The sequence below is a fragment of the Chitinophaga barathri genome, from assembly GCF_003807585.1.
Classification (GTDB): domain Bacteria; phylum Bacteroidota; class Bacteroidia; order Chitinophagales; family Chitinophagaceae; genus Chitinophaga; species Chitinophaga barathri.
The window spans coordinates 1-57,671 of sequence record NZ_RMBX01000013.1; the positions used below are offsets into that span (position 1 = coordinate 1).

47 protein-coding genes and 1 rRNA gene (1 of these 48 running past the window's edge) are annotated in these 57,671 nt (G+C 51.8%); 27 read left to right on the plus strand and 21 right to left on the minus strand.

The features are described from left to right. Positions 1–10 precede the first annotated feature (10 nt). Both rrf and EG028_RS21645 read left to right on the plus strand, forming a co-directional pair. Positions 11–122: ribosomal RNA gene (rrf, locus tag EG028_RS21640) — 5S ribosomal RNA — on the plus strand. Between the two features lie 340 nt (positions 123–462). After that, positions 463–1,422 (plus strand): SDR family oxidoreductase, encoded by a 960-nt coding sequence (locus EG028_RS21645; RefSeq protein WP_120518639.1) that lies wholly within the window; start codon positions 463–465, stop codon positions 1,420–1,422. A gap of 76 nt (positions 1,423–1,498) precedes the next feature. Here EG028_RS21645 and hisS read toward each other — a convergent pair whose 3' ends face one another. Further along, positions 1,499–2,842 (minus strand): histidine--tRNA ligase, encoded by a 1,344-nt coding sequence (hisS, locus tag EG028_RS21650; protein ID WP_120518638.1) that lies wholly within the window; start codon positions 2,840–2,842, stop codon positions 1,499–1,501. 28 nt (positions 2,843–2,870) lie between these two features. Beyond that, positions 2,871–3,305, minus strand: a complete 435-nt coding sequence (locus EG028_RS21655) for a low molecular weight protein-tyrosine-phosphatase (protein WP_120518656.1) — start codon at positions 3,303–3,305, stop codon at positions 2,871–2,873. Between the two features lie 305 nt (positions 3,306–3,610). On the opposite strand from EG028_RS21655, the gene EG028_RS21660 reads away from it, so the two are divergent. The 19 genes from EG028_RS21660 (at position 3,611) to EG028_RS21750 (ending at position 23,638) form a co-directional block, all read left to right on the plus strand. Then, entirely contained in the window at positions 3,611–3,844 is a 234-nt protein-coding gene (locus EG028_RS21660) for a hypothetical protein (protein WP_120518637.1), read from the plus strand. Between the two features lie 28 nt (positions 3,845–3,872). Next, positions 3,873–4,793 (plus strand): PstS family phosphate ABC transporter substrate-binding protein, encoded by a 921-nt coding sequence (locus EG028_RS21665; protein WP_120518636.1) that lies wholly within the window; start codon positions 3,873–3,875, stop codon positions 4,791–4,793. 35 nt (positions 4,794–4,828) lie between these two features. Beyond that, on the plus strand, positions 4,829–6,547 hold the full coding sequence (locus tag EG028_RS21670) for a tetratricopeptide repeat protein (RefSeq protein ID WP_123864755.1): 1,719 nt from the start codon (positions 4,829–4,831) through the stop codon (positions 6,545–6,547). 241 nt (positions 6,548–6,788) lie between these two features. Then, positions 6,789–8,525 carry a tetratricopeptide repeat protein gene (locus EG028_RS21675; protein WP_123864756.1) on the plus strand — a complete coding sequence of 579 codons (1,737 nt, stop codon included), beginning with the start codon at positions 6,789–6,791 and terminating at the stop codon, positions 8,523–8,525. Between the two features lie 240 nt (positions 8,526–8,765). Continuing rightward, positions 8,766–9,161: an NADH-quinone oxidoreductase subunit A gene (locus EG028_RS21680; protein WP_120518633.1), complete on the plus strand. Its 396-nt coding sequence runs from the start codon at positions 8,766–8,768 to the stop codon at positions 9,159–9,161. Positions 9,162–9,231: 70 nt separating this feature from the next. Beyond that, positions 9,232–9,795 (plus strand): NADH-quinone oxidoreductase subunit B, encoded by a 564-nt coding sequence (locus EG028_RS21685; protein WP_120518632.1) that lies wholly within the window; start codon positions 9,232–9,234, stop codon positions 9,793–9,795. A gap of 19 nt (positions 9,796–9,814) precedes the next feature. After that, a complete protein-coding gene (locus EG028_RS21690) occupies positions 9,815–10,336 on the plus strand; it encodes an NADH-quinone oxidoreductase subunit C (RefSeq protein ID WP_120518631.1) in 522 nt (173 codons plus the stop codon). Between the two features lie 24 nt (positions 10,337–10,360). Next, positions 10,361–11,578, plus strand: a complete 1,218-nt coding sequence (locus EG028_RS21695) for an NADH-quinone oxidoreductase subunit D (RefSeq protein ID WP_120518630.1) — start codon at positions 10,361–10,363, stop codon at positions 11,576–11,578. Positions 11,579–11,866: 288 nt separating this feature from the next. After that, positions 11,867–12,361, plus strand: coding sequence for an NADH-quinone oxidoreductase subunit NuoE family protein (locus EG028_RS21700; RefSeq protein ID WP_120518628.1), 495 nt, complete (start codon positions 11,867–11,869; stop codon positions 12,359–12,361). Positions 12,362–12,502: 141 nt separating this feature from the next. Then, entirely contained in the window at positions 12,503–13,861 is a 1,359-nt protein-coding gene (gene nuoF / locus EG028_RS21705) for an NADH-quinone oxidoreductase subunit NuoF (RefSeq protein WP_120518627.1), read from the plus strand. Between the two features lie 40 nt (positions 13,862–13,901). Further along, complete coding sequence (locus EG028_RS21710; protein ID WP_120518626.1) at positions 13,902–15,008, plus strand: 2Fe-2S iron-sulfur cluster-binding protein; 1,107 nt, start codon at positions 13,902–13,904, stop codon at positions 15,006–15,008. A gap of 8 nt (positions 15,009–15,016) precedes the next feature. Further along, positions 15,017–16,072 (plus strand): NADH-quinone oxidoreductase subunit NuoH, encoded by a 1,056-nt coding sequence (gene nuoH / locus EG028_RS21715; RefSeq protein WP_120518625.1) that lies wholly within the window; start codon positions 15,017–15,019, stop codon positions 16,070–16,072. 19 nt (positions 16,073–16,091) lie between these two features. Continuing rightward, positions 16,092–16,607, plus strand: a complete 516-nt coding sequence (nuoI, locus tag EG028_RS21720; protein WP_120518624.1) for an NADH-quinone oxidoreductase subunit NuoI — start codon at positions 16,092–16,094, stop codon at positions 16,605–16,607. 7 nt (positions 16,608–16,614) lie between these two features. Next, positions 16,615–17,109: an NADH-quinone oxidoreductase subunit J family protein gene (locus EG028_RS21725; RefSeq protein ID WP_120518623.1), complete on the plus strand. Its 495-nt coding sequence runs from the start codon at positions 16,615–16,617 to the stop codon at positions 17,107–17,109. Between the two features lie 11 nt (positions 17,110–17,120). Beyond that, on the plus strand, positions 17,121–17,438 hold the full coding sequence (gene nuoK, locus EG028_RS21730) for an NADH-quinone oxidoreductase subunit NuoK (protein WP_120518622.1): 318 nt from the start codon (positions 17,121–17,123) through the stop codon (positions 17,436–17,438). A 23-nt stretch (positions 17,439–17,461) separates the two neighbouring features. Further along, a complete protein-coding gene (nuoL, locus tag EG028_RS21735; RefSeq protein WP_120518621.1) occupies positions 17,462–19,360 on the plus strand; it encodes an NADH-quinone oxidoreductase subunit L in 1,899 nt (632 codons plus the stop codon). Between the two features lie 25 nt (positions 19,361–19,385). Beyond that, a complete protein-coding gene (locus tag EG028_RS21740) occupies positions 19,386–20,831 on the plus strand; it encodes a complex I subunit 4 family protein (RefSeq protein WP_120518620.1) in 1,446 nt (481 codons plus the stop codon). Between the two features lie 31 nt (positions 20,832–20,862). After that, positions 20,863–22,236: an NADH-quinone oxidoreductase subunit N gene (locus tag EG028_RS21745; protein WP_120518619.1), complete on the plus strand. Its 1,374-nt coding sequence runs from the start codon at positions 20,863–20,865 to the stop codon at positions 22,234–22,236. 127 nt (positions 22,237–22,363) lie between these two features. After that, positions 22,364–23,638, plus strand: a complete 1,275-nt coding sequence (locus tag EG028_RS21750; RefSeq protein ID WP_120518618.1) for an ABC transporter permease — start codon at positions 22,364–22,366, stop codon at positions 23,636–23,638. A gap of 303 nt (positions 23,639–23,941) precedes the next feature. On the opposite strand, the gene EG028_RS21755 is transcribed toward EG028_RS21750, so the two are convergent. Beyond that, complete coding sequence (locus EG028_RS21755; protein WP_123864757.1) at positions 23,942–25,009, minus strand: hypothetical protein; 1,068 nt, start codon at positions 25,007–25,009, stop codon at positions 23,942–23,944. Positions 25,010–25,102: 93 nt separating this feature from the next. Between EG028_RS21755 and EG028_RS21760 the strand changes: the two genes are divergently transcribed. Continuing rightward, positions 25,103–25,789: a hypothetical protein gene (locus EG028_RS21760; RefSeq protein ID WP_120518616.1), complete on the plus strand. Its 687-nt coding sequence runs from the start codon at positions 25,103–25,105 to the stop codon at positions 25,787–25,789. A gap of 211 nt (positions 25,790–26,000) precedes the next feature. Here EG028_RS21760 and EG028_RS21765 read toward each other — a convergent pair whose 3' ends face one another. From EG028_RS21765 to EG028_RS21785, 5 genes are all read right to left on the minus strand, one after another. Further along, positions 26,001–26,420, minus strand: a complete 420-nt coding sequence (locus EG028_RS21765; protein ID WP_120518615.1) for a hypothetical protein — start codon at positions 26,418–26,420, stop codon at positions 26,001–26,003. A gap of 221 nt (positions 26,421–26,641) precedes the next feature. Then, positions 26,642–27,088 (minus strand): 50S ribosomal protein L9, encoded by a 447-nt coding sequence (gene rplI, locus EG028_RS21770; protein ID WP_120518614.1) that lies wholly within the window; start codon positions 27,086–27,088, stop codon positions 26,642–26,644. Between the two features lie 6 nt (positions 27,089–27,094). After that, positions 27,095–27,361 (minus strand): 30S ribosomal protein S18, encoded by a 267-nt coding sequence (gene rpsR, locus EG028_RS21775; RefSeq protein WP_119078554.1) that lies wholly within the window; start codon positions 27,359–27,361, stop codon positions 27,095–27,097. Between the two features lie 3 nt (positions 27,362–27,364). Beyond that, positions 27,365–27,718 carry a 30S ribosomal protein S6 gene (gene rpsF, locus EG028_RS21780; RefSeq protein WP_120518613.1) on the minus strand — a complete coding sequence of 118 codons (354 nt, stop codon included), beginning with the start codon at positions 27,716–27,718 and terminating at the stop codon, positions 27,365–27,367. A gap of 188 nt (positions 27,719–27,906) precedes the next feature. Next, a complete protein-coding gene (locus tag EG028_RS21785; protein WP_120518612.1) occupies positions 27,907–31,173 on the minus strand; it encodes a T9SS-dependent choice-of-anchor J family protein in 3,267 nt (1,088 codons plus the stop codon). 206 nt (positions 31,174–31,379) lie between these two features. On the opposite strand from EG028_RS21785, the gene htpG reads away from it, so the two are divergent. Then, the gene (gene htpG, locus EG028_RS21790; protein ID WP_120518611.1) at positions 31,380–33,206 is read left to right on the plus strand and encodes a molecular chaperone HtpG; all 1,827 of its coding nucleotides are present in this window, start codon (positions 31,380–31,382) and stop codon (positions 33,204–33,206) included. Positions 33,207–33,496: 290 nt separating this feature from the next. Beyond that, positions 33,497–34,309 (plus strand): carboxylesterase family protein, encoded by an 813-nt coding sequence (locus EG028_RS21795; RefSeq protein WP_206614502.1) that lies wholly within the window; start codon positions 33,497–33,499, stop codon positions 34,307–34,309. Between the two features lies 1 nt (position 34,310). Here the strand turns inward: EG028_RS21795 and recJ are convergent, their stop codons facing one another. Beyond that, entirely contained in the window at positions 34,311–36,014 is a 1,704-nt protein-coding gene (recJ, locus tag EG028_RS21800; RefSeq protein WP_120518610.1) for a single-stranded-DNA-specific exonuclease RecJ, read from the minus strand. 118 nt (positions 36,015–36,132) lie between these two features. Further along, complete coding sequence (locus EG028_RS21805) at positions 36,133–37,098, minus strand: polyprenyl synthetase family protein (RefSeq protein WP_174235435.1); 966 nt, start codon at positions 37,096–37,098, stop codon at positions 36,133–36,135. A 420-nt stretch (positions 37,099–37,518) separates the two neighbouring features. On the opposite strand from EG028_RS21805, the gene EG028_RS21810 reads away from it, so the two are divergent. From EG028_RS21810 to EG028_RS21820, 3 genes are all read left to right on the plus strand, one after another. Next, entirely contained in the window at positions 37,519–38,880 is a 1,362-nt protein-coding gene (locus EG028_RS21810) for an OmpA family protein (protein WP_162946607.1), read from the plus strand. A gap of 213 nt (positions 38,881–39,093) precedes the next feature. Next, positions 39,094–41,064, plus strand: coding sequence for a KUP/HAK/KT family potassium transporter (locus EG028_RS21815; protein WP_120518608.1), 1,971 nt, complete (start codon positions 39,094–39,096; stop codon positions 41,062–41,064). A 63-nt stretch (positions 41,065–41,127) separates the two neighbouring features. Next, positions 41,128–42,867 carry a DUF4091 domain-containing protein gene (locus tag EG028_RS21820; RefSeq protein ID WP_120518607.1) on the plus strand — a complete coding sequence of 580 codons (1,740 nt, stop codon included), beginning with the start codon at positions 41,128–41,130 and terminating at the stop codon, positions 42,865–42,867. Positions 42,868–42,972: 105 nt separating this feature from the next. Here the strand turns inward: EG028_RS21820 and ftsZ are convergent, their stop codons facing one another. From ftsZ to EG028_RS21875, 11 genes are all read right to left on the minus strand, one after another. Beyond that, positions 42,973–44,766 carry a cell division protein FtsZ gene (gene ftsZ, locus EG028_RS21825; RefSeq protein WP_120518606.1) on the minus strand — a complete coding sequence of 598 codons (1,794 nt, stop codon included), beginning with the start codon at positions 44,764–44,766 and terminating at the stop codon, positions 42,973–42,975. Positions 44,767–44,873: 107 nt separating this feature from the next. Next, positions 44,874–46,283: a cell division protein FtsA gene (gene ftsA, locus EG028_RS21830; protein WP_120518605.1), complete on the minus strand. Its 1,410-nt coding sequence runs from the start codon at positions 46,281–46,283 to the stop codon at positions 44,874–44,876. Between the two features lie 15 nt (positions 46,284–46,298). Then, complete coding sequence (locus EG028_RS21835) at positions 46,299–47,348, minus strand: cell division protein FtsQ/DivIB (RefSeq protein ID WP_120518604.1); 1,050 nt, start codon at positions 47,346–47,348, stop codon at positions 46,299–46,301. A gap of 13 nt (positions 47,349–47,361) precedes the next feature. Then, complete coding sequence (gene murC / locus EG028_RS21840) at positions 47,362–48,714, minus strand: UDP-N-acetylmuramate--L-alanine ligase (RefSeq protein WP_120518603.1); 1,353 nt, start codon at positions 48,712–48,714, stop codon at positions 47,362–47,364. A 56-nt stretch (positions 48,715–48,770) separates the two neighbouring features. Beyond that, positions 48,771–49,865: an undecaprenyldiphospho-muramoylpentapeptide beta-N-acetylglucosaminyltransferase gene (gene murG, locus EG028_RS21845; protein WP_120518602.1), complete on the minus strand. Its 1,095-nt coding sequence runs from the start codon at positions 49,863–49,865 to the stop codon at positions 48,771–48,773. A 19-nt stretch (positions 49,866–49,884) separates the two neighbouring features. Then, entirely contained in the window at positions 49,885–51,051 is a 1,167-nt protein-coding gene (locus EG028_RS21850) for an FtsW/RodA/SpoVE family cell cycle protein (RefSeq protein ID WP_120518601.1), read from the minus strand. Between the two features lie 17 nt (positions 51,052–51,068). Next, positions 51,069–52,403: a UDP-N-acetylmuramoyl-L-alanine--D-glutamate ligase gene (gene murD, locus EG028_RS21855; protein WP_120518600.1), complete on the minus strand. Its 1,335-nt coding sequence runs from the start codon at positions 52,401–52,403 to the stop codon at positions 51,069–51,071. Next, on the minus strand, positions 52,403–53,653 hold the full coding sequence (mraY, locus tag EG028_RS21860; RefSeq protein ID WP_120518599.1) for a phospho-N-acetylmuramoyl-pentapeptide-transferase: 1,251 nt from the start codon (positions 53,651–53,653) through the stop codon (positions 52,403–52,405). Before mraY ends, murD begins: the two co-directional genes overlap by 1 nt. A gap of 20 nt (positions 53,654–53,673) precedes the next feature. Beyond that, complete coding sequence (locus EG028_RS21865) at positions 53,674–55,140, minus strand: UDP-N-acetylmuramoyl-L-alanyl-D-glutamate--2,6-diaminopimelate ligase (protein ID WP_120518598.1); 1,467 nt, start codon at positions 55,138–55,140, stop codon at positions 53,674–53,676. A 290-nt stretch (positions 55,141–55,430) separates the two neighbouring features. Next, on the minus strand, positions 55,431–57,533 hold the full coding sequence (locus tag EG028_RS21870) for a penicillin-binding protein (protein ID WP_120518597.1): 2,103 nt from the start codon (positions 57,531–57,533) through the stop codon (positions 55,431–55,433). Positions 57,534–57,561: 28 nt separating this feature from the next. Beyond that, positions 57,562–57,671, minus strand: the 3' end of a protein-coding gene (locus EG028_RS21875; protein WP_241559199.1) for an FtsL-like putative cell division protein. It continues 262 nt past the right edge of the window; the window shows 110 of its 372 coding nt (coding positions 263–372); its start codon lies beyond the right edge, outside the window; it ends in the stop codon at positions 57,562–57,564.

The following is a 57,671-nucleotide window of genomic DNA, read 5'->3' on the forward strand; positions in this document are numbered from 1 at the left end:
CAGAAGATCTTATGGTGGTTTTGCCGAGGGTGTTCACCTCTTCCCATTCCGAACAGAGAAGTTAAGCCCCTCATGGCCAATGGTACTGCACTATCATGCGGGAGAGTAGGTAGCTGCCATATTTATTGAAAAAAGCCTTATCGGATAACCGGTAAGGCTTTTTTTATTCCCCCAACTCAAGGAAGCCCGCTTAAACAGCTATGCTCAGCATCGCCATCGCCGAGATCATCCCTGAATAATATCATCAGCTGTGAACCCCATCTCCATTTAAAACTTATGCCCGGAATAGTATTTTAAACTGAATGAAATAGCTACGCGACTGTATCGGTCTTTCTCACCAGATAATGACATTTACCCTCGTTTTCAAAGATTCCCCCGCTCTCAATCCTACTGCTGTTCCTTCGCTACGCAAATACAATACGCACTAAATCCCGATGTTTGTAATTCATCAAACCTTCGGAAATGAAACCATTATCTGGCAAAATAGCCCTCGTTGCAGGCGCAACACGCGGAGCCGGCCGTGGCATCGCTTGTATGCTCGGTGAAGCTGGCGCCACCGTTTACTGCTCCGGCAGAAGCACCCGTGGTAACCTCGCCTCAGGCTCCCACCGCCCCGAAACGATCGACGAAACAGCCGAAATGGTAACCGCCCTGGGTGGAAAAGGAATCCCCGCCAGAACGGATCACAGCGACGAAACACAGGTAGCCGCCCTCTGCGGACGAATCCGCAACGAACAGGGACAACTGGATATCCTGGTGAATGACGTCTGGGGAGGAGACGAGTTTATTGAATGGGGTAAACCTTTCTGGGAGATCGAAAACCTTTCCAACGGCTTCAAAATGATGCAAACAGCCATCAATACGCACATCATCACCAGCAAATACGCTGCGCCTATGATGCTCAAAGCCAAAAAAGGACTGATCATCGAGATCACCGATGGAGACGGGTATTTCTACCGCGGCCAGCTGCTGTACGACCTGGTGAAAACGTCCATTATCAGGCTGGCATCCGGAATGGCGGAAGAACTGAAAGAACATAATATAACCGCGCTCGCCCTCACCCCCGGCTTCCTGCGCTCAGAAGCCATGCTCACGCACTTTGGCGTGACGGAAGAGAACTGGAAAGACGGCGCCCGGAAAGATAAAAACTTCATAGCCTCCGAAACCCCGTGGTTCGTTGGCCGCGCCGCCGCCGCACTGGCTGCTGATCCAAATGTATCCTCCAGGACAGGAAGGGTATTCAGCTCCTGGGATCTCTCGGACGAATACGGCTTCACAGACCGGGACGGCACTACCCCGCATTGGGGCAACCACCTCAGGAATGTAATCCCGGATTATCTCTACAAAAAGCTGGACAACGAATTCTACAGCTACTGGCGCTTTGTATCGGGTAAAAAAATAGGGGACACCGCCTGGGAATAAATGCTAATTCACTGGAACAGACATATTGATTTTAGTTGTGTAAAAAAAGGGCGCTGTATTTACAGCGCCCTTTCTCTTAAAACTCAAACCCAGCCAGTTCTTCAGGCTTGACGTTATATCGTTGTTTGAGCGGGATATTTTTGATGGAGATAATTCCTGGTGCATTCTCTTCTATATAGGCGATGAAGGGAATACCTCGTTTTTCCGCGTATTTATATTGTTTATCCTGCTTGATATCGTCCGGATAGAGCTCGGTGACGATGCCTCTTTCCCGCAGCTGGCTTACGTATCCGAATACTTCGCCCAGTTTCTCCGCGCCGGGATTAAAAAAGATCACCTGCGTGCTTTGCTGCGCAGTGGCGGGGAACAGCTTCAGTTCTTCCAATACATCATAGATCCTGTCCACGCCAAATGAAATACCTACGCCTGAAATGCCCGGCAGGCCGAATAATCCGGTGAGGTCGTCGTAACGGCCGCCGCCCCCGATGCTGCCCATGTTCACACTTTCGGGAGCTTTCACTTCCACGATCATGCCGGTATAATAATTTAACCCGCGCGCGAGCGTAAGATCGATAGTGGGAGCGGAGTTGAAGTTGGTGAGATTGCTGCCGAGGATAAACCGGAGTTCTTCCACACCTTTTAAACCGGTGGGAGAATCCGCCAGCAATTGCATAAGGCGTTCCAGCTTTTCGTCGTTGCTTCCCTGCACGGAAATAAAATCCATCACGGTGCCGATTTCAAAAGGCTGTAAACCTCTTTCCGCCAGCTCTTCCCGCACACCATTCGCACCGATCTTGTCCAGCTTATCAATCGCGATAGTGATATCGATCATGAGATCCGGGCGGCCCACGAGTTCTGCAAGACCGGCCAATACCTTACGGTTATTGACTTTCAGCTGATATCCGGTCATGCCCAGATCCGTCAGAACGGTATCGTATATTTTCAGCAGTTCTATTTCATTGATGAGTGAATTGCTTCCCACCACGTCCGCATCGCACTGGTAAAACTCCCTGTAACGGCCGCGCTGCGGCTTGTCTCCGCGCCATACCGGCTGTATCTGGTAACGCCTGAAAGGGAGACTGAGCTTGCCATGGTTCATCACCACGTAGCGGGCGAAAGGAATGGTAAGATCGTACCTGAGCGCTTTTTCGCAAAGCAGCAGCCCAAGCTCGCGGCTGTCTTTGGCCATTTGTGCCTGGCCGAGTATATCACCGTTGTTGAGTATTTTAAAGATCAGCCTGTCGCCTTCCTCGCCGTATTTGCCGAGCAGGGTGGAAGTGTTTTCCATCGTGGGCGTTTCCAGTGGCTGGAACCCGTACAGTTCAAAGGTTTTACGAATAGCGGAAAGAATATAGTTGCGCTTGCGTACTACTTCCGGCCCAAAATCGCGGGTACCTTGCGGGATACTAAGTTTTATCATTATGCTTGAAATGTAATATTTGAATAAATCACCTGCTCTTCACGATGCACGCACAGGCGTTGAATATCAGGTTATATACCGGCTCAAAAAGCGCATCGTCGTACCATGGATCCGGTACGGGCTGCTGGTGATCCAGCAATAATTGTACCTTCTCACGGTCCGCTTCGGTGCGGGCTTTGCGCAGCACGTCGCGGTAATTGTCCAGGTCCATCACGAAGATCCGGTCGAAATGGCCGAAGTCTTCCGCCTGGAACTGCCGGCCCCTGAGCCCGGAAATGTCGATCCCGTAATGCCTGGCAACCTTTACCGAGCGGGGATCGGGGGGATGGCCCACGTGCCAGTTGCCCGTGCCGGCCGAATCGATTTCCCAACCCAGGCCAGCCTCATCGGATAAATGCCTCAGGATGCCTTCCGCCAGGGGAGAGCGGCAGATGTTACCCAGGCAAACCATTAAAATTTTCATCGTCTTATGTTTCATATAGGGGTAAACTGCTGTAAACCAGTTGGTTAATTTCCTTTCCCGGCCTGCGTTTCCCCCTTTTTTCAGACCGCAAAACTACCACATTTTCAGGGAAGTCCGCAACGTATTCCGCCACAATTGCATATGTTAAAACTTTAGTGTAATATGGATTCCATATGGAATCTTTTTATCGGAGCATCTTATTTGTAAATCTCCCGAACCAGGCCTGGCGGGATTTTTAACAAACGAATAAAGTTTTGATAACTAGAATAAAACAATTTTTTTTGTATACTTGTAATTTGCCACCAATGCAACAAGAGAACGATAACACGAACAAACGGATGAATGTGTCATACCGCCCGATGGGCGAGCTGATCAGAGGGGTATTTTTTATTCTCTTCGGACTGTATGCACTCTTTTCAGAAAGGTTAGGATTTGGTAAGCTGAACATTTCCATTGAGCTGACCTACGCATTGGGCGGCGTTTTATGTGCGTATGGATTATTTCGTGTGTACAGGGGCGTTAAGCAATTATTTTTTTGATTTAATTTTTCACCATTAGACTGTGTGTATGTTTTTAAAAGCTAAAAACTGGATGGGCGCGTTATTGACTGCTTCGGTAGTTGCGGTAGCCGTCGCAGGCTGCGCCGGCGGCACATCCCAGGGCGGTGAGAAAGATACCCCTACTTCAGGTACCATGCGTATTTCGGTGGATGAAACGTATCAGCCACTGATCGAATCCGAGATCCGGGTTTTTGAATCATTATATCCGAAAACGAAAATCATCGCGGAATACAAGCCGGAAGGCGATTGTTTTAAAGACCTGTTCGACGATAGCTCCCGCATGATCATCGTAACACGTGATCTGAACGAAAAAGAAAAAGAATTTTTCAAAAAGGAAAAGATACGTCCGCAAAGCCTGCAACTAGCTACTGACGCCATCGCCCTGATCGTGAACAATAACAATCCTGATTCCATTCTCACCATGGAGCAGGTGCGTAAGATCATGGACGGCACCAGCGAACGCAAATGGCAGATCGTATTCGACCATCAGAATTCCAGCACGGTGCGTTTTATCCGTGACTCCATCAACAAGGGTAAACCTTTACCGGCTACTACGATGGCGGCTAAGTCCAACCCCGAAGTGATCGATCACGTATCGAAAAACAAAGACGCGATCGGTGTGATAGGCGTGAACTGGATATCTGATACAAACGATACCAAGGCGATCGAATTCACCAAAATGGTGACCACGGTAAAATTACGTGCGGATAACAATACCGACTTTGTAAAACCTTACCAGTTCTACATCGGCATGAAATCTTACCCGCTCACACGGGGCATGTTCTATATTCTGAAAGAGCCTTATCAGGGCCTGGGCGCGGGGTTTGCCACTTTCCTCGGCGGCCAGGAAGGCCAACTCCTGATGGGCAAGTATAAATTGTATCCTGCAAGGCTCAACATCGTCTTCAGGGAAGCCACTTTGAAATAATAAATACTGATAACACAACTAAAACCGGATTGCTCATGAACAGAAGGAAAAGTTTATTTGTCGCCATGCTCTGCATAGCCAACGGAGCTATGGCACAATCTGTGGAAGATGGTTTAAAGGATTTGTATTATGGCAAATACCAAACCGCTAAACAGAATCTTGAAAAAGCCATTGCCGCAAAACCGACAGACGACCGTGCTTACTATTACCTGGGGATAGCCGAACTGGGACTGGAAAACAAAGACGCTGCCGCCGCGGCCTTTTCAAAAGGCCTTACCGCAGTGCCTAACTCTCCCCTGCTCACCGCAGGCCTGGGTCGCATCGACCTGCTGAACGGTAAGACCGCGGAAGCAAAACAGAAATTTGACGCAGCCAGCACAGCCACAGAAGGCCGTGAGGGTGACGTTGCCCGCGCCATTGCAGATGCCAACTCAGAAGTGGCTGGCGGCGACCGCGGATTCGCGCTCAGCATCATGGAAAAGCTGCTGAACAACGAAGGACGTAAGAAAAAACAAATGTATACTGCTACCGCAGCCGATTATATCGAACTGGGTGACGCTTACCGCTACCTTGGCGGTGAGAATGGCGGTAAAGCTATCAGCACTTATGAAAAAGCGCTGGAGGTAGATCCTAACAACGCCGAAGCCGTGATGAAACAGGGCCTGGTGAACTACAACGCCAAACTGCTGAAACAAGCCGTGGAAGACTGGGCCAAAGCGACCAATATGGACGCCAACTACGGCCCCGCTTACTTCGAGCTGTACCAGTTCTACGTTACGCAGAGAAAAGAACAGTTCTCCCTGCCGCATGCCGCGCAGTATCTGCAGAAATACGTAGATGTGAGCGATCCTTCCGACAAAGCGAAGAACGAGTATTACCTCGCAGCCTTAGCCTTCCTGCAGAAGAATTACGACGATGCCATCGCCAAAGCCAAAGCGCAGATGCCAACCGCGACCGATCTGTATAAAAACAAACTGACGCTGTTAATGGCGGACGCTAATCTCTGGAAAGGCGATTCCCTGACTGCAAAAGCTATCATGGATGAGCGCGTTAAGACCGTGGGCGACGATAAACTGGAGATCAATGACCTGAAACTGCTTTCTGCTATCTACGGGAAACTGAAAGACTCAGATTCCGCTACCATGGCAGGTTATCAGGGAATGGCCGGTAATTACCTGGAAAGGTACGCAGAAGCGGATACCGTGAAGGATGCTGAAAAGATGAGAAATGTTGCGGAAGCCTTCAAAGAAATGCGCAACTATGCTAAAGCCGCTAAATGGTATGGCAAGGCACTGGAATTCAAAGACAATACCGGCGCTGTATCCGACCATTTCTATAAAGGTTTCTATGAGTACTATGCAGGCGACTATGCCGCTTCAGACAGCTCATGGACTGCTTTCACCGCCAAGTATCCCGAGCAGGTAACCGGTTTCTACTGGCATGGTATGGCAAACGCCGCACTGGACCAGCTGGCAAAAGATGGCCGCGCTAAAGCACCTTTCGAAAAATACGTTTCCCTGGTCAAACCGGAAGACGAAGCCAAGAACAAAAGGTTCCTGACCAACGCTTATACTTACCTGATGCTTTACTACTACAACCTGGACGATAAGACCAATATGCAGCCTTATATGGACAAACTGCTGGCCTTTGACCCGAACAACGATACCGTTCGCCAGGTAAAAGAAAACCTCGAATCCACGAACAAGTCTGCCGCGGGAACTGCTAAACCAGCCGCTTCCAAAGGCACTAAATAAGGTAATTCATTTACCTGCAAAAGGGCAGCGCCACACCGGCGCTGCCCTTTTTATTTTCCCGCCCAATCAGGGTTTTAACGTTTTCTTACATTGTTTTTTCGGGAATAAATGAGTAAATTCAGTAATGACTGAGACATCATCCGCGCTCACTCTGGCATGTTTTTTTATTACATGAACCCATACCGCGGCGAACTTAAACCGTCACGGCAATGTTTAGATTAACGGATTAAAATTAAAAACCATGAAGAAGCGTATAAGTACACTCATTGCTCTGCTATTCCTGGCCGGCGGGGCGATGGCTCAAACGATAGAAGACGGGCTGAAGAATCTCTACTACGGGAAGTATGCCACCGCTAAATCTGACTTCGAAAAAGCGATCGCCGCCAAACCGACGGATGACCGGGGGTATTATTACCTCGGCATCGCGGAGCTGGGCGCTGAGAACAAAGACGGAGCAGCAGCGGCTTTCCAGAAAGGATTGCAGGCTGTGCCGAACTCTCCCTTGCTGAACGCGGGTTTGGGACGGATAGACCTTCTCAATGGTGACGCAGCTGCGGCCAGGCAGAAATTTGACGCAGCCAACGCCGCCACCAAAGGGAAAAACGGCGATGTGGCCCGGGCCATTGCAGATGCCAACACAGAAGTAAAGGGCGGAGACAAGGCTTTTGCCCTTACTACCATGGAAACGCTTCTGAATGGCAACGAAGGCAGGAAAGGGTATAAGCCCGTTGCCGCCGATTATATTGAGTTGGGAGACGTTTACCGCTATATGGGCGGTGAAAACGGCGGTAAGGCCATTTCAGCCTACGAAAAGGCGCTGGAGCTGGAAGCTAACAACGCCGAAGCCGTAATGAAACAGGGCCATGTGAATTATAATGCCAAATTGCTGGAACAGGCCGTGGGCGATTACGCCAAGGCCGCACAGCTGGACCCGAACTACGCGCCGGTTTTCTACGAATTGTACCAATTCTACTACACACCGAAGCCGCGCCAGTTCTCACTTCCCAAAGCCAAAGAGAATTTGCAGAAATACCTCGCCCTGTCAGACCAGGCGGATAAAACCAAAAACGAATACTATTTAACCTCCATCATGTTCCTGGATAAGGACTACCAGGGGGCTATCACCAAAGCACAAGGCCTCATTCCCCAGGCGAACGAATCCTACAAAATGAAGCTGGAACGCCTGATCGCGGATGCTTATTTACAGAAAGGGGATTCCCTGGGCGCTAAAACCGCTTTTGACCAGTATGTACAGAAAGTAGGCGAAACTAAACTGGAGCCTATCGACTATAAACTCGGCAGCGAGATCTACGGCCGTATCAAATACCAGGATTCTACCACCCAGTCCGGCATAGACCAGAAGGCGCTGGAATACCTGGAGAAATACGCCTCCGCGGACACTGTAAAAGACCTGGACCGCTATGAAGCAGTGGCTAAAGCTTTCCAGCAGGCCCGTGTATTCGGCAAAGCAGGGGAATGGTATAAAAAATACGCGGACCTGAAGATTGAACAGAAGGAGAAACCGGCAGCCGTAGACTGGTATAATGTGGGTATCAACTATTACCTGGCTTCCGCCGGTACTACCACGGATACCACGAAACTGGTGTCCGCGGATTCCGCCTTCAGCCAGCTGGCCACGAACTACCCGGACCTTACTACCGGCTATTACTGGCAGGGAATGACGGCTGCCGCGCGGGACGTGGAAGCCAAAACAGGCGTTGCGGTGCCATTTTTTGAAAAATACCTGACCATGGCCGAAGGGGACCCTGTGAAGAACAAAGCGGGCCTCATCAAGGCGTATACCTATATGATGGTGTACTATTATAATAAAGAGGATAAAGCGAACCTCCAGAAATACATGGACAAACTCACGCCGCTGGATCCGAACAGTGAGCCGGTGAAACAGATCAGGGACATCCAGAACCAGAACAGTAAGACAACGAGCAGACCAGCCGCACCGGCAAGGTCAAATAATTAATATTCAAATTCTTATAAATGTAAAGCCCGGGCAGCCGCCCGGGCTTTCTTTATGTTATCCCTTTAGTCTCAATCTATTATACTCAAACGCCCTTGCTGCGGGAAACTATGGAAACCAAGTAATCATATCTTATTATATTACATATACAAAAAAAAGATTAGATTTCTTGTCGTCGTTGATTTGATTTCTAGTTTAGTTGCAGTATTTTTGCGCTTTCGGACAATTTATATTGGGAAGCTTATGTTTTTTGCCTCTGAACTTTTGACTGCTAACGCCACTCCATTCAGTTATTTTCCTATCATTTTACAACTGATTGCGGCACTGGGTTTCGTTGGCATTACGATGATCGCCACCCATTTTTTAGGGCCTAAACGGAAAACCAAGGACAAACTGGAGAACTTCGAGAGTGGGATCGAGCAGATGGGGAATGCCCGTCAGCCGGTGGCTATCAAGTATTTCCTGACTGCTATCCTGTTCGTGTTGTTCGACGTGGAGGTGATCTTTTTTTATCCTTACGCTGTTAATTTCAAAGAACTGGGCTGGGAAGGTTTCCTGGCCATGATTGCATTTGTGGCATTCTTTATGGGCGGTTTCTTTTATATTATCAAGAAGGGAGCGCTTCGTTGGGAAGATTAATCTGATTTAAGTTAACTATTAATAAAAATCCCGCTGAGTTTCAATCAGGCGGGATAGGAGGGTAAAGAATATGTCTCGTCCTGTTCAGTTTAATAATAAGGTGAAGCTGGTGGAAATGCCGGAAGGCTACTCCGGCGAAGGTTTTTTTGCCACCTCTTTCGATAAGGTAATAGGCATGGCGCGTAAAAACTCCATCTGGCCTTTACCGTTTGCCACTTCCTGCTGTGGCATTGAATTTATGGCTACTATGGCCGCTCACTACGATCTCGCCCGTTTTGGTTCCGAACGTTTGGGTTTTACGCCCCGCCAGTGTGACCTGCTGATGGTCATGGGCACCATTGCCAAAAAGATGGGGCCCGTATTGCGCCAGGTATACCTGCAAATGGCTGAGCCCCGCTGGGTGATAGCCGTGGGCGCCTGCGCCAGCAGCGGCGGTATCTTCGATACCTACTCCGTGCTGCAGGGCATTGACCAGATCATTCCGGTAGACGTGTATGTGCCCGGCTGCCCTCCCCGCCCCGAAGCGATTCTGGACGGCGTGATGCGCATCCAGGACCTGGTGGGCGAAGAAAGTCTCCGCCGCCGTCACTCAGACCGTTATAAAGATTTGATGAATTCCTACGGAATAGAATAGAAACGATAATAGCTTATACATGTCTTTGACGAACGAGCATATAAAAAACAGGCTGGTTGAGAAATTCGGTGAGGCGTTGACAAACTTTGAAGAGTCACACGGCATTATGTCCTTTCATGCTCCCAAAGAGCTGAACCTCAAAGTGATGCAGTTCCTGTACGATGAAGAGGAGTTGCAGTTCCGCTTCCTGTCCGATCTCACCGCCGTACATTATCCCGATCAGCAGGGCGCTGAGCTGGCTGTGGTATATCACCTGCATGCCTTTGTACCCAATGTACGCCTCCGCTTTAAAGTATTCACCGATATCCAGACACCGCAGGTGTTCACAGCTTCCAAGCTGTTTTCCAGCGCAAACTGGATGGAAAGGGAAACATACGATTTCTTCGGGGTCGATTTTGTGGGCCACCCTAACCTGATCCGCATCCTGAATGTGGATGAAATGGATTATTTCCCCATGCGCAAGGAGTTTCCCCTGGAAGACCAGAGCCGCGTGGATAAAGATGATGAAATGTTCGGCCGCGGAGGAAGCGTCGGGATTTAATAACAACTACTATCAAGCTAGGATATGTCAGAGCAGCAACATATAAAATTACCGGAAGGCTCCATCGAGAGGCAGACCAGTACGCTCAACCTGGGCCCCACACACCCTGCCACGCACGGTGTGTTCCAGAACATTCTGGAAATGGACGGTGAGCGGATCGTGTCCGCCACACCAACCGTTGGGTATATTCACCGCGCTTTCGAAAAGATCGCGGAACGCAGGCCTTATTACCAGATCACGCCGCTGACGGACCGTCTCAACTACTGCTCCGCCCCCATCAACAATATGGGCTGGCACCTCACCGTGGAAAAACTCCTGGGCATACAAACGCCCAAACGGGTGGATTACCTGCGTGTGATCATCATGGAGCTGGCGCGCATCACGGACCACCTGATCTGCAACTCCGTGATCGGGGTGGATAGCGGCGCCTTCACCGGCTTCCTTTATGTAATGCAATACCGCGAGCTGGTATACGAGATCTACGAAGAGATATGCGGCTCACGCCTCACTACCAATATCGGCCGCGTGGGCGGTTTCGAAAGAAACTTCACACCCGCGGCTTTCCAGAAAATAGAAAAGTTCCTGGCCGAATACCCGGCTGTGCTGAAAGAGTTTGAAAACCTCTTTACGCGCAACCGCATTTTTATGGAACGTACCCAGGGCGTAGGCGCCATCACCGCCGAAAGGGCCATGAACTACGGTTTTACCGGTCCTAACCTCCGCGCTACCGGTGTGGATTACGACGTGCGCGTGGCCAATCCCTACAGCTCCTACCAGGATTTTGAATTCAGCATCCCCGTAGGCACTACCGGCGATACTTACGACCGCTTCCTGGTGCGCAATGCGGAAATGTGGCAGAGCCTCGGCATCATCCGCCAGGCCATGGATAAGCTGAAACAGCTGCCTGAAGATGTATATCATGCGGACGTACCGGCCTATTACCTGCCTGATAAAAACGACGTATATACGAAAATGGAAGCCCTCATCTATCACTTCAAGATCGTGATGGGCGAAACCGATATTTTACCGGGCGAGTTGTACAATCCTGTTGAAGGGGCAAACGGCGAGCTTGGCTTCTATCTCATCAGTGATGGCGGCCGTTCTCCGTACAGGCTTCACTTCCGCAGGCCCTGTTTCATTTATTACCAGGCTTATCCTGAAATGGTGCAGGGAGCCATGCTCAGCGACGCGATCATTTGTATGAGCTCGCTGAACCTGATTGCGGGTGAGCTGGATGCTTAAGACATTCCGATCCCTTTTGATACCGTGAAAAAAGTTCTTTGTTTTTTAATATGCATAACTCCCTTTCTGCTCACGCACAGCAACTGTGCACTGGTCCCAGGCAAGAACTGATCCCTTTCCTGAAAAGAAAAAAACGGGGTTCTGCAACCATGATAAAAAGCTGGTGGAATGGATTTGCGCTGGTGAAAAACGGCGACCGCAGTTTTTATGAAGAATGCAAAGGGGGTGTTGAATACTACTCCAACTGATAAAGGATAAAAGAAGTTTATAAATAAAGAAGTTTAATAAATGGCCGTTCAATTTTCTGAAGAGAAGCTGAATAAAGTAAAAGAGATCATAGCGCGTTACCCGGAAGGGAAGCAGAAAAGCGCCTTGATTCCGGTGCTGCACCTGGCCCAGGAATCGTTCGGCGGCTGGCTTAGTTCCGAGACGATGGACTATGTGGCTTCACTGCTGCAGATCACGCCCATCGAGGTATATGAGGTGGCTACTTTCTACTCCATGTACAACCTGAAGCCGGTGGGCAAATACCTGTTCGAGGTATGTCATACCGGGCCGTGCATGGTAAGTGGTTCAGACAACATCATTGCCTATATCAAGGAGAAGCTGGGGATAGATGTGGGCGAGACCACGGCGGACGGGCTGTTCACCCTCAAAACGGTGGAATGCCTCGGGGCCTGCGGATATGCGCCGATGATGCAGCTGGGTAAGTTCTTCAAAGAACACCTCACCAGAGAGAAGGTGGACCAGATCATTGCGGAATGCCGCGCGCAGGCGAACTGATCCTGCCCGCAAAAGAACCGGGAGCTGAAGAGTGCGACGCAACGGATGCTGAACAATGATCCGGTGCTGAACAAAAGAACATCATAAATTGCCGCTGAAAAGCATTGCAGACCAGCGGTAACCCTTACATAAAGCGAGACAATGGGACGTAAATTATTGTTAGACAAGGCGCATATAGAAGGCATCCGGTATTATGACGTATACCGGAAGAACGGCGGTTATGCCGCTGCTGAAAAGGCCCTGAAGAGCATGAGCGCGGATCAGGTGATAGAAGAAGTAAAGAAAAGCGGCCTTCGCGGCCGTGGTGGAGCGGGCTTCCCTACGGGCCTCAAATGGAGCTTCCTGGCCAAACCGGAAGGAGTACCCCGTTACCTCGTATGTAATGCGGACGAATCTGAGCCGGGCACCTTCAAGGACCGCTACCTGATGGAATTCCTCCCCCACCTGCTCATCGAAGGCCTGCTGATCTCCAGCTTCGCCCTCGGCGCAAACCGTACCTACATCTACATCCGCGGCGAATACGCCTGGATCCCCGATATCCTCGAAGAAGCCATTGCAGACGCGCATAAAAACGGCTGGCTGGGCAAAAACATCCAGGGCACCGGTTTTGACCTGGACATTTACGTTCAGCGCGGCGCGGGCGCTTATATCTGCGGTGAAGAAACGGCGCTGATCGAATCGCTGGAAGGCAAACGCGGCAACCCGCGCATCAAACCGCCTTTCCCCGCTGTAAAAGGCCTCTGGCAATGCCCGACCGTAGTGAACAACGTGGAAACGCTGGCTGCGGTTGTGCCCATCATCAACATTGGCGGTGATGAATATTCCAAATACGGCACCGGCAAATCCACCGGCACCAAACTCATTTCCGCCTGCGGCAACCTGAACAAACCCGGCGTATATGAGATAGACATGAACATTTCGGTAGAAGAATTTATATACTCGGATGAATACTGCGGCGGCATTCCGAACGGCAAACGCCTGAAGGCATGTATCCCCGGCGGCTCTTCCGTACCCATCCTGCCGGCTAACCTGCTGCTTACAACCGCAAAAGGCGAACCGCGCATGATGACCTACGAAAGCCTGAACGACGGCGGCTTTGCCACCGGTTCCATGATGGGCTCCGGCGGATTCATCGTGCTGGACGAAGACCAGTGCGTGGTACGCCACACCATGAGCCTCGCCCGCTTCTACCACCACGAAAGCTGCGGCCAGTGCAGCCCCTGCCGCGAAGGCACCGGCTGGATGAAAAAAGTGCTGCTGAACATCGAGAACGGTAAAGGCAAAATGAGCGATATAGACCTGCTGTGGGACATCCAGCGGAAAATAGAGGGCAATACCATCTGCCCCCTCGGAGACGCGGCCGCATGGCCCGTAGCCGCCGCCATCCGTCACTTCAGGGATGAATTTGAATGGCATGTGGCTAATCCTGACGAAGCGCTGAAACGCAACTTCGGGCTGGCGCATTACGCAGACCCGCTGCCGGTGGTAGCAGCTGTCTGATAAGGAAACATTATTACTTTTTCTTTTTTACTTTTTTATAATGGCGGAAGAAAAGAAATTATTCAAGGTCAAGATTGATAACATACCTGTAGAGGTGGAGCCGGGCACAACCATCCTGAATGCCGCCCGCATGATCGGAGGCGATGTGGTGCCGCCCGCGATGTGTTATTATTCCAAACTGCAGGGCAGCGGCGGTAAATGCCGTACCTGCCTGGTGAAAGTGTCCAAAGGCTCGGAAGCTGATCCCCGCCCCATGCCCAAACTGGTGGCCAGCTGCCGTACTACGGTGATGGACGGTATGGAAGTGGCGAACATCACTTCACCCGAAGTGCTGGATGCGCGTAAAGGCGTAGTGGAATTCCTGTTGCTGAACCACCCGCTGGATTGCCCCGTGTGCGACCAGGCCGGTGAATGCGATCTCCAGGACCTCAGCTACGAGCACGGTGTTTCCGGCACCCGCTTCGAATTCAAACGCAGAACTTTCGAAAAAGAAGATATCGGTGAGCACATCAAGCTGCACATGACGCGCTGCATTCTTTGCTACCGCTGCGTGTTCACGGCAGACCAGCTTACGAACAACCGCCAGCACGGCATCCTTGGCCGCGGCGATCATTCCGAGATCAGCACATACATCAAAGCATCGCTGGACCAGACCAACTTCATCGGCAACGTGATAGACGTTTGCCCTGTAGGCGCGCTGACCGACCGTACCGCTCGTTTTAAGAACCGCGTATGGTTTCTGAAGCCGGTAGACGCCCTCCGCGAATGCCACGACCCGAACTGCTGCGGCAAAACGGTGCTCTGGATGCGTGGTGACGAGATCTTCCGGGTGACCGCACGTAAAGACAAGTACGGCGAAGTGGAAGCGTTTATCTGCGATACCTGCCGTTTTGAGAAAAAAGAACCGCAGGACTGGGTGATTGAAGGCCCCCGTAAAGTGGCGCGTTACAGCGTGATCTCACAGGGCCATTACGTAGGCGTGCACAAACCGCATGAAACCGTGGCGAAAGTAATGGACGGCCGCCAGCCTAAACTGCTGATGAACATCCATACGGTGAGCGAAGTGAACCAGCCCACGGTGGACCTCAGCAAGATTGAAGGGCCCGCACACTCCAACGATTTTCCAAAACATAATGGCGTTCAATAAAGCGAGATATGGATCTGATGACATCATTTGACTGGTCTTTTGTAATTGAAAAACTGCTGCTGATTTCAGCAGTGCTGGGCCTGTCCCTGCTGATCGCGATGTACTCCACCTGGGGCGAGCGTAAAGTAGCGGCCTGGATCCAGGACCGCCGCGGGCCGAACCGCGCGGGCATCTTCGGTTTGCTCCAGCCCCTGGCGGATGGCGGCAAACTGTTCTTCAAAGAAGAGATCATTCCTTCCACCGCGAACCAGTTCCTGTTCGTACTCGGCCCTTCCATGGCCATGCTCACAGCCTGCCTTACCAGCGCGGTGATCCCCTGGGGAGATGTGCTGTACTTCGGTGACCGCGCCGTTACCCTCCAGATCGCTGATGTGAACATCGGTGTGCTGTGGATCATGGCGGTAGTAGGTATGGGTGTGTACGGCATTATGATCGGCGGCTGGGCTTCGAACAACAAATTTTCCCTGCTGGCGGCCTGCCGCGGCGCTTCGCAGGTGATCTCCTATGAACTGCCCATGGGCCTCGCGCTCATCGCGCTGTTCATGATCAGCGGTTCCCTCAGCCTGAAAGATATCGTGGAGCAGCAGCGTAGCGGCGTTTGGTTCGTTGTGTTGCAGCCCATCGGTTTCCTCATATTCCTGATCTGCGCATTCGCAGAATGTAACCGTACCCCGTTTGACCTTCCCGAAGCGGAGAACGAGCTGAACGGCGGTTACCACCTGGAGTATTCTTCCATGAAACTCGGGTTTTACCTTTTTGCCGAATACATCAACATGTTTATCAGCTCCGCGCTGATGGCCACGCTGTACTTCGGCGGCTACAGTTTCCCGTATATGGACAGCCTGGGCCTCAGCCCGAACCTGGTGACCATCCTCGGCATCTGTGCATTATTCCTGAAAACATTCGCTTTCATCTTCTTCTTCATGTGGGTGAGGTGGACGCTTCCGCGCTTCCGCTACGACCAGCTGATGAAGCTTGGATGGAAAGTATTGATACCGCTGGCATTGCTGAATATGCTCATCACCGGCGCGGTGATACTGTACCGTCAGAACGGGTTTAATTAATAACGCTGAAACTCATTATATGCAAACATTAACAAACAGGGCAATACCGGTAGACAGAAGGCCCATGACATTCTGGGAGAAGATGTATTTGCCGGCCATTGCCAAAGGCATGGGCATTACCCTTTCGCATATATTCAAGAAGAAGGCAACGGTGAACTATCCTGAAGAGACCCGTCCCTTCAGCCCGGTATTCCGCGGCCTGCATATCCTGAACCGGGATGAGGAAGGGCGTGAGCGCTGCACCGCCTGCGGGCTGTGCGCGGTAGCCTGCCCCGCCGAAGCCATCACCATGGAAGCGGCCGAGCGCCTGCCGGGCGAGGAGCACCTGTACCGTGAAGAGAAATATGCCGCGCGTTATGAGATCAACATGCTGCGCTGCATCTTCTGCGGATTCTGTGAGGAAGCCTGCCCCAAAGAGGCCATCTATATGACGGAAACCTTTGCGCCGTCCAACTACGCGCGGAAAAGTTTCATTTACGGGAAAGATGACCTGCTGATCCCTGATCCTAAACATCCAATCACTGTAAACAAGTAAAACGGCAATGGGTATAGATCTGATTATTTTTACGGTGCTTTCAGCGGTTGCCATTGCAAGCGCCCTGGGCGTGATCCTGAGCAAAAATCCCGTGAACAGCGTGCTTTGTATGATCACCTGTTTTGTGGCCATTGCCGGGCATTACATCATGCTGAACGCACAATTCCTGTTTGTAGTGCACCTTATCGTATACACCGGCGCCATCATGGTACTGTTCCTGTTTGTGCTGATGATGATGAACCTCAATGCAGACATCGAGCCGCAAAAACGCAACTGGCTGAAATACGCCGGGGCCATCAGCGGCGGCGCATTGCTGCTGGTACTGGTAGCCGCCCTCCGCGACGCCAGTGTGCCTGCCATCCAGAGCGGCAACGCTACGGACATCGGGCTGATAAAAAACCTTGGTAAAACATTATTCACCAGTTACGTGGTGCCCTTCGAGCTGAGCAGCGTGCTGTTCCTGAGCGCAATGGTAGGGGCTGTGGTAATAGGTAAAAAATAAAAAACGAATTCATGCCGGTTCAATATTACATCTTTCTCAGTATCGCCCTGTTCTGCATCGGGATCATGGGCGTATTGATGCGCAGGAATGCGATCATCATTTTTATGTGCATAGAGCTGATGCTGAATGCCGTGAACCTTTTGCTGGTAGCCTTCTCGAAAATGTGGGTGGATGCCGGCCGCATTGATGCAGCCGCCGCGCAGCTCTTTGTATTTTTTGTAATGGTGGTGGCCGCAGCTGAAGTGTCCGTAGGACTGGCCATTATTGTGATGATGTACCGCAATACACATTCGGTGGACATCAATATTCTCAGCAGACTGAAAAACTAGGAATTTAAAAATAGTATAGATCGATGATACATCTTGTTTGGCTGGTACCGTTCTTACCGTTGTTAGGTTTCCTGATCAATGGATTGGGCCGGAATTTTTTACCTAAATCGCTTACCGGCGTGATAGGTAGCGGCACTGTGCTGGCGGCTTTTGTGATCAGCCTGCTCATTTTCCCCGAAGTGAGGCAGCCGGGTTTTGCCCCGCAGGTGATTTCGCTGTTCGATTTCATCAGCGTAGGCAGCCTGCATATTCCCTTCGCTTTCCAGGTGGACCAGCTGAGCGCTTTGTTCCTGCTGATCATCACCGGCGTAGGCTCGCTGATCCACATTTACTCCACCTCTTACATGCATGAGGAAAGCAGCGAAAGTTTCGCGCGGTACTTCGCGTACCTGAACCTCTTCGTGTTCTCCATGCTGATACTGGTGCTGGGCGCCAACTACGTGATGATGTTCATAGGCTGGGAAGGTGTGGGGCTCTGCTCTTACCTCCTCATCGGCTTCTGGTTCAAAAACATCAATTACAACAAAGCAGCCAACAAGGCATTTATCATGAACCGTATCGGTGACCTGGGTTTCCTGCTCGGCATCTTCCTGCTCATCCAGCAGTTCGGTTCAGTGACCTTTACTGAAGTATTTGCCAAAGTGCCCGCCATGGGCGAAGGCAGCGGCATCCTCTTCGCGATCGCCATGCTGCTGTTCATCGGCGCCATGGGTAAATCCGCACAGATACCCCTGTACACCTGGCTGCCCGATGCGATGGCCGGCCCTACTCCCGTATCCGCCCTGATCCACGCCGCTACGATGGTGACCGCCGGTATCTATATGGTGGCCCGCAGCAACGTGATTTATTCGCTGGCCCCGCACATCCAGGCGATCGTAGCGATCGTAGGCCTGGTGACGGCGCTGCTGGCGGCTTCTATCGCGCTGAAACAAAACGATATCAAAAAAGTGCTGGCATACTCTACCGTAAGCCAGTTGGGTTATATGTTCCTTGCGCTGGGCGTTGGCGCTTATACCGCCGCCGTATTCCACGTAATGACGCATGCATTTTTCAAAGCCCTGCTGTTCCTCGGCTCCGGCTCCGTGATCCATGCCATGGGCGGCGAGCAGGACATCCGGAAGATGGGCGGACTGAAAAAATGGATGCCTGTCACCAATATTACTTTCCTGATCGGCTGCCTTGCGATTGCAGGCATTCCGGGCCTGAGCGGTTTTTTCTCCAAAGACGAGATCCTCGCGCACACCTGGGGGTATAACAAGATCATGTACGCCCTCGCGCTCATCGGTGCGCTGATGACGGCGTTTTACATGTTCCGCCTTTATTACATCACCTTCTCCGGCAAATTCCGCGGCACGCACGAACAGGAACATCACCTGCACGAAAGCCCCGTGGCTATCACCCTGCCGCTGATCATACTCGCAATATTGTCCGTTATCGGCGGTTATGTAGGCATGCCCGAAGTGTTCGGCACACCGCATCTGCTGGCTGAATACCTCGCCCCGATATTCGCGCCTTCCGCTCCCTATCTGCACGCGCATCACCTCAGCCATGAGCTGGAGTGGGGCCTGATGGGCCTGAGCACCGGCCTCGTGATCGTGATGATATTTATCGCCCGCGGCAAATTCAGCAAATACGAAGACACCGGCGCTGAAAACACCGGTTTCGCGAAAGTGCTCGAAAATAAATGGTATGTGGATGAACTGTACGATGCCATCATCGTGAAACCCCTGATGGTGCTCAGCCGCTTCTTCCAGGATGTGGTGGAGAGAGCGGGGATAGACGGCCTCGTGAACGGCGTAGGCACCGGCGTAAAATGGAGCAGCCGCCAGATCAGGCTGCTGCAGAACGGACAGGTGGGCTTTTACATCTTCGCCATGGTAATCGGTATGATCGTATTGTTTGTGATCAGTTTGTTTTTATAAATCAGTAGCGGATTAAGAAAAAGATATGTTGACAGTATTACTCATATTGATTCCTTTGATAACAGGTCTGATCACGTTCGGACTGAAAGGGCCGGGTGCAAAGGTATTCAGCCTGTTATCGTCATTAGCCACGCTGGCGGTTGCGGCGGTAGCCTGGACGCAGTTTCAGTCCTCGCCCGATTCCCTGCAATTCACCGCGGACTGGATCCCTCAGCTGAACAGCCAGTTCAAAGTGGGCCTTGACGGGCTGAGCCTGATGCTGGTCCTGCTCACCACCATTTCCTTCCCGCTGATCTTTATTACGGTTTTCAGCCGCAGCTACGACCGGGCAGGCAGCTTTTACGGGCTGATGCTGCTTTCGCAGGCCGGCCTGCTGGGCGTATTCCTCGCCTACGACGCGCTGCTGTTCTACTTCTTCTGGGAACTGGCGCTCATCCCCGTATATTTCCTCTGCTCCATGTGGGGCGGCGAAAGAGCGGTACCCGTTACTTTTAAGTTCTTTGTATACACCTTCGCAGGTTCCCTGCTGATGCTGGTAGGTATCATTTATATCTACTTCCAGACGGAGGGCTCTTTCAGCTGGCAGTCTTTCACCAGCCTGTCCCTGAGCAACGGTGAACAATCCTGGTTGTTCTGGCTGTTCTTTGTGGCTTTCGCGATCAAGATGCCGGTGTTTCCCTTCCATACCTGGCAGCCGGACACTTATGAACAATCACCCACTCCCGTAACCATGGTACTGAGCGGCGTTATGGTGAAGATGGGCCTCTTTGGCGTAATGCGCTGGCTGGTGCCGGTTTTGCCGCAGGGCGTGTATATGTGGCAGGAAGCCGCTATCGTGCTGAGCGTGATCGGTATCATTTACGCAAGTTGCATCGCCATCATGCAATCCGATCTCAAAAAACTGATCGCGTACTCTTCTATCGCCCACATCGGGCTGATGAGCGCGGCCATATTCGCCAATAACGAACAAAGCCTGGCAGGCGTGCAGGTGCAGATGTTCAACCACGGTATCAACATCATCGGTTTGTGGATCATCGTGGAAGTGATAGAGCAGCGCCTGAAAGTGAAGAACATGGGAGAGCTGGGAGGCATTGCTACTTACGCACCCAGGCTGGCTATCCTGCTGGTGATCGTGAGCCTGGCAAACATTGCGCTGCCGCTTACGAACGGCTTTATCGGTGAATTCCTGATGTTCAGCGGCCTCTTCCAGTACAATCCCTGGTTTGCCGCCATCGCGGGCATCGCCGTTATCCTGGCTGCCGTGTATATGCTGCGCATGCTGCAAAAGGTATTGTTCGGCGAAGCAAACGCGCTTACCGCCACTACCACAGATCTGAAGTCCGGCGAAATGCTGGCCATGGCCTGTATCGTAGCGGTTATCTTTGTACTGGGCGTTTATCCCAAACCCTTGCTGGACCTTGCTGCCGGCATTGGCTTGCAAGATGCCGTAGCTGCTGTTATCACACGCTGATTATTAAATTGAGATTCTGTAACGCTAAGATATGAATGCATTAATTACAACTGCTGTATTCGGGATTGTTCTGATGTTCGTGGGACTGTTTGTAAAGAATAAGCAGCAAATAAAATATTTCGCCATCGCAGGCACCATCCTTGCATTTATTGCAAACTGGTACGACGGTACACTGGCCGGCGGCAGCACAGTGCTGCTTCACGGCATGGTGGAGGTAAGCCGCTTCTCCGTACTGTTCAACGGGGTGGCGATCGCTTCCACGTTCCTGTATTTCCTGCTGTGCGGCAGCGCTTTCGAAAGAGTAGGAGAGGACGTTGCGGATTATTTTGCCCTCGTGTTTTTTATCCTCAGCGGCATCATGCTCAGCGGATCGTTCAGCAATATGCTGATGCTGTTCCTCGCGATCGAGATCATTTCCATCCCCCAGTACATCCTGGCGGGCGCGGATAAAAAGAACCTGAAAAGCAACGAGGCTTCCCTGAAGTATTTCCTGACAGGCTCTTTTACCACCGGCATCCTGCTGATGGGTATCGCGCTGCTCTATGGCGCTACCGGTACTTTCAATATCCGTGAAATGGGCCTTGGCGCCGGTGACCTCAGCCCGCTGGCACTCTGCGGCATTATCCTGCTCGCGTTTGCACTGGCATTCAAGGTATCCGCCGCTCCCTTCCACTTCTGGACACCGGACGTATACGACGGCTCACCCACCGTGTTCACCGCCTTTATGGCCACCGTGGTGAAAGCGGCGAGCTTTATTGCTTTCATGCGTTTGTTCTACGTAAGTTTCACCGGCGGCAGCCTCACCCATCACTGGCAGCTGATCATCGCACTGATCACCGCCGCTACGTTGCTGATCGGCAACTTCACAGCGGTGTTCCAGCAGAGCGTAAAAAGGATGCTGGCGTATTCCAGTATCGCGCAGGCGGGTTTTATGCTGTTCGCCATCGTGTCGGACAACGAGATGGCTACCCAGGGTATGATCCTGTATGCTGCCGCATATAGCGTGGCTACCATCGGCGTGTTTGCCGTGCTGCTGAAAATGAAAGACTATACATTCGACGGATATAATGGCCTGGCCCGCAAAGAACCTTTGCTGGCGCTGGTGACCACGATCTTTTTGCTGAGCCTGGCGGGCATTCCGCTCACAGCCGGTTTCTTCGCGAAATATTTCGTGCTGAGCGCGGCCGTACAGGCAGGCGGGCTGCTGTGGCTGGTGATACTCGGCGTGCTTTGCGCCGCTATCAGCGCCTACTACTACTTCCGCGTGATCATGGCCATGTACTTCAAAACAGGCGATGCCGAGACGCTGCCCATTACCGGCGGTTTCAAAGCGGCTTTGCTGCTGGCTGCCGCCATCGTGATCACCCTCGGGGTGTTCCCCGGCCTGCTGCTGCAATTCCTGTAAGCGCATTCCGTTCAACTGATTGAGCAGCACAACTTAGCGGTTGTGCTGCTTTTTTTATGCCCTTGCCATTCATCCGGAAAGGTGCTTTTGATAAGGGAAATCCGTTAACTTTATGCTAACCGTTGTTATGCGATTAAGAGATACATTTTCCCTCGCCATGCGCTCTATCAGTGCAAACCGCCTCCGGGCCGGCCTGACCATTTTCATTATTGCCTTTGGCATTATGGCGCTGGTGGGCATCCTGACGGCGATAGATTCTATCAAAAGCTCCATCTTCAACAGCTTTGCCAGTATGGGGGCAAACGGATTCTCTATCAGGAACCGGGAGCAGCGGATACGCATCGGTGGGCCGGGCAACGCTACCCGCGGCACCACCAAAAAAGGAAAGGTGCGCACGTCCAACCAGAATAAAGTGATCACTTTCCAGGAGGCGATGGCCTTTAAGGAAAAATTTGCCTTCCCCGCCACCGTGAGCGTGTCTTTCAGGGCCGGGGGGAATATGACCGTGTATAAGGATGAAAAAAAGACGAACCCCACGGTGCAGGTGGTCGGCGGGGATGAGAATTACCTGGGCCTGAGCAATTATGAGCTCACTGCCGGCCGTAACTTCAATAAAGCGGATATAGAATCCGGGCGCAATGTGGCGGTACTGGGCAGCGAAGTGGCCAAAAAACTGTACGGAGATCACCCTGAGAGAGCGATCAACGACAATATCCGTATCGGGAACGTGCGGTATAAGGTAATAGGGCTGCTGAAGGAGAAAGGGAGCAGCAATATGATGAGCGCGGACAATGTGGTGGTCACTACGGTCACGAGCACCCGGAGGGTATTCAACCGTCCCTGGGCCTCTTACCAGGTGAATGTGAACGTGAATGACGTGAAGCAGGTGGATGCGGCGATGGGCGAAGCCACCGGTGTGTTCAGGATTATCCGGAAAATGGATATCAACGAAGAAAACAACTTTTATATGAGCCGCAGCGACAGCATCGCGGAGCTGCTTTTCCGCCAGCTGGGCACGGTAACCGCCGGCGCGGCGCTGATCGGGTTTATCACGCTGTTCGGCTCCGCCATCGGCCTGATGAACATCATGCTGGTATCCGTAGCCGAACGCACCCGCGAAATCGGTGTCAACAAGGCGCTGGGCGCTACACGGCCTTCCATCCGGCAGCAGTTTGTGTGGGAAGCGATCATTATCAGTGTAATGGGTGGCGCGCTGGGCGTTATTCTCGGTATGCTGGTGGGCAATGTGATGTCTTTGCTGATTGGCTCCAGCTTCGTGGTGCCCTGGTTGTGGATCTGCCTGGGTATCGGGCTGTGCGCGATGGTAGGGCTGATCTCGGGCATCTATCCCGCCATCAAGGCGTCCAAGCTGGACCCGATCGTGGCTTTGCGATACGAATAACAGATAGAACGCTTTTACTACGTCGTTACAACGTCGTTAGAACGCTTTTACTATGCTGTTACAAGGCGGTTAAAGGGAAATATAAGGCCGGTTAGAGGGAAGTTAGAGGCCGTTATGACAGGGATGTAAGGCCATCTAAAGGCGGTGGAAGACAGGGATAGGTCGGGTGGGAAGGCGATAACCGATTAGTAAGATTAAACGCATTATAGCCCGGGCACCTGCTTTGCAGGACCGGTAAAAGAAAGAGGGGGATCATCAACCAGTGTTGAGATCCCCCTCTTTTTTATGTCGTTACCTGTTGATTTACAACGTCAATTCCCCCGTTTCCATATCAAGGGCCGTTGCTTCCGGCTCCTGGCGGGTGATATAGGGGATATTGGTCACCATATACGGTTTCATGGCGGAACCGGCAATGGCGCCGCCTATCAGGCCGCCGCCCACACTGCTCCAGAACATGGCCTGGTTGCGCCGCCTGGCGGATTGCATGTAGTTGGACACCACGAAGCCATGCCCGCTTTTTTCAATGGGGATAATGGCATCGCCGGAAGTACGGTAAAGCTCGCCTTTTACACAGAAGCCCCAGGAGTCTTTAATGTGCTGAGGGGAAGCGTCCGTGGTATACAATTTGGGTTTCTTTCCCGCATTTTCCATCTTAAAAGCTGTAATGGAAGGCCTGTTCGCCTTAAACTCCTCAAAGGAAGCATATACCCCGTCCACATACGCTGTATCCAGAAGGATAGGGATATCCAGGGCGGCGAGCTGCGCGGCTTTGATGTTGTCCTTTGACTGCAGGGTTGGCTGCGCATCCAGCAGGGGCAGGCCTTTTTCCAGCGAAGTGAGCAGCACCAGGTGCAGCGCGCGGGCGATATTTTCATCGTGGCGCCCGGTAACATCCATGGCGCCGCGAATGATCACAGTGTCAAAAGCCTGTACCTGGGCATACTGCTGCCCGTCCCGGGAAATGTAAGCATCCGCTTTAACGCGGCAATACCCTTTTTCATTGACCTGGAAGGTCCTTTCGTTGATACGTACGTCTTTTACCGCCCAAAGCAGGTGTACGCCCGAAGGAGACAGTTTGCCGCCGTACTGCCGGTCAACATATTGCTGTAAATATTGATTGTAGGGCAAATCGGGAACGGCTTCTATACGTTTGTTGGTCATGCCTACCTGTACGAAGCCGAGGCGGGCGGTATCCCACTGGACGGAGAGCACCTCTATGGCGGCTACTTTATCCAGTTGTGTTTCAGACAGGCTATATGTTTTCAGGCGGATGGTCTTGTGGTCGGTGACTTTATCCGCATACACGGCATCCTGTGCATTGGCCACCTGCACCAGGGAAAATGCGCTGAAGAGCAACGGGAGATGTTTCATGGTATAGGAATTAATACCCCTAAAATAGGCGTTTTCGATGTTCCGCACATGCCTTTTTGTTGTATTTTGGTAACAGGGAAATTTGAATAAGCCATGTATACCTCAGAACTGGATGAATTGATCCTGGTCCTCGAATCAGAAAAGGCCAATCTGGAAGTATTGATACAGGAGGCGCTTAAGGAATCTGATTATCTTTTCGCTGCTACCTGCAAAAAAGGGCTCTGTCGCGTTAATAAGACATTGGAAAACCTGCAATATTTTAAAGATCCCTATATGGAAGAAAAACGCGGGCTTGAAAAGATGATTGGCTGGTTTGAAGAGCGTGGTGCTTTGAGGGGATATAACAACCCCAACCCGGACCTTTCCGCTTTAAAGACCAGGCTGGAGGAACTTTTGAACAAATCCACCTGGATCACTCCTAATGAGAATGAATTAACGGAAGCGTTATACGATCTTATTGAAGGAAAAAATGCCGGGTTCAGGTTACACCTGTTAAAAAAACAGGGCTTCTTTATCGAATTCAGGCTCCTTGCCCCCGGGGAGATATTCATTTCTTTTCCCGGCAAATCAGCTCACCCAAATCAACATAATTTGCCATTCGACTGGAAAGCCATGCCCAGGCTTGGATTTCAACCTAACGATGATGAGGGGTTTGAGCGTATATACCCGTATACCGGGCAGGGCGCCGTATCCGGGATTAAAGTGCTGCTGGCGCAGCTGCTGTACGAACATTCGAATTATATAAAGTATGACAGCCCGTCAAAGATCGAGTTTTTGTAGCCCTTTACTACTTGTCTGCTACTTCTGTACTACTTAGGAACTACTTCGCCACAGCTTCACGACTACTCTATGACTACTATTACACTACTATCAGACTACACTACTACTACACTACCACTACTATTAGACTACTCTTAGAGCGAATTCCTTATACTAAATTAACGTATGCCGGGCCATTCCGGTTGATATCCGTTAATGGCCCGGCAGGTGTTTAGAAGAACAATTGCGACAGTGCGTTCGTCGGATCGTTTGTTTTGGGTTTCAGGCCCAGGAATTTCGTGTATTGGGTGGCCGTCAGGATGGTTTTCAGTTTCCCGAAAAGGCCGCCCTGGAGGCCGGCGAATTTGGAGGCATACCCGGCTTTGTCCGTTTGGGCCATGCCCAGGATACCGGATTTGTCTTTCAGGAAACCCGTTACGGAGCTGAGCACGTTGGGTTTTTGTTTTTCTGTGAGGCCCAGTGCCGGCGTCAATTTGCCGAGGATCGAATTGGCCGCGCTGCCTACGTCCAGTTTGGGTGTTTGCAGTTGTGCGCCGCCGGCCGCGCTTTTGGCTTTGTCAAGAGGGTTTTGAGCGTACGTCAAAGAAATGGTGGCTGTTATGATAAACAGCAGGGCGAGGAGCTTTTTCATGATCTGATGTGTTTTTGGGACACAATAATTACAATGCAGGGTGGAGAAAGGTTGTGGGAGAGGGATTAAAAATGCGGGTTTGGAAAAAGGAAACAGGTGGGATATGTTTCCGGCGGAAAGGGCCGGTCAGGCGTGGAGGATGATATTAAAAAACTACGGGTTGCTGCAATAAAAAAGCGCCGTCCCGGGGGAACAGCGCTTTTTGTAATATCGGGTGAGAATTACTCTGCTACCACTTCAAATTCCAGCTCGGTATCATTGCCTTTGCCGAAATCGATGCGGGCTTTGTAAGTGCCCAGTTCTTTAACGTCACCGATGATGTGGATACGGCGGCGGTCGATCTCATAACCTTTCTGTTCCTTGATAGCACGGGCGATCTGAACGCCGGTAACACTACCGAAGATTTTGCCGGAAGTACCGGTTTTAGCACCGATCTTCACAGGAGCAGCTTTCAGCACTTCCACCACTTTCGCGATTTCGGCCAGCATTTTTTCTTCCTTCACTTTCGCTACTTTCAGACGTTCGTCCAGTTGCTTCAGGTTGGAATTGCTTGCTTCTACGGCAAACTTCTGAGGGATCAGGAAGTTCCTGGCGTAACCATTCTTTACGGTCACCAGTTCATTCTTCCCGCCCAGATTATCTACGTCTTGTATTAAGATTACTTGCATTGTTTCTTACTTTAAAAGGTCAGTAACATAAGGCAATAAAGCCATTTGACGAGCTTTTTTGATAGCCTCAGCCACCTTACGCTGGAATTTCAGCGAGTTGCCGGTGATACGGCGAGGCAGCATTTTACCCTGATCGTTCAGGAATTTTTTCAGAAACTCAGCATCTTTGTAATCTACATACTTGATACCTAATTTCTTGAAGCGGCAGTATTTTTTCTGGCGCTTCTCTTGCTTAACCGCGGTTAAGTACTTGATCTCTTGTTTAACTGCCATAACTTAAGCTTCTACTGGTTTAGGTTCAGCCTCATAGTTACCTTTTTTCCTGGTGTTGTAAGCAACAGCGTGCTTGTCCAGTTTGGTAAACATGTAGCGCAATACATTTTCATCGCGGTTGAGCTGGATCTTCAGCTTCTCATTGAAGTCGGATGGCGCAGTGTACTCCAGAACCAGGTACATGCCCGTGGTTTTCTTCTGGATCGGATACGCCAGTGATTTCAGGCCCCAGGGATTCTCGTGCGAAACTTCGCCGCCATTGTCTTTGACAAGGTCAACGAATTTCTTCTGAGCGGCTTTGTAGTCCTCTTCAGAGAGCACAGGGGTAAAAATCACCATCAATTCGTAGTTTGACATAAATTTCCCTTGTTAGTGAATTAATTAAAAAAAATAAAATTGGAGTGCAAAGATAGGGGGATTTTCTGATTCTTCCGCTTTACAGGCGCTAATTTCCGCATTTTTTCCGCCCCCTGACCGTATTAACAAACATAAAAAATCCGGAGCCCCGTAAAGAAGCCCCGGATTTTATTATAAAGAATTGTCTATCAGCGGCTAATAAATATTTTCTTCACCTCTGTTTTGTTCCCGCACTGCACCCTCAGCAGGTAGATCCCCGAAGCCATGTTCCCCACGTCCACCGACTTGAAGTTCATGCCCTTATAGAAGTTCATCTGCGTCTGGTACCTTACAGCTCCTTGCATATCAAAGAGTTGTATGGTGGCCGGGCCGCTTTCGCGGGCATCCATGTAAATATACAGCTGCCGGCCCAGGATAAACCACAGCAGGCGGAACCAGGATTCCCGGCTCAGCACCAGCACGCTTTGTACAGGGCTGTATTGCTCCGTGCTGTCCAGGCCAAACTGGTGGAGGCGGTAATGCCAGTACCCCGGCAGCACCGTGCCGTCAAAGCTCTGGTAAGCCGCGCCCTGGCCATTCAGCGCCGTGGCGGGCACCGTATCTATCGGCTGCCAGTTGCGCGCATTCAGCGACCTTTCCACCACAAAACGGCTGTTGTTGATCTCCCGGGTAGTATTCCAGGTGAGCGCCACGCCGCCATTGTCTTCCCTGGCTGTGAACTGGGTGATCACCACGGGGTGGGCCAGCACCCGCAGATCGTACCGGCTCAGGATCGGGAAGTGGTCCGAGGTGAAATTGGAATAAGACGGTATCAGCGATTCCACGTTCCGCGCCACCCTGGCCGAATTCGGCACATAGGCGTACAACATCTCGTTCGTACCCATGGCATGGTCTATCATATCCGGGAAAGAAGCGGTAGACCGCTGGCGGGCCAGGCTCAGCGCGTAAGTGAAGGGAATATAATCCAGGCTGTCCAGCTTGAAGTCGATATATGAAGTGGTCGTGTCCGGCGCCATCTGCGCGGTAATGGTCCTGTCGAAATCGTCATTAAAATCGCCGAGTACCAGTACGTTTTTGTAAGCAAAATGAGCATCCAGTGTGTCTTTCAACTCTTTGGCCCCATTCCTCCGGCGGTGCCAGCTTTCGATGAAATCGGCGGGATTGTCGCCGGTATTGGCTTTGGCGTGGATCACAATGAAATGGATCCGGGCGGAATCGCCGTTCAGGTTCACCATCGCTTCCATCAGGTAAGGGAAGCGGCCGGAGGACCAGTTGAAATAAGCGTCCGCGCTGGCGCCTTTGCGCAGCACGCCATAGGTGCGGATATTTTTCACAAGGTCTTCGCGGTATACAAAGGCCAGCTTCTGCGCACTGTCATACAGCGGGGCGGTAAGGCTGTCCACCCGGCTGCCGAAATCCGATACCGTAAAACGGTAGCCCGGCATGGAATCCACGATGTTTTTCAGGCGGATAGTGTCCACCACTTCGCTGAGCGCATAGATGTCCGCATCCAGGCTTTTTAATACTTTCAGCGCATTGGTCTGTTGCAATGCCTCATTCGTAGGCCCGAAATTCAGGTGGCCAAACCATTCCATGTTCCAGTTCACCACTTTCAGCGTGCGCAGGCTGGTGCCAGACAATGAGATCTTATTGCGTTGCAGGCCGGCGGAGCTGAAGCTGATGGAACCGCTGTAGTTCTGGTTCGCGGCACCGGGGGCAAACCGCACCCATACAGAATCCAGCGCGGCCATTGCTTCTGCGGCCGGGATGGTGATGCCGGACTGGTAGGTGGTATTGTCGAGGGATATCTCAAAATTAGCCGGGGCGGTGATCACCAGCGGGGCGGTAAGGTCGCTGGCCCAATAAGTGAAGGGCTGTGGCGCAGAGCGCTGGCCCGCCGGGGCGTAATCGAAGTCCAGCTGGGAGGGCAGGGTGTACACGTCAGGGGCCGGCGCGGCGCTGGTGTCGGACACGCGGATATCGTCCAGCGTCCAGCGGCTGGCCTGTGCCGTGGGGGAAGAAGTATATACCCAGGCAATGTACACGTCCGTGCCTTTGAAATTGCTGAGGTTGATGCCGGAAGATGTTTTCCATACATCGGTGCCCACCTCGGGGAAACGCCCGCTGATGCTGGTCCAGGTGGCGAGGCGGGGATCGCCGCCGCCGGCGTAATTGGTGGATACACGCAGCTCAAGGGACGGGCCCTGGAAGGCGGTTCTGCTCGCGAATGCCAGCAACGGCACATTAAACCCGCTGAGGTCGAACACCGGGCTGATGAACCAGTCTTCATTTTCACGCGCGCCGCCGGAGAAACCGTTGATCTGCACACCGTTGCCGCTCTGGCCAAACGTAGTACAAGCCCATGTCTGCGCACCCGTCACGCTGTATTGCGTGAAACCGTTCGGCAAAGTGCCGCCGCAGGTGGTGAAGGGGAAATCCAGCACCTGGCTGCCCGTGCTGAAGCGCCAGCTGATGCTGTCCAGGATGCCGCCAAAGCCATTCCCGTTGGAATCCTGTATGGCGTTGCTGTCCAGTGTTATAAAATATTCCCTGTTCCCGCGGAGCGCGGCGGGAATGGTGAGCGTATTGGAGGAAATAGTTATAGCAGGATCGTTGATGTCCAGCACCAGGCGGGTGCCCTGGCTGAGATTATGTACGGTCACGGTCCCCGTGTTTTTCCGGATATTTTCGTCGAAAGTGATCACTGCATTGGTGCCGGGTATTACGCCGGTGGCGCCGTTTGCCGGCTGGAGGCTGCCGAGCGCGGGCGGTACATTGTCCCCGCTCAGGCCCCATACCGCTACGCTGTCTATCGCGAAAGACGGTCTTGACCCGGCACCGCCGATCTGGCGGTTCACCCACCTGAGCTGTACCACCGGCTGGTTCTCGCATTCCGCGGGCAGCAACGCTTCGATGGATACCAGTTGCTGTGGCGTAGTGACGCCGGAGGCGGTCTGCGTAACGGTATTGTTCTGGTACGCGGTGGCCGGCAGCGTGATGAAGTTCCCGCTCAGGCCCGCACGGTACTGCAATACCGCTTCATTGACGCGGGTATTGGAATTGCCGTCGTAAGGGTTGCGCAGGGTCATCATCTGGTAGCGCACACGCACGTTTGTGTTCGCCGTGGTGCTGATGCTCAGCACCACGGAATTGTCCGCGCTGCCGCTGTTCAGGTAACCGATCTTGCCATTGTAGTTCAGCACGCCGTTCGTGGTGGAAGAGGCGGTATTGTTGGCGGCCAGTGCCTTGTCGGCTGCCGCGGGCAATACATTGAACGCGCCGCTGGGGGAGCCGCTCAACGCCCATCCCTGCCAGCCTTCCGGGTATACGGTGGAAGTGTGCGGCAGGGCGGTAAAATCCTGCAAATACGGGATGCTTTGCGGGGCAGGGTTCGTGCCTTGCGCAAATACCAGTAAGGGGCATAATAAAATAGCCAGGAGTAGAGGTTTTTTCATAAAGGGTCTTTCGTTTTTGGGTGGATTAAACGGGGTTGTGTGTTTTGTATCCCTAAATTACGCCGGTTATTTTATCCGGAAATGAAATGATATGATGATTTTGTTAATTTAAGATGTGAAAAAGATGTGATCCCCGGTCAACTTGTCAGCCACGGGGCCATGGCATAACCTTTGACTACAATCTTCCGTTAAAAACTGATAATCATATGCAGAAAGGTGCAATACGTGTACAAACAGAAAACATTTTCCCCATTATCAAGAAGTTCCTGTATTCAGATCATGACATTTTTTTACGGGAACTGGTGAGCAACGCCGTGGACGCTACGCAGAAACTGAAAACCCTTGCCAGCGTTGGCGAATTTAAAGGAGATATTGGCAGTACCGATATAACGGTTGCATTGGACGTAGAGAAAAAAACGATCACGATCTCGGACCGGGGCGTAGGCATGACGGCCGAAGAAGTGGATAAATACATCAACCAGGTGGCTTTTTCCGGTGCGGAAGAGTTTGTGAAAAAATACAAAGGCCAGGGAGACGGCGCCAATATCATCGGGCATTTCGGTCTCGGGTTTTATTCTTCCTTTATGGTGAGCAGCCAGGTGGAAATCATCACAAAGTCATGGAAGCCGGACGCACAGGCCGTGCGCTGGGAATGCGACGGCAGCCCCGAATACCAGCTGGAAGAAACTGAAAAAACTGAACGCGGTACGGACATCGTGCTGCACATCAACGAGGAAAGCGAAGAATTCCTGGATGAGCACCGCATCCGCACCATCCTCGAAAAGTTCTGCCGCTTCCTGCCCGTGCCGATCAAATTCCAGGATACGCAGATCAACAACACCACACCCGCCTGGGTGAAAAAGCCCAGCGAACTGACCGCGGACGATTACCAGAACTTTTACAAAGAACTGTACCCCTTCGCGGAACCGCCGCTGTTCTGGATCCACCTGAACGTGGACTATCCGTTCAACCTCACTGGCATCCTGTATTTCCCGAAGATCACCAAGTCCTACGAAATACAAAAAGATAAGATCAGCCTTTACAGCAACCAGGTGTTCGTGACCGATGAAGTGAAAAACATCGTACCTGAATTCCTCATGTTGCTGCACGGTGTGATCGATTCGCCGGACATTCCGCTGAACGTGAGCCGCAGCTATCTCCAGGGTGACCCCAACGTAAAAAAGATCAACGCGCATATCACGAAAAAAGTAGCGGACAAGCTGGATGAAATGTTCCGCACGGATCGTAAATCATTCGAAGAAAAGTGGGAGCACATCGCACTCTTCGTGAAATACGGTATGATGACCGAAGACAAATTCCTGGACAAAGCCAGCAAATTCCATCTCCTGGAAGACGTGACCGGCGGTGCTTTTTATACGCTGGAAGAATACCGCACCGCAACGGCCGCACTGCAAACTAATAAAGAGAACAAACTCGTGATCCTTTACGCCACCAATCCCGTGCAGCAGGACAGCTACGTAAGTGCCGCCGCTGCCAAGGGTTTTAAGGTAGTGAAGCTGGATACGATGGTGGATGCGGGTTTCATCAATCATATGGAACAGAAGTGGGAAAACGTGCAGTTCACCCGTGTGGATGCGGACATCCCGGACAACCTGATAGATCATGAAGCCACCGCGGTAAGCGTGCTGAGTGAAGAACAGGAGGGTAAACTGAAAGAACTCTTCGGCCAGCAACTGGCGCTGCCATACATCAAAGTGGAATTGAAGGGCCTTGGCGCGCAGGACCAGCCGGTGATCGTGACCCGCGGCGAGCTGATGCGCAGGATGAAAGACATGGCGGCTATGGGCGGCTCCGCGGCCAGCTGGTATGCGGGCATGCCGGACGAGATTACGATGACGGTGAACGCGAACCATCCCATTTACCAGAATATTTTACAGGAAGGAAATGGTGAATTGCAGGAGAAGCAGGTGCGCAACCTGGCGGACCTGGCGCTGCTTTCGCAGAACCTGCTCACCGGAGCGGACCTGACGGCTTTTGTACAGCGCAGCGTGGAACTGATGGGGAATAAATAAACTGATACCCGCATAAATATCCCGAAGCGGATAACCTGCAAAGGTTATCCGCTTTGTTGTTTTTGGGGTTTCAAAAAAAAGCGTAAAAATAATATCCTGAAAATGCCTCTGCGATCATTATGCAGTACCGTTAGTATCAACCCGCTTGTATATATGAATTTCTGATAGATTATATTTTTTACTAAGCTGGTGGCTGATTTCAGGATATGGGAACATTGTAGTTGGTATAATCATTGCCTGAGCAGAAGTAATTGAGAAACCGATTTACTTAAAACCATATCCTACAATCCATGACTAACAGAATTATTCTAAGCGCCGCCATCGTATTCCTGATGGCCGCATGTTCCAAGACCTCCACTGTTGATCCGGCTAAAGCGGATCCGCAGGCACCGGGGGCTGAGCAAGCACCAGCAAACGAGCAGGCTGCCGCCGCCTTTACTCCTCAGCAAACGGGGGTTAGCTTTAAAAAAGTGAACAACCCCAAGCTCGTCACTGATTACGTATTGCAGATACCTGCCAGTTATAACACGGAAAAGACCAAACGCTGGCCGGTGATTATCTTCCTGCATGGTATCGGTGAACGGGGCAATACCACGAACGATCTGAACATGGTGAAACGCGCGGGTCTGGCGGGCGTGGCGGCGAAGAACCCCAATTTCCCCTACATCGTTATTTCTCCCCAGTGTAAAACCAATTCATGGTGGCATGTGCCCAGTTTGAATGCGCTGTACGATGACATTGTAAAGCAGTACAATGTTGACCCTAAAAGGATCTATGTTACAGGCCTGAGTATGGGAGGATTTGGCTGTTGGGAGTGGGTGGCTGCTTATCCTACACGTTTCGCAGCGGCAGCGCCTATCTGCGGGGCCGGCCCGGTCGCGAAAGCATGTGCCCTAAAAGACAAGCCGGTTTGGGCTTTTCATAATGCGGACGACCCGCAGGTGAACGTCAGCGGATCCAGGAATATGGTGAATGCCATCAAATCCTGCGGCGGGCAGAAAGTAAAATACACTGAAAATCCTACCGGCGGGCATGATGCCTGGACCAAGGCTTACAATGACCAGGCATTGTTCACCTGGCTGAACGCGCAGCGTTTGCCTTAAATCAGGTTGTTTCGCGGATATCTATCACTTTCAGCTGAAGGGAGACAGTACCGTTCCATTCATTTTCTTCTACGGTAAATACCATATCAAAGGGTTTTTTATGGCTGATGAGTTCAAATTTATCGGCCATGAAAAACCCTATTCCACTAAAAGACCCTCCACTCCGTTGTTTGACAGACAATTTCAGGTGCTCATCTTTTACAATCTTTGAAAAACCTGTATCCATCAGGTTCCTTGCCAGGAATATGGGGCGCAGGTTCTCCGGCCCCAGCGGTTCAAACTGCCGCATAATATTATAAAAGGAAGGCGTAAGGTCGGACAGGTAGATTTCGGAATCTATTACGATCTCCGGTATCAGCAGGTCCGGGTTGATGGTTGCGGCGACCACTTCCTCAAATTTTGCCTGGAAGGCGGATACGTTCTCCGGTTTCATGGTCATGCCGGCGGCATAAAAGTGCCCGCCGTAATTTTCCAGCAGGTCCTTGCACTGGTGGATAGCTTCATAAACATTGAACCCGGATACGGAGCGGGCGGAGCCGGCCACTTTATCGTTGCTTTGGGTGAGTATGATGGTGGGGCGGTAATAATATTTATCGATCAGGCGGCTGGCCACGATGCCCACCACGCCTTTGTGCCAGTGGGGCTGGAACAGTACGGTGGATTTGCGGCCGTGCAGGGATACATCGTTCTGGATAATGCTCACGGCTTCCTGTGTAATGCTCATGTCCACGCCTTTCCGTTCCATATTGTCGCCGTGCAGCATTTCGGCAAAAGCGTACGCTTTGTCGTAGTCCTTTTCTATAAAGAGGTTCACGGCTTTGCGTGCGTCATCCATACGGCCGGCGGCATTCACGCGGGGGGCGATGACGAATACGAGGTTGGAGGTGGTGAGTTTTTCTTTCAGGTTGCTGAGCTGTATGAGGGCCCTGATGCCCGCGCTGGGTGTTTCGTTCACCTGTTTTACGCCATGGAAGGCCAGAATGCGGTTTTCGCCGGTCATGGGCACAATGTCCGCCGCGATGCTGGTGGCCACGAGATCCAGGAAACCGTATACTTCCTGCATGGGCCTGCCCTTTTTCTGGGCCAGGGCGCTGATGAGCTTAAAGCCGATGCCGCAGCCGCTCAGTTCCTTGTAGGGATAGGGGCATCCTTCCTGTTTCGGGTTCAGGATGGCTATGGCGGGCGGCAGTTCCGGATCGGGAAGGTGGTGATCGCAGATGATAAAATCTATCCCGATGGATTTTGCGTGCCTGATATATTCGATGGATTTGATCCCGCAGTCCAGCGCGATGACGAGGCTGAAATCATTTTCCCGGGCATATTCGATGCCCTGCATGGAAATGCCGTAACCTTCGCGGTAACGGTGGGGGATATAAAATTCGATATTGCTGTAATGGGACTGGAGGAAACCGTAAACGGTGGCTACAGCCGTCGTGCCATCTACGTCATAATCCCCGTAAATGAGGATCTTTTCCTGGCGAAAAAAGGCTTCTTCCAGCCGTGAAATGGCTTTGTCCATATCCTTCATGATCCAGGGATCGTGGAGATCTTCCAGGGAAGGGCGGAAAAAATGCCTGGCTTCATCATACTTTGTAATGCCTCTTTGCACCAGCAGGCGGCATAGGATGGGATGAATCTTCAAAGCTGACTGAAGCTGCTGCTCCTGTATTGGTTGATATTTTTTGACTGTCCAGCGTTTCTGCATGAAATGTTATTGGCGGGAATTTACTTCCTCTGTTGGTTCTGACTTCTATTGTAATATAAGGATGATTAGCGTATTTACGCTAAAAGCGGGAAATTCTCCGAAAGTGGGAGGGAAGGCCTTAAAACTTCCGGTCCGTGGTAAACCTTACGAGTGATTCGAGCCCTGCCCTGACGTCGCTTTCAGGCAGTTCATGCAGGATGGCAAGAGCTTCGTCCCGGTATTGCAGCATTTTCTGCCGGGTATATTCTATCCCTCCATTCTCTTTTACGAGGGTGATGACTTCGTTGACCTTGTCCTTATCTTTATTATGATTCTTTACTATATTTATTATATGCCTGCGTTGTTCCTTGCTGCTGTGCTGGAGGGTGTAAATGAGGGGGAGGGTCATTTTCTTTTCCCGGATGTCTATCCCCGTGGGTTTGCCGATGTTGGCGGTGCCGTAGTCGAACAGGTCATCTTTGATCTGGAAAGCGACGCCGACCTTTTCGCCGAATAGCCTCATTTTTTCGGTGAGGGCATCATCCGCGGTGGTGCTCCAGGCTCCGGCTGCGCAGGCTGAGGCGAGGAGGGAGGCGGTTTTGCGGCGTATGATCTCGAAATAGATATCTTCTTTAATGTCCAGTTTGCGGGTTTTTTCGATCTGGAGGAGCTCGCCTTCGCTCATTTCCTTTACGGCGCGGGAGAGTATCTCGAGGCTGCGGAAGTCGTTGTTGGTAATACTGAGGAGGAGGCCTTTGGAGAGGAGGTAATCGCCTACCAGTACGGCGATCTTGTTTTTCCAGAGGGCGTTGATGGAAAAAAAGCCCCGGCGCTCGAGGGAGTCGTCCACCACATCGTCGTGTACGAGGGTGGCGGTGTGTAAAAGTTCCACAAGGGCGGCGGCGCGGTAGGTATTTTCGTTAATGCTGTTGGAGAACAATCTGGCGGAGAGTAAAACGAACATGGGCCTGATCTGTTTGCCCTTCCGTTTGACGATATAATGCATTATCCGGTCCAGGAGAGGAACATGGCTCTTCACTGCATCCGCAAACTTTCCTTCGAAATCTTGTAATTCCTTCCCGATCAGTTGTTTAATTTCCTCCATGGATATAATAAAAAGGTTTGCTAAGCTAGGCCTAAAATAGGACATTTTGCAAAATTGGCCCCGAATTTGTATACATTAGTTGGATGTTCTTTAAATTAGGCTCTAATTTTGAGCTAGTTATCAATACAAATAAAATCGCAATAAAAATTTGTATATTCATTTAGGATTTTTACCTTTGCTTGGTAAAAAACGCGTTAATTGTAAAATCTTTAACAGTTTTTAAATAAAAAAACAATTATGGCAAGCAAAAAGTACTTACTACTGGCAGGTGCAATGACTCTTCTGGCAGCATCTCCTGGTTTTGCGCAGGTTAAACCCAATTACGATGCCCTGGACTCCTCAAAAGTTTCGGCAAAGAATATGGCGCAGTTTAACAGCTTCAGAAACAACCAATCCGACTACCCCGCAAAACCCCGTAACATGTGGGAACTTGGTTTCCACGGTGGTTACCACTTTATCAAAGGTGATGTGGCTGCTCTCCCCGGCTTCGGCGGCGGTCTGTCCCTGAGAAAAGCAATCGGTCATACTTTCTCTATCAGAGGTGAATATACTGGTTCTTTCGACTATGGTCTGGATTACCAATTGAAACCCAATACAGTAGGTGGCGCATGGAATCCTACAGCTGCTGCTAACAGCGGCAATGTGGTTCCTAACTTCAAAACCGCAACCCACCAGCTGTCTTTGAACCTGGTAGCTTCCCTGAGCAACATCCTTTTCTACAAAGCACAGCCCAAAGTTAACTGGTATGTATTTGCCGGTTACGGTCTGATGCTCGCAGACGTGGACGTTGACGCGCTGAATGCAAGCAACGCTGCTTATTCTTACTCCGGAGTTAACTTCGGTGGCAAGAAAAAAGACATTCGCGATCAGCTGAAAGATCTGTACGACAAAGAATACGAAAGCAATGCTCCTAGCCAGGGTAACCGTGTTCAGATCGGCCGTAACGATGACAACCAGCTGCTGCGTCATGCTGCTGAAGTTGGTACCGGTATCGCTTTCAAAGTATCTAAACGTTTCAACATCGGTGTTGAAGAAAAAATCACCCTGCCCTTCGATGATTACCTGGACGGTTATACCGCCGGTGCTTATGATGGCAGCAAAGACTTCTTCTCTTACACCAGCCTTCGCCTGAACTTCAACCTGGGCAACCCGAACAAACGCGTAGAACCCTTATGGTGGGTTAACCCGCTGGATTTCGCTTACAACGAGCTGAACAGCCCCCGCCGTATGAAACTGCCTACTCCTGTTCTGCCTGATGCTGACGGCGACGGTGTAACTGATCAGTTCGACCGCGAACCCAACACCCCCGCTGGTGCTCCCGTTGATTCTCACGGTGTAGCTAAAGATACAGACGGTGACGGCGTTCCTGACTACAAAGACAAACAACTCATCACTCCGACATATTGCCAGCCTGTTGACGCTGACGGCGTAGGTAAATGCCCGGATCCTGAGTGCTGCAAAAACATCCAGACCGGCCCCGCATGTGCTAGCCTGGTGTTCCCCAGCGTTGCTTTCAAAGGTTCTTCTACCAAAGTATCTTCTGACAACGAAGCTATCCTCGGTAGCGTAGCCGCTACTCTGCGCAGCAATCCTTCCTGTAATGTACTGGTTACCGGCCACGCTGGTGCCAAAGGCAAAAAAGGCGGTGTAGACCTGAGCTCTCGCCGTGTGGATGCAGTGATCGACTACCTGGCTGAAAAACAAGGTATCGACCGCGGCCGCTTCATCAAACAAAATACTCCTGGCGAATCCAGCACTGTAGACTTAGCTCCTGCTAACTAATACAGACCGGATAACCACGGTAAATATTTCAGGACAGGCTGCTCATGGAGCAGCCTGTCCTTTTTTATCCCATTTCCTCCCCAAATTATTTTCTCCCGCGATTGAACTCATTACCCCATTTGCCCGTTTATAGAATAACGCGTTTTTTACACTTGCGAATCCTGATTATTTATCACTAAATTTGACCAGCCTTAAACTTATATTGTTTTTAGCGTGGTAAAAGACTTCAATAAAGCTACCCTGGCCGGTCTGATTGTGGCGTTGGGTATCATCTACGGCGACATCGGTACCTCTCCGCTCTATGTGTTCAAAGCCATTGTTGGAACCAACGAGATCAGCGAACTGCTGGTTATCGGGGGGATTTCCTGCATCATCTGGACACTTACACTTCAGACCACCGTCAAATACGTAATTCTCACGCTGAAAGCAGATAACAAAGGGGAAGGCGGTATTTTTTCACTGTACGCCCTGGTGCGGCGGCACGGCAAATGGACGGTCGTATTTGGTATGATCGGCGGGGCCGCGCTGTTGGCGGATGGCATCATCACACCACCCATCACGGTCACTTCGGCTGTGGAGGGCTTGCGCACCCTGCCCGTTTTCAAGGACCTCGGCACCTGGACCATCGTCAAGATCGTACTGGTGATCATCACACTGTTGTTTTTTATGCAGCAGTTCGGTACCATGTCCATCGGCAAGATGTTCGGCCCTATTATGGTGATCTGGTTCAGTATGCTGGCCATACTTGGGCTGGCGCATATTGCGGATGACCTCTCGGTGCTCAAGGCTTTTAATCCCTATTACGGGGTAAAACTGCTGGTACTCTACCCGCACGGCTTCCTGCTGCTCGGAGCGGTCTTTCTCTGTACCACGGGGGCAGAGGCCCTCTATTCAGACCTTGGCCACGTAGGCCGCGGCAATATCCGCGTCTCCTGGATCTATGTTAAAATAGCCCTGATACTCAATTATTTAGGCCAGGGCGCCTGGTTGCTCACCCAGCAGGGGAAAACCCTGAACGGGGAGAACCCCTTCTTCCTGATCATGCCGGAATGGTTCGTGATCTTCGGGGTACTGATAGCTACCATCGCATCCGTGATCGCCAGCCAGGCCCTTATCTCCGGGTCTTTTACCCTCATTTCCGAGGCCATGCGCCTCAACCTCTGGCCCAAACTTAAGATCAACTACCCCACGGAACTCCGCGGGCAATTATTCATACCGGGCATCAACCTGATGCTGTTCGTGGGCTGCGTGTCCATCGTACTGCTGTTTAAGGAATCATCCGCCATGGAAGCGGCTTATGGCTTGTCTATCACCATCTGTATGCTGATGACCTCCTGCCTGTTCGGCTTCTATTTATATACCCGCCGCGTCAAACTGGCCTGGATAGCTGTATATCTCGCCGTTTATCTTACCATCGAATTCTCTTTCCTGCTGGCCAACCTCGTGAAGTTCACCCACGGCGGTTATGTGACCGTGATCGTGGCCGGCGCGCTGTTTATGGTGATGTACGCCTGGTTCCGCAGCCGTAAGATCAAAAACCGTTACGTTGAATTCGTACGCCTGGAAGATTACCTGCCCATCCTGCAGGAACTCAGCAACGATACCTCCATCCCCAAATACGCCACGCACCTCGTATACATGAGCAGTGCGGACAATCCGAAGGAAATAGAACATAAGATCATTTATTCCGTACTGAACAAAAAGCCCAAACGCGCTGATATCTATTGGTTTGTGCATGTAGACGTGGTGGACGAGCCTTATATGAGCGAATACACCGTGCAGACCATCATCCCGAACGAAGTGATCAGGGTGGAATTCCGCCTCGGGTTCAGAGTGGAGCAGCGGATCAACCTCATGTTCAGAATGGTGGTGGAAGATATGGTGCGGAACAAGGAAGTGAATATCACCAGCCGTTACGAATCCCTCAGCAAAAACAATGTGGTGGGTGATTTCCAGTTTATCGTGATGGAGAAGTTCCTGTCGCACGACAACGATCTGCCCCTGCACGAGCGGCTCATCATGCGGATCTATTTTATGCTGAAAAAGATCGGGCTGTCCGAAGAAAGAGGTTTCGGGCTTGATTCCAGTTATGTAACCGTTGAAAAGTTCCCGCTGGTGGTGGCGCCTGTTACCAACCTGCAGCTGAAGCGCGTGAAAGACCGGTACCGTTACGATATAGAATAGAATGAGTTTGCATAGAAGCGCGATAGGTATTATATTGTGAGCTTCCTAAATATGCTACTCGTTATGCTTAAACACGTCTTTGCCACGGGCCTGACCCTGGCACTCACCCTGAATTTATATGCCCAGAGCGGCCCTTCCGCCGACTACAGGGAGCTTAAAGATCCGAGGAAAGTAGACCCGGCTGCCTGGAGCGGCGTCAAACCAGGAATCAACATTGCCTTTGGCAGCACCGACGTACGTTATGACAAGATCTACGCCCCGGAATCCGGCTCCCTGCGCACCGCCTGGAACACCAAAGCCTGGAAAGGAGAAAAAGTACATACCCAGTTTGTGATCTGGTCCACCACGCCTGTATCCAACGTAAGCGTTGTGGCCAGCGCCCTCAGCGACGGAAAGGGGAACAAGATACCCGTGGAGGCCGTTACAACCGGTTTTGTGCGGTATGTGATGACGGATGAACTGAACAGCGAAGGCGGCGGATGCGGGCACCGCAAGCCCGGCCAATTTGATTCTTCACTGGTGGCAGATGGAATTGATTTTACCCGGACAACAAATATAGCCGCTTATAATACCCAGCCAGTATGGCTGAGCGTGACTGTGCCGCCGCAAACGCCCGCCGGTACCTACACAGGCTCCTTACATGTGGCAACAGGGAAAGGCGCCACGCAGAAAGCACTGCAATATCAGATAACAGTAGGCGAACGCACGCTGCCCAGGCCCCAGGACTGGGGTTTTCACCTGGATCTCTGGCAGAGCCCTTACGCCATTGCACGCGTTCACAACACGCCGCTCTGGAGCAAGGCCCACTTCGAAGCGATGAAACCGTATATGAAAATGCTCGCCGATGCCGGACAGAAAGTGATCACCACCAGTATCATCTACGACCCCTGGAACAGCCAGACGGAGGATATCTACGGCGACATGGTGAAATGGACCCGGAAGAAGGACGGCACCTGGCACTTCGACTATACCGTATTTGACCAGTGGGTGAGCTTTATGCAGGAAATGGGCATCAAAAAACAGATCGCCTGTTTCAGCATGATCCCCTGGAACCTGAAGTTCTATTACTTCGATGAAAACACCGGTAAAAACGAAGTGATGGTGGCCAAACCCGGCACCCCGGAATATGACAAACACTGGGCACCTATGCTGACGGACTTTGCGAAACACCTGAAAACAAAAGGCTGGTTCGATATCACCTGCATCGCGATGGACGAACGCCCGATGGAGGCGATGCAAGCGGCCATCAAGCTGATACGCAGTGTGGACAAGGATTTTAAGGTATCGCTCGCGGGTAATTATCACAAAGAGCTGGTGAACGATATTTATGATTATTGTGTGGCTTCCGGCCAGGACTTCACGAAAGAAGAGAGGAAATGGCGCCTGGAGAAGGGCTGGCCTACTACCTATTACACCTGCTGCTCCGAAGGTTTCCCGAACACATTCACCTTTTCCCCGCTGGCGGAATCCGCCTGGCTGGGCTGGCATGCGGCGGCGAAAAATTACACCGGTTATCTTCGCTGGGCGTTTAACTGCTGGGTGAAAGATCCTTTGCAGGATTCGCGTTTCCGCACCTGGGCAGCCGGCGATACGTACCTGGTATATCCGGGGCCACGTTCTTCCATGCGTTTTGAAAGGATGATAGAAGGTATCCAGACGTATGAAAAAATTAAAGTGCTGAAAGCGGAAGGGAAAGGACCGGAGCTGGAAAAGATATTGTCCACCTTCGAGATCAATGCGCTGAAAGCGAAAAAAGCGGGAGATATGGTGGATGCAGGGAATGCAGTACTGAACTCACTTTAAGACAACCCGCCAGAAAGAAAATATAAAAAGAAAAACCTCCGAGGAATCGGAGGTTTTCTTTTAACACAACTAAAAAACAATCAAACTAATTTCGTCTTTGTTTCATCAGTCCGGCTTTTTCCCGTCTAAAAAGGTATTGATCGTGTTGATCTCTGCCTGATTTTCTGAGCCATTGCCCACCGTATAGCTGGAGTAGAACTGCTCAGCTGAGCCGGCTCCGCTATCCAGGTTCACGTTCCGGCGGAGATAAGCCGGTACGTTTTCGATCTCCTGGTTGTTCTCCATATTCTTCACATTAAAACTGATGCTGCGTAATTTGGCCACTCTTTCCATCTGCTTGCGTTTCTGCTCCTCCGCCTGCTCATCCAGCAGCTGCTGAGGCTGATGCTGGGGTTGTGGCTGCGGTGCCGGCTGAGCCGGCTCGGGTTCCTGGACAGGCTCTTCTTCTTTGAACACCATTTTCATTTCGTCCTGCTGGTTGTTGCTCACCGGTTCCACATAGATGTTGGAAGGACGGTTCAGATAACCACCGGATGCGGAGCTGGTGCCTGAAGCGGGAGCGGAGGGCTGCTGCGGGGCCTGTTGAACAGGCGGTTGCGGCTGTGCCTGCTGCTGAGGCTGTGGCTGTACCTGCACTTGCTGTTGCGGCTGAACGGGCTCTACCGGCTCGATGTTGAGCGTGTAGGTTTCCCGCTGCTGCTGAGGCTCGGGGCGTACAAATGATGCCGTGGGAGCGGGATGGGCTACCTGTGGCTCAACGAGCGTGGGCGCCATCACATCCCTGATCTCTTCGTCCGGTTCATCGGAGAAAAGCATGGCCTGGCTGTTCATTTTCTTTTCATCACCTTCCTGGCCCAGGGTCATCACGATCTTGGGCTCTTCTTTTACGGGCTGCTGAGCCGCGGCAGCAGCGGCTTTCTGCTGCTGGATGGGGTTCTGCTCAAAGCCGGTGGCAATGATGGTAACGCCCAGGTTGCGCTCCAGCGTTTGGTCGTAGCCCACACCGAGGATCACGTCGCAATCCTCGCCGGCCATGCTTTGTACATAGGCCTGTATGGTGTCCATTTCGTCCAGCGTGTGCTCAAACTCGCCTTCGGCGGAAGAGATATTGATAAGGATCCATTTGGCTCCTTTGATGTCGTTGTCGTTCAGCAGCGGGGAAGTGAGCGCTTCTTCGATGGCTTTCTGCGCACGGTATTCGCCTTCCGCAACTGCCGCACCCAGGATGGCTACCCCACCGTTCCGCATCACGGTGCAAACGTCCGCAAAGTCCACGTTGATCTGGCCGGTGCTGTTGATCACATCGGTGATACATTTGGCGGCAGTGGCCAGAACGTTGTCCGCTTTTTCGAAGGCGGCCTTGAACTTCAGGTCGCCGAACTTCTGGCGGAGCTTATCGTTGGAAATGATCAGCAGTGTGTCCACGAAATCTTTCAGGCGGTTGATGCCTTCTTCGGCCTGCAGCATTCTCTTTTTCCCTTCATAAGAGAAGGGAGTGGTAACGATGCCCACGGTGAGGATGCCCAGTTCCTTGCATATTTTGGCAATGATGGGAGCGCCGCCGGTGCCGGTGCCGCCGCCCATGCCTGCTGTGATGAATGCCATTTTGGTATTCACCTCCAGTATCTTTTTGATTTCTTCAAAGGACTCCTCCGTTGCCTGTTCTCCGATACGGGGATTGGCGCCGGCTCCCAAACCCTGTGTGAGATGGGGCCCCAGCTGTACCTTGTTCGGCACAGGACTGTTTGCAATAGCCTGTGCATCGGTATTGCATATAATGAAGTTCACACCCTCAATGTTCTGACTGAACATGTGGTTCACCGCATTGCTACCACCGCCACCAATGCCTATCACTTTGATGATGGAGGATTTTTCCTTTGGAAGATCAAAATGTATCATGACTCTTTCTCTTTAAATGGGTTAGTATTTGGTGTACCGTTTTCCTACGCTACTATTTTTGATCGTGTTTTTTAAAACTGATTATTCATGCAACAATCACGCCATGCCTACAGCTTGGCGTCTTCCTCTTCGGTGAACATGTCGATGATCTTTGTTTTCATCCTGTCCAGGAAACCTTTGAGGGAAGCATTACGTTCCGCTGCTTTGCGGTGCTGGCGCGCGTCGGCTGTTTCTTCCGGCTGTTCGTCTTCTGTCCATTCTTCTGAGTCGTCCGTCAGCCTTGCCGCTTTTTCTTTCGCGAAATAGCTGGTGTTGATCTTCACGTAATTCTCTTCCAGCGCGCGTTTATCATTCTCGTAATCGTTGTATCCTTTCAGGATGAGGCCAACGCAGGTGGCATACATGGGCTTGGTGAGCTCGTCTGTATGGCCGCTTGCCAGGTGCTCGTTCGGATAACCGATGCGGGCGCTTACGCCGGTGGTGTATTCCGTGAGCTGTATCAGGTGTTTCAGCTGGGAACCGCCGCCGGTGAGGATGATACCGCCGTTCAGCATTTTGTTGTCCATGCCGATCTGCTTCAGGTGATATACCACGAAGTCCAGTATCTCGCTCATCCTGGCCTGGATGATGTGCGCCAGGTTCTTCACGGAGATCTCTTTCGGGCTCTGACCACGGAGGCCGGGGATGGTGATATATGCGTTGTTTTTCGCTTCGTCTGCCAATGCGTAACCGAACTGTACCTTCATTTGTTCAGCCTGTGTTTTTAACACACCCAGGCCGTTTTTAATATCGTTGGTGATGTTTTCGCCACCATAGGGGATCACAGCGGTATGTTTCAGTACGCCTTCGTAGAATACAGCGAGGTCCGTGGTACCGCCACCGATATCCACGATCGCAACACCGGCTTCAAAGTCCATATCGCACATAACAGCTGCTGCGGATGCCAGCGGCTGAAGCACGAGGTCTTTGATGCGCAGGCCGGATTTCTCCACGCTGCGGTTGATATTACGGATGGCGTTTTTGTCGCCGGTGATAATGTGGAAATTCGCACCCACTTTTACACCGCTCATCCCGATGGGATAGGTGATGTTTTGCAGGCTGTCCACGATATATTGCTGCGGGATCACGTCAATGATCTGGTCGCTGGCGGGGATCACGGTTTTGTACTGGTCGTTGATCAGCTGGTCGATGTCCTTCTGGGAGATCTCCGCATCGGTATCGCTGCGAACAATATCTCCACGGGTTTGAAGGCTTTTGATATGATGACCGGCGATGCCTACATATACTTCGTTGATCTCGAGGTTTGGATTGGATGCATAGCAGTTCTCAAGCGCCTGACGAATGGCCTTGATCGTTTGATCGATGTTCAGCACCATACCGTGCTGCACACCAAATGATGGGGCTTTCCCGAATCCGAGGATTTCCAATTTCCCGTATTCATTCTTCCTTCCTGCGATGGCTGCTATCTTCGTGGTACCAATGTCGAGACCTACAATGATGGGAGCTTCCTGATTCATGGTTCTTTATTGTTTTTAGTTGCGATTACGATTATTAGGTTTATTATACACTGCTTTGGGCGTAGGGCCGGAATTCCGGCTGGCTGGCCTGGCAGCGGTTCTGGAAGCGGGTTTAACCTTTTTCGCCGGCTTTGCTGCCGGTTTTGCTGCTGGTTTTACAGCAGCGGGTTTATCCGCTGGTTTGGGGTTCGTTACGGCTGCCGGTGGCGCCAGGTCCGCATCCATCGTTACGTCTGCGATAGATGAATCCCGGTACATCGGCGGCGGGGGAGCACTCTTTCCATCTCTTCGTGTTCCAATCACTTCTTCATGATACGCAATGTTTATCCGTGAATAAGTATTCCAGCCTGCTTTGCTTAAACCTTCGCGGTAGAAGATCAGCAGTTTGGAAAATTTAGTTTCTATATCCGTGCCATCCCCGAATACGATCACATGATCGCCTAGTTTGGGAATGATCTCGAATTTCCTGTCCCCGGTGATCATCACCTGCTCCACCTGCGCATTCCAGAAGGTATCCGCTGAAATGTAACGGGCCATGCCGCCGATATGGGCATACAACAGGCTGTCTTCTTTCCGCAGTTGCACTGCGTCCGAGGGGAAACCGGTGAATACAGGCACCCTGGCGGAGAAACGATCTGAAATGGGAATACGTTCGCCCTGTTCGTCCAGGTAAAAGCTGTTGCCGGTGAAAGTGAACACCCTCGCTACGGGGTCACGCTGCACGACGTTTACGTTCAGGATGTCCTGGTTGTCCAGGAAGAGTTCGGCTGAGCGCACCCATGGATCTCTTTCCACCACCCGTTCCAGGTTCGCCAGGTTGATCTGGCTGATGGCCATGCCTACCGGGTTCTGATTCTTGTCGGTTACGATCAGCTGTTTGATATCTTTTTCATCAATAAAAGCATTCCGATCGTCGCCCTTCAGGGTGACGTGGATGCCTTTGCACTTTTCGCTTTCCTTGTCATGCACCGCAGCCGCCAGCAGCACGGCAAAGCCTGCCAGCACGCCGCTCCAGAGGAGCACGATACCGATGCGTTTGAAGGCTGTTTTTGTTTTAGGTTGCATGTTTATTTTTATATCAGTTTAATATTGCTGTCAATGGCTCGCGCAGCAGGTCTATATCTCCCGCGCCGGCCGTGATCAGCATTTCAATTTTGTTGTCGCGTACCCAGTCCGGCACCGCATCCCTGTTCATGATCTTCACTTCCGGGCCGTGTATCTTCCCGGCGATCATTTCGCTGGTGATGCCTTCGATGGGCAGCTCACGAGCAGGGTAGATGGGCAGCAGTATCACTTCATCCGCCAGGGACAGCGTTTCACCGAAACCTTCCGCGAAATCGCGGGTGCGGGTGAAAAGATGCGGCTGGAAGATCACGGTGCACTTTTTTCCCCTGAACAGGGTTTTGGCGCTGGTGATCAATGCCCGTAGTTCTTCCGGGTGATGCGCATAATCGTCGATGTATACTACGCGGTCGTTTTTCACGAGGTAGTCGAAGCGGCGGCGGATGCCTTTGAAGTCCGCTACAGCCGCCCTGATCTTCTCGTTGCTGATACCGAGCAGGTGCGCCACGCCAATGGCGGCCACTGCGTTTTCCACGTTGTGCATACCGCCGATATGCAGTTTCACATTATCTATCATCCAATCCTGCTCCACTACGTCAAACTCATAACCGCCGTTTTCCATGCGGATGTTCGTGGCGTAGATGTCTGCCGCATCGTTTTGCAGGCTGTAGGTCAGTTTGTTATCGCCTTTCAGTTCTGCCGCACGGGGCAGGGCGTGCCTTGCCAGCAGCGTGCCGTTCGGCTTGATGTTCGCGCTGTATTGAATGAACGCGTCTTCCACTGCCTGCTCCGTACCGTAGATGTCCAGGTGGTCCGGGTCCATGGCGGTGAGCACGGCAATATCCGGGCTGAGCTTCAGGAATGAGCGGTCGTATTCGTCGGCTTCAATAACTGCCACAGGTTTTTCGCTGCTCCAGAAATTTTTACCGTAGTTGGAACTGATGCCGCCCAGGAAAGCGTTGCAGCCGTATCCTGCGTGGCGCAGCAGGTGCGCGATCATGGTGCTTACAGTCGTTTTGCCATGTGTGCCCGCCACGGTGATGGCAAACAGCTCACGGGTGATCTCCTGTAGTACATCGCTGCGTTTCACCACTTCATAACCGTTTTCCCGGTAGAATACCAGTTCCTTTTGTGTGGCTGGAATGGCGGGGGTATACACCACCAGGTCCGCCGCGCGGTCTATCTGCTCAAGGTCTTCCGTATAATGAATGCGGATACCTTCAGCTTCCAGCTGCTGCGTGAGGAGGGTGGAGGTACGGTCGTAGCCGCTCACCGCCACGCCCTTCTCGTTGAAGAACCGTGCGATGGCGCTCATACCGATGCCGCCAATGCCTACAAAATAGATCCTATGTATATTCTTTAGCTCCATCCGGGGATATCTGTTGTTTGACCGGTCCGGCTTCACCCGGGCGGTCGTTCTTTATTTTACCTGATCAACCCGAGCACAGCCCGGGCAATCGTCATATCAGCATTGGCATTGCCTAAAGGGGCAATGTTTGTTTCGAGTTTTTCCATCAGCGCTTTGTTCTGCACGAGACTGAGCGCTTCATTCGCCAGCCGGCCGAACGCTTCGTCGTCTTTGATCATCAGCGCGGCCTGCCGGTGTACGAGGCTGAGCGCATTCTGCGTCTGGTGATCTTCCGCCGCGAAAGGGTACGGCACAAAGATGGAAGGTTTCTTCACCACACAAAGCTCCGCGATGGCCAGTGCGCCGGCGCGGGAGATCACTGCGTCCGCGGCTTTGTAGGCAAAGTCCATCACGTTGATGAAGTCGTAGACTTTCACATGTGAGTTGAACGGCGCCGCGGCGGCTTTGGCCTGTTCGTAAAACAGTTTGCCGGTTTGCCAGATCAGCTGTACGTCTTTGTTCACAAATTCCGCCAGGTGAGGCAGCAGCGCCTCGTTGATGGACTTTGCGCCCAGGCTGCCGCCTACGGCAAAGACGGTGGGTTTGCCCATCATCAGAGCGAAGTGGCGTAGCGCTTCGTCTTTTGTTACGGCGCTTTGCGTGATCGCTCCGCGTACGGGGTTGCCGGTGTAGAGGAGTTTTTCAGCGGGGAAAAACTTTTCCATTCCTTCATACCCTGTACATATCTTTTCAGCCTTGCGGCCTAATATCTTGTTGCTTTTGCCGGCCCAGGAATTTTGTTCCTGTATCAGCGTGGGGATGCCCCTGCGCTGTGCCTGGCGTAGCACCGGGAAACTGGCGTAACCGCCCACGCCCACGGCTACATCCGGCTGGAAGCGGTTCAGCACGCTTTTGGCCTGGTTCAGGCTTTTGAGCAGTTTGAACGGCAGCAGCAGGTTCTTCAACATATTACTGCGGTTAAATCCCGCGATCTCCAGCCCTTCGATAGGGTAACCCGCCTGCGGCACTTTTTCCATTTCCATTTTCCCCTTCGCGCCCACGAACAGGATATCGATATCCGGCTCCAGTTTGCGGAGGGCATTGGCAATGGCAATGGCCGGGAAGATGTGACCTCCTGTACCGCCGCCTGCTATGATTACTTTATGCGCCAAATTCAAAAATATTATTCCTTTATGCGGCAACTGCGGGATTGGTAACCTCCTGCTTCGCGCCTATTTCTTCAACATTTCTTGATACGCTCAAAATGATACCAATGGCGAGGCTGGTAAATATTACCGACGAACCGCCCATACTCACCAGCGGCAGGGTAAGCCCTGTAACCGGCAGCAGATGGACGTTCACCGCCATGTGCATCAATGCCTGTATCACCAATGTCACACTCAGGCCAAGGGCCAGGAATGCGCCGAATGCATACGGGCAGTTTTTGAATATTCTTATACTTCTCAAGAGCAGGATCAGGTATGCGGCCAACACTAAAAAGGCGCCAAAGATACCATACTCTTCAAGAATAATTGCATAAATAAAATCCGAATAAGGGTGCGGCAGAAAATTTCTTGCCGTACTGTTACCCGGTCCTTTTCCCATGAATCCCCCGGTGGCTACGGCAATGTTCGCCTGCTGCACCTGGTAGGGGATATCGCTTTCCTCATCACTGAAAAAACTTTCAATACGTTTCTCCCAGGTTTTGGTACGCCCTTCCATGCCTGTCACTTTCGCGATGAAGAACATGAGCAGTACCAGTACGATCGCCCCGCCGATCATTCCCAGCAGGAACTTCAGCGGCACCCGGCCGATGAAACACAGCAGCATGCAGCTTGCTCCCAGCAGAAGGGCGGTACTCATGTTCGCCGGCATGATCAGCGCGCAGATGATGCCCACGGGTACGATGATGGGCAGAAACCCTTTCTTGAAATCCGTGATCACCGCCTGTTTGCGGCTCAGCTGCCGGGATACGTACATGAACAGCGCCAGTTTTGCGATATCCGACGTCTGGAACGTCAGATTGATCACCGGCAGCCTGATCCAGCGGCTGGCATCGTTCAGATTGGAACCGAATGCCAGGGTGTATACCAGCAATGGGATCGAGATCAGGAAACCAATCTGCGCCACGCGGGAATAAATGGTGTAATTCACCCGGTGCGCGAAATAGATGATCAGGATGCCCAGTACGAGTACGGACAGCTGCTTGAACAGGTAATATTCCGTATGCCCGCTGTAAACGCGGTATGCCAAAGAGCCGGTAGAACTGTACACTGCCAACAAGCTTACCGCAGACAGGAAGAACACGATCGTCCAGATCACTTTATCACCTTTCGTCCTTTGGAGTAAGTTGTTCACGTTGTTCGTTTAATAAATTAAAGTTCTCTCACTACCTCCTTAAACTGGCGGCCTCTCTCTTCATAATTTTTGAAGAGGTCGAAGCTGGCGCAGGCGGGGGAGAGCAGTACCACATCACCTTTGCTGGACAGCCGGAAGGCGTTTTCCACTGCGTCCTTCATATTGTCCGTGTTCACCATTACTTCCATGTCCCGGGACAGGGCTTCGTGGATCGGGCGGTTGTCCACACCGAGGCAAACGATCGCTTTTACTTTTTCTTTCACCAGGTCGCGGATGGCGCTGTAATCATTTCCTTTGTCCACTCCGCCCATGATCAATATCACGGGGCGCTCCATGCTTTCCAGGGCGAACCATACGGAGTTTACGTTGGTCGCTTTGCTGTCGTTGATAAAATCCACACCACGTACAGTCGCTACGTATTCCATCCGGTGCTCCAGGCTTGAGAAAGTGCTGAGGCTTTCACGGATCTTTTCCTTGCGTATATCCATTGTGCGGCCTGCTATGCCTGCTGCCATTGAATTATATAAGTTATGCTTACCTTTTAAAGCCAGGTCGTACATGGACATAATTACCGGTTCATCTTTCACCTGAATGTTCAATTGGTCGTTTGCTATAAATCCACCTTCGTTCAATGGTTCCATAATGCTAAAAGGTATTGGTTCTGAATAAATGGGTTTCGATGCTAAATAGTTCCTGATCTCAGGATCGTCTTTACAATAAATAAAATAATCTTCCTTCGTTTGATTCATAGCTATGCGGAACTTCGACGCCACATAGTTTTCCATTTTATAATCATAGCGGTCCAGGTGATCGGGCGTGATGTTCAGTAAAATGGCCACGTCTGGCTTGAACTCCACGATATCGTCCAGCTGGAAGCTGCTGATCTCGATGATATAATAATCCGCGGGCTCCACTGCCACCTGCCGGGCATAACTGACCCCGATATTTCCCACCAGCGCGGCGTTTAGCCCGGCGGTGCGAAAGATGTGGTGGGTGAGCGCCGTGGTGGTGCTTTTCCCGTTACTACCCGTGATGGCAATGATCTTTTTATCCCTGCTGAAGCGCCAGGCCAGCTCTATCTCCGATATCACCGGTACGCCGCGCTCCCGCACTTTTTTCATCAGTTCGCTTTTTTCCGGTATGCCCGGGCTCTTCACAATTTCATCCGCACCCAGTATAATGTCCCAGGAATGGTGGCCTTCCTCGAAAGGAATACTGTTCACCGCCAGTTCCTGTTTATAAATGTCTTTGATCTGCCCGCCGTCCGACACAAATACGTCAAACCCTTCTTTTTTCCCCAGCAGGGCCGCACCAATTCCGCTTTCTCCGGCTCCGAGTATAACGAGTCGCATTATCTCATTTTTAAAGTAGCGATTGCAAATACCACACACATCACGGTCACGATCCAGAAACGCACAGCTATTTTGCTTTCATGATAACCCAGCTTCTGGTAATGGTGGTGCAGCGGGCTCATAAGGAACACGCGGCGGCCTTCGCCAAATTTTCGTTTGGTGTATTTGAAGTAAGTCACCTGGATCATCACGCTGAGGCTTTCCACGAAAAACACGCCGCAGATAAGCGGCAGCAGCAGTTCTTTCCTTACAATGATCGCCAGCGAGGCGATGATGCCACCCAATGCAAGGCTGCCTGTATCGCCCATGAACACCTGCGCCGGGTAAGCGTTGTACCAGAGGAAACCTACGCAGGCCCCTACGAACGCGGCGATGAAGATGGACAGTTCACCCAGGTTCGGGATATACATGATGTTCAGGTATTCCGCGAGAAGAATGTTTCCGCTCACGTAGGCAAATATGCCCAGCCCGATGCCGATCACCGCCGAAACGCCCGTTGCCAGGCCGTCAAGCCCATCGGTAAGGTTCGCGCCATTGGATACCGCCACGATGATCACGATTACGATCAGGATGTAGAGCACGAAAGTGTATTTCTCCGCACCAGGTATCCAGGAGATCAGCTTCGCGTAATTAAATTCATGATTTTTCACAAAGGGGATCGTGGTGATCGGCGTTTTTACGTCCACGAACTTGTGTCCGTCTTCGGTGATCCTTTCCGTGCTGCTGATCACCCTTTCGTAAGGGGCCAGCTTTTTGCCGGTCATCACCTCGCGGGACATTACTACGTTGTCGTTGAAATACAATGTAGTACCGATGATCAGGCCCAGGCCTACCTGGCCCAGGATCTTGAACTTTCCGGCGAGCCCTTCTTTATTTTTCTTGAATACCTTGATGTAGTCGTCTATAAACCCGATGAGGCCCAGCCAGATGGTAGAGAGCAGTATCAGGAGGATGTACACGTTCATGACCCTGGCAAACAGCAGGGTGGGGATCACCATAGCGGAAAGGATGATGAGGCCGCCCATGGTGGGAGTGCCTTTTTTGGTCTGTTCGCCAGCCAGGCCCAGGTCGCGGATAGTCTCCCCGATCTGTTTGCGCTGCAGGTACCGTACGATCCTTTTACCCAGTAATAACGAGATCACAAGAGACAGGAGTAACGCCATCGTAACGCGGAACGTGATGTACTGCCACATTCCGGTGCCGGTGTAGTTGAATTCTGTTTTGAGATAATTAAAAAGATAGTATAACATATTGACTGATCGTGATCTGATTATTTTTCTAAAAGTTCCAGTACTTCGATTAATACCTGTTTATCGTCGAACGGGTGTTTCACTCCCCTGATCTCCTGGTATTTCTCATGGCCTTTGCCGGCAACGAGGATGATGTCTTCCTGCTGCGCAAAACTCACGGCCGTTTTGATGGCTTCCCTGCGGTCCGCAATCGATAAGGTTTTGCGGCGTTGGTGTACGGCTACGCCTGCCTCCATCTGGTGAATGATCTCCTGCGGGTCTTCAGAGCGGGGATTATCCGATGTGAAGATTACGCGGTCGCTGTGCTCCGCCGCTACCTGTCCCATCACGGGGCGTTTGGCCGTATCCCTGTCCCCGCCGCAGCCCACCACGGTAATGATCTGCTCGTGGCCTTCGCGGAGGTTTTTGATAGTGGCCAGCACGTTCAGCAAAGCATCGGGCGTATGGGCGTAATCCACAATACCTATTACGCGCAGGTTCTTTGAAACGATGTAGTCGAAGCGGCCTTCCGCGCCCTGTATGTCGCTGAGGGCAGCCAGTACTTCGTCTTTATCTTTTTCCAGCAGCACGGCAGCGCCGTATACCGCCATGAGATTGTATGCGTTGAATTCCCCGATGAGGCGGAAATGCACTTCCCTTTCGCCTACCAGCATGATGAGGCCGGTGAGATTGTTTTCGAGGATCTTGCCTTTGAAATCCGCCATGGTGCGAAGGCTGTAAGTAGCCTTGTGCGCCCTGGTGTTCTGCAGCATCACGTTCCCGCGTTTGTCATCCAGGTTTGTGAGGGCGAACGCGGTGGCGGGCAGGCCGTCGAAAAACGCCTTCTTCACGCGGATGTATTCATCAAATGTTTTATGATAATCCAGGTGGTCGTGGGTGATATTGGAGAATATGCCACCGGCAAACTTCAGCCCCGCGATCCTTTGCTGGTGTACGGCATGGGAACTTACTTCCATGAAGGCATAATCGCAGCCCCGGGTCACCATGTCCGCCAGCAGGGCGTTCAGGTTGATGGGGTCGGGCGTGGTGTGGGTGGCGGGAATGATGTTTTCGCCGATCTGGTTCTGCACGGTGCTCAGCAGGCCGCATATATGGCCCAGGCGGGTGAACAGCCGGAACAGCATGGTGGCGATGGTGGTTTTGCCGTTGGTGCCGGTAACGCCTACCAGTTTCAGTTTGTGGGAGGGATTGTCGTAAAAATTCCCTGCCATCACGCCGGCAGCCTGGTGACTGTTTGACACCTGCACATAACAAACGTCTGGTGAAATGGTATCCGGAATGGTTTCGCAGATAACGGCGGCGGCTCCCTGGCTGATAGCTTTGGAGATAAAGTCATGACCGTCCGCCGCAAGGCCGCGGATGGCAATGAAAACATCGCCCGCCTTGATCTGGCGGGAGTCTATATGGAGGGCATGAACGGCAATATCGTTGTTGCCGAGCACCTGCCCGATGTTTACATTGTATAATATTTCCCGCAGCGTTTTCATCAGTTCTTATTCGTCTTTTTTATTTGTCTGATGGGGTCTTACGACCTCATTACTCCTTATTCGTCTTTTTATTTGTGTAATGGGGTCTCCGACCTCATCAGTTCTTATTCGTCTTTTTTAATTGTCTGATGGGGTCTTCGACCTCATTACTCCTTATTCGTCTTTTTATTTGTGTAATGGGGTCTTCGACCTCATTAGTTCATTACGTCTTTTTATTGGTCTGATGGGGTCTCCGACCTCATCAGTTCTTATTCGTCTCCCTATTTGCCAGAAGAAGCCCTATGGCTTCTTTAGCTTAATTCGATGATAATCGTTTGTTCCTTCCCGATATTGGCGCCTCCGGGCAATGACTGGCTGGTCACTTTTCCGGCTCCTTTGATCACTACACGGAGCCCTGCATTTTCCAGCAGGTACAGCGCATCTTTCAGCCCCATGCCTTTTACATCCGGTACCGTACCTGATGCATTTCTGATCGGTTCGAAACTTAGCTTGTTGCCTTCAATCCCGGCGCTCACCCAGTTGGACCCGGTGAGGCTTCCCTGCCAGGGCAGGTTGAGGGCCGCGGCTACACTGCGCCATTCGCTGCCTTTACCGTTTTTGATGGCCATGAGCGTGTCAAGGCCACCGGCCTGTTGCTGAGGCAGCGGCTTCTGAACAGCCAGCGCGTATAATTTGTCCGCTACTTCCCTGAATACCGGGCCTGCCACGCTGCCACCGTAAAACTTGGCGGCGTGCGGCCTGTTTTTGATCACTACCACACAGGTATATTGTGGGTCATCGGCAGGGAAATAACCCGCGAATGACGATTGGTAAATTTTGTCAACGTAACCGCGGTTGCCATTTGCTACCAACGCTGTACCGGTTTTGCCGGCAAAGCGGTAATACGGTGTTTGCAGTTTGGCGGCGGTGCCGTTCAGTACTACGCCTTCCAGCATGTCTTTCAGCTGCTGGAGGGTGCGGGCGGAGCAAACGCTGTCCAGTACAATCACCGGCTCAAATTGTTTCACCGGTTGGCCAAACTCCATGATGCTGTTCACGAGGTAAGGCTTCATCATTTTCCCGTTGTTTGCCACGGCGTTGTACAGCATGGCGGTTTGCAGCGGGCTTTGCAGCACTTCGTATCCGAAAGCCATCCAGGGCAGGGTTACGGCGCTCCAGCTTTTGTTCTCCGTGGTCTTGATGCGCGGAGTGCCTTCGCCGATGAGATCAATGCCGGTGGGTTTATCGAGATGCAGTCTTTTGAGGTGGGCGGAAAACTCGTTCGGTTTTTTGTGATAATACTGGTAGGCGAGTTTGGCCATCCCTACGTTGGAACTGCGTTCGAATGCTTTTTTGACCGTTACGGTGGTAAAATGGTGCGGCTCGGAATCGTACACCACACGGCGGTTGATGGGCCAGCGGCCGTAGTTGAGGTCTACCATCGAGTTGGGCGATACATAGCCGTCTTCCAGCAGCGCGATCATGGTGGCCAGCTTAAAGGTGGAACCGGGTTCGCCCACATGCAGGGCGTAGTTCTGATCTTCCCAGTAACTGCCGTCTTTCTGGCGGCCGAGATTGGCGATGGCTTTGATCTTGCCGGTCTTTACTTCCATGAGGATGCAGGTGCCGTGTTCCGCTTCATTCGATATCATCATTTTCATGAGAGCGTTTTCTGCGATGTCCTGCATATTTACGTCCAGGGTGGTGATGATGTCTTTGCCGTTTTCCGGTTCTATATCGTATCCTTCCACGGGCATGTAGGTGCCGCCGGCGATGCGGCGCATAAGGCGTTTGCCGGTCACGCCGCTGAGGTTTTCGTCGTAAGTTCTTTCAAGGCCCACGTTCTGCGCGTTCTCGCGGGAAAGGCCGATGGTACGGTTGGCGAGGAGCTTGAAGGGGTTGATGCGTTTATTTTTGGTTTCAACGATCAGGCCGCCTTTGTTCCGCCCCTGGCGAAACATGGGGAAACTGCGGAGCTGCTGGTATTCGTCGAAACGGACGTTGCGTTTTAATAAAAAGTAGCGGTCCTTTTCATTGAACCCTTCTTTGAGCAGTTTTTTATATTCTGCCGCGGATTTGTCCATAAAAAGTTCCGCCAGGCGGGAGGAGAGGGAATCGATGTTATCCTTAAAAATGGTGCTTTTGGGGTCGCTGATCCCATCTGCCCTGAAATCGATACGGATATCGAAGTAGGGGATGGAGGTGGAGAGCATGCGGCCTTCTTCCGAATAGATGGTACCACGGTCCGCGTCCAGGTCCATGAAGGCGGTGTGCAGGCTGTCGGACATGCTGCGCCAGTAATCACCCTGTACATGCTGGATGAAGAAAACCCTGCCGAGGATAGCCACAGCAAAGACGCCCATGCCAATGAGGCAAAGATATGCTCGCCATAGTATGTCCTTTTTAATCTCCATGCCGGGTTAGTGTCAGTATCGTTTTTTGTTATTGCTCTGTTTGTTTCTCTTTCACTTCGATGCGTTGCGGCGGGGTGCTCAGTTCTTTCAGGCCCAGCTGCTCCACGGCTTTGCTTACTTCGCTCAGTTTGCTGCGGA

Bases quoted from the DNA above. Each gene is read 5' to 3' on its own strand.
- rplI (WP_120518614.1), bottom strand. From the start codon at position 27,088: ATGCAAGTAATCTTAATACAAGACGTAGATAATCTGGGCGGGAAGAAT.
- rpsR (WP_119078554.1), bottom strand. From the start codon at position 27,361: ATGGCAGTTAAACAAGAGATCAAGTACTTAACCGCGGTTAAGCAAGAG.
- nuoH (WP_120518625.1), top strand. From the start codon at position 15,017: ATGGATCTGATGACATCATTTGACTGGTCTTTTGTAATTGAAAAACTG.
- EG028_RS21665 (WP_120518636.1), top strand. From the start codon at position 3,873: ATGTTTTTAAAAGCTAAAAACTGGATGGGCGCGTTATTGACTGCTTCG.
- EG028_RS21710 (WP_120518626.1), top strand. From the start codon at position 13,902: ATGGCGGAAGAAAAGAAATTATTCAAGGTCAAGATTGATAACATACCT.
- EG028_RS21675 (WP_123864756.1), top strand. From the start codon at position 6,789: ATGAAGAAGCGTATAAGTACACTCATTGCTCTGCTATTCCTGGCCGGC.
- EG028_RS21695 (WP_120518630.1), top strand. From the start codon at position 10,361: ATGTCAGAGCAGCAACATATAAAATTACCGGAAGGCTCCATCGAGAGG.
- EG028_RS21835 (WP_120518604.1), bottom strand. From the start codon at position 47,348: ATGCAACCTAAAACAAAAACAGCCTTCAAACGCATCGGTATCGTGCTC.
- EG028_RS21865 (WP_120518598.1), bottom strand. From the start codon at position 55,140: ATGAAAACGCTGCGGGAAATATTATACAATGTAAACATCGGGCAGGTG.
- EG028_RS21795 (WP_206614502.1), top strand. From the start codon at position 33,497: ATGACTAACAGAATTATTCTAAGCGCCGCCATCGTATTCCTGATGGCC.
- nuoF (WP_120518627.1), top strand. From the start codon at position 12,503: ATGGGACGTAAATTATTGTTAGACAAGGCGCATATAGAAGGCATCCGG.
- EG028_RS21690 (WP_120518631.1), top strand. From the start codon at position 9,815: ATGTCTTTGACGAACGAGCATATAAAAAACAGGCTGGTTGAGAAATTC.
- EG028_RS21755 (WP_123864757.1), bottom strand. From the start codon at position 25,009: ATGAAACATCTCCCGTTGCTCTTCAGCGCATTTTCCCTGGTGCAGGTG.
- nuoI (WP_120518624.1), top strand. From the start codon at position 16,092: ATGCAAACATTAACAAACAGGGCAATACCGGTAGACAGAAGGCCCATG.
- EG028_RS21750 (WP_120518618.1), top strand. From the start codon at position 22,364: ATGCGATTAAGAGATACATTTTCCCTCGCCATGCGCTCTATCAGTGCA.
- EG028_RS21810 (WP_162946607.1), top strand. From the start codon at position 37,519: ATGTGGGAACTTGGTTTCCACGGTGGTTACCACTTTATCAAAGGTGAT.
- EG028_RS21785 (WP_120518612.1), bottom strand. From the start codon at position 31,173: ATGAAAAAACCTCTACTCCTGGCTATTTTATTATGCCCCTTACTGGTA.
- hisS (WP_120518638.1), bottom strand. From the start codon at position 2,842: ATGATAAAACTTAGTATCCCGCAAGGTACCCGCGATTTTGGGCCGGAA.
- EG028_RS21765 (WP_120518615.1), bottom strand. From the start codon at position 26,420: ATGAAAAAGCTCCTCGCCCTGCTGTTTATCATAACAGCCACCATTTCT.
- recJ (WP_120518610.1), bottom strand. From the start codon at position 36,014: ATGCAGAAACGCTGGACAGTCAAAAAATATCAACCAATACAGGAGCAG.
- ftsZ (WP_120518606.1), bottom strand. From the start codon at position 44,766: ATGATACATTTTGATCTTCCAAAGGAAAAATCCTCCATCATCAAAGTG.
- murC (WP_120518603.1), bottom strand. From the start codon at position 48,714: ATGGAGCTAAAGAATATACATAGGATCTATTTTGTAGGCATTGGCGGC.
- EG028_RS21645 (WP_120518639.1), top strand. From the start codon at position 463: ATGAAACCATTATCTGGCAAAATAGCCCTCGTTGCAGGCGCAACACGC.
- EG028_RS21805 (WP_174235435.1), bottom strand. From the start codon at position 37,098: ATGGAGGAAATTAAACAACTGATCGGGAAGGAATTACAAGATTTCGAA.
- EG028_RS21820 (WP_120518607.1), top strand. From the start codon at position 41,128: ATGCTTAAACACGTCTTTGCCACGGGCCTGACCCTGGCACTCACCCTG.
- murD (WP_120518600.1), bottom strand. From the start codon at position 52,403: ATGCGACTCGTTATACTCGGAGCCGGAGAAAGCGGAATTGGTGCGGCC.
- EG028_RS21725 (WP_120518623.1), top strand. From the start codon at position 16,615: ATGGGTATAGATCTGATTATTTTTACGGTGCTTTCAGCGGTTGCCATT.
- nuoL (WP_120518621.1), top strand. From the start codon at position 17,462: ATGATACATCTTGTTTGGCTGGTACCGTTCTTACCGTTGTTAGGTTTC.
- mraY (WP_120518599.1), bottom strand. From the start codon at position 53,653: ATGTTATACTATCTTTTTAATTATCTCAAAACAGAATTCAACTACACC.
- EG028_RS21870 (WP_120518597.1), bottom strand. From the start codon at position 57,533: ATGGAGATTAAAAAGGACATACTATGGCGAGCATATCTTTGCCTCATT.
- ftsA (WP_120518605.1), bottom strand. From the start codon at position 46,283: ATGAATCAGGAAGCTCCCATCATTGTAGGTCTCGACATTGGTACCACG.
- EG028_RS21700 (WP_120518628.1), top strand. From the start codon at position 11,867: ATGGCCGTTCAATTTTCTGAAGAGAAGCTGAATAAAGTAAAAGAGATC.
- EG028_RS21680 (WP_120518633.1), top strand. From the start codon at position 8,766: ATGTTTTTTGCCTCTGAACTTTTGACTGCTAACGCCACTCCATTCAGT.
- nuoK (WP_120518622.1), top strand. From the start codon at position 17,121: ATGCCGGTTCAATATTACATCTTTCTCAGTATCGCCCTGTTCTGCATC.
- EG028_RS21655 (WP_120518656.1), bottom strand. From the start codon at position 3,305: ATGAAAATTTTAATGGTTTGCCTGGGTAACATCTGCCGCTCTCCCCTG.
- EG028_RS21740 (WP_120518620.1), top strand. From the start codon at position 19,386: ATGTTGACAGTATTACTCATATTGATTCCTTTGATAACAGGTCTGATC.
- EG028_RS21660 (WP_120518637.1), top strand. From the start codon at position 3,611: ATGCAACAAGAGAACGATAACACGAACAAACGGATGAATGTGTCATAC.
- EG028_RS21760 (WP_120518616.1), top strand. From the start codon at position 25,103: ATGTATACCTCAGAACTGGATGAATTGATCCTGGTCCTCGAATCAGAA.
- rpsF (WP_120518613.1), bottom strand. From the start codon at position 27,718: ATGTCAAACTACGAATTGATGGTGATTTTTACCCCTGTGCTCTCTGAA.
- htpG (WP_120518611.1), top strand. From the start codon at position 31,380: ATGCAGAAAGGTGCAATACGTGTACAAACAGAAAACATTTTCCCCATT.
- EG028_RS21670 (WP_123864755.1), top strand. From the start codon at position 4,829: ATGAACAGAAGGAAAAGTTTATTTGTCGCCATGCTCTGCATAGCCAAC.
- EG028_RS21745 (WP_120518619.1), top strand. From the start codon at position 20,863: ATGAATGCATTAATTACAACTGCTGTATTCGGGATTGTTCTGATGTTC.
- EG028_RS21685 (WP_120518632.1), top strand. From the start codon at position 9,232: ATGTCTCGTCCTGTTCAGTTTAATAATAAGGTGAAGCTGGTGGAAATG.